59 protein-coding genes (1 of these 59 running past the window's edge) are annotated in these 55,760 nt (G+C 60.3%); 26 read left to right on the forward strand and 33 right to left on the reverse strand.

What is annotated here, in order from left to right; all coding sequences use genetic code 11:
* Positions 1-15 precede the first annotated feature (15 nt).
* The 4 genes from tnpC to G559_RS0120895 form a co-directional block, all read right to left on the reverse strand.
* Complete coding sequence (tnpC, locus tag G559_RS0120880) at positions 16-1,527, reverse strand: IS66 family transposase (RefSeq protein WP_028629614.1); 1,512 nt, start codon at positions 1,525-1,527, stop codon at positions 16-18.
* A 63-nt stretch (positions 1,528-1,590) separates the two neighbouring features.
* Positions 1,591-1,926, reverse strand: a complete 336-nt coding sequence (tnpB, locus tag G559_RS0120885; RefSeq protein ID WP_028629613.1) for an IS66 family insertion sequence element accessory protein TnpB — start codon at positions 1,924-1,926, stop codon at positions 1,591-1,593.
* Positions 1,923-2,258: an IS66-like element accessory protein TnpA gene (gene tnpA / locus G559_RS0120890; RefSeq protein WP_028629612.1), complete on the reverse strand. Its 336-nt coding sequence runs from the start codon at positions 2,256-2,258 to the stop codon at positions 1,923-1,925. The genes tnpB and tnpA overlap by 4 nt, the downstream gene beginning before the upstream one ends.
* Before the next feature lie 373 nt (positions 2,259-2,631).
* On the reverse strand, positions 2,632-4,599 hold the full coding sequence (locus tag G559_RS0120895; protein WP_028630115.1) for an AAA family ATPase: 1,968 nt from the start codon (positions 4,597-4,599) through the stop codon (positions 2,632-2,634).
* A gap of 325 nt (positions 4,600-4,924) precedes the next feature.
* Between G559_RS0120895 and G559_RS29155 the strand changes: the two genes are divergently transcribed.
* Positions 4,925-5,236, forward strand: coding sequence for a hypothetical protein (locus G559_RS29155; protein WP_036997650.1), 312 nt, complete (start codon positions 4,925-4,927; stop codon positions 5,234-5,236).
* A gap of 168 nt (positions 5,237-5,404) precedes the next feature.
* Here G559_RS29155 and G559_RS0120910 read toward each other — a convergent pair whose 3' ends face one another.
* From G559_RS0120910 to G559_RS0120920, 3 genes are all read right to left on the reverse strand, one after another.
* Positions 5,405-6,262: an inositol monophosphatase family protein gene (locus G559_RS0120910; protein ID WP_081668125.1), complete on the reverse strand. Its 858-nt coding sequence runs from the start codon at positions 6,260-6,262 to the stop codon at positions 5,405-5,407.
* An 81-nt stretch (positions 6,263-6,343) separates the two neighbouring features.
* Positions 6,344-6,550, reverse strand: coding sequence for an antitoxin Xre/MbcA/ParS toxin-binding domain-containing protein (locus G559_RS0120915; protein WP_028630117.1), 207 nt, complete (start codon positions 6,548-6,550; stop codon positions 6,344-6,346).
* Positions 6,551-6,753: 203 nt separating this feature from the next.
* Positions 6,754-7,665: a site-specific integrase gene (locus G559_RS0120920; protein WP_028630118.1), complete on the reverse strand. Its 912-nt coding sequence runs from the start codon at positions 7,663-7,665 to the stop codon at positions 6,754-6,756.
* 177 nt (positions 7,666-7,842) lie between these two features.
* Here G559_RS0120920 and G559_RS30030 point away from each other — a divergent pair, with 177 nt between their 5' ends.
* Positions 7,843-8,838 carry a DNA-binding protein gene (locus G559_RS30030; RefSeq protein WP_036997652.1) on the forward strand — a complete coding sequence of 332 codons (996 nt, stop codon included), beginning with the start codon at positions 7,843-7,845 and terminating at the stop codon, positions 8,836-8,838.
* On the opposite strand, the gene G559_RS30485 is transcribed toward G559_RS30030, so the two are convergent.
* Positions 8,835-9,629 (reverse strand): hypothetical protein, encoded by a 795-nt coding sequence (locus G559_RS30485; protein ID WP_155945746.1) that lies wholly within the window; start codon positions 9,627-9,629, stop codon positions 8,835-8,837. The two genes, G559_RS30030 and G559_RS30485, sit on opposite strands and share 4 nt — an antisense overlap.
* Before the next feature lie 610 nt (positions 9,630-10,239).
* Between G559_RS30485 and G559_RS30490 the strand changes: the two genes are divergently transcribed.
* The 4 genes from G559_RS30490 to G559_RS30045 are packed head-to-tail and all read left to right on the forward strand — an operon-like array spanning position 10,240 to position 15,887.
* Positions 10,240-10,746 (forward strand): hypothetical protein, encoded by a 507-nt coding sequence (locus tag G559_RS30490; protein ID WP_155945747.1) that lies wholly within the window; start codon positions 10,240-10,242, stop codon positions 10,744-10,746.
* A complete protein-coding gene (locus G559_RS30035) occupies positions 10,736-12,652 on the forward strand; it encodes a DDE-type integrase/transposase/recombinase (RefSeq protein WP_081668127.1) in 1,917 nt (638 codons plus the stop codon). Before G559_RS30490 ends, G559_RS30035 begins: the two co-directional genes overlap by 11 nt.
* On the forward strand, positions 12,649-13,584 hold the full coding sequence (locus G559_RS30040; protein ID WP_081668128.1) for a TniB family NTP-binding protein: 936 nt from the start codon (positions 12,649-12,651) through the stop codon (positions 13,582-13,584). Before G559_RS30035 ends, G559_RS30040 begins: the two co-directional genes overlap by 4 nt.
* Entirely contained in the window at positions 13,581-15,887 is a 2,307-nt protein-coding gene (locus tag G559_RS30045) for a TniQ family protein (protein ID WP_162144827.1), read from the forward strand. The genes G559_RS30040 and G559_RS30045 overlap by 4 nt, the downstream gene beginning before the upstream one ends.
* A gap of 846 nt (positions 15,888-16,733) precedes the next feature.
* On the opposite strand, the gene G559_RS0120940 is transcribed toward G559_RS30045, so the two are convergent.
* From G559_RS0120940 to G559_RS0120950, 3 genes are all read right to left on the reverse strand, one after another.
* Complete coding sequence (locus G559_RS0120940) at positions 16,734-17,231, reverse strand: ProQ/FinO family protein (protein WP_028630120.1); 498 nt, start codon at positions 17,229-17,231, stop codon at positions 16,734-16,736.
* 470 nt (positions 17,232-17,701) lie between these two features.
* Positions 17,702-18,484, reverse strand: a complete 783-nt coding sequence (locus tag G559_RS0120945) for an SDR family oxidoreductase (protein ID WP_028630121.1) — start codon at positions 18,482-18,484, stop codon at positions 17,702-17,704.
* Positions 18,481-18,807, reverse strand: coding sequence for a nuclear transport factor 2 family protein (locus G559_RS0120950; RefSeq protein WP_028630122.1), 327 nt, complete (start codon positions 18,805-18,807; stop codon positions 18,481-18,483). Before G559_RS0120950 ends, G559_RS0120945 begins: the two co-directional genes overlap by 4 nt.
* Positions 18,808-18,908: 101 nt before the next feature.
* Between G559_RS0120950 and G559_RS0120955 the strand changes: the two genes are divergently transcribed.
* Positions 18,909-19,841, forward strand: a complete 933-nt coding sequence (locus G559_RS0120955) for a LysR family transcriptional regulator (protein ID WP_028630123.1) — start codon at positions 18,909-18,911, stop codon at positions 19,839-19,841.
* 548 nt (positions 19,842-20,389) lie between these two features.
* Positions 20,390-20,743, forward strand: coding sequence for a YkgJ family cysteine cluster protein (locus tag G559_RS30055; RefSeq protein ID WP_081668130.1), 354 nt, complete (start codon positions 20,390-20,392; stop codon positions 20,741-20,743).
* A gap of 300 nt (positions 20,744-21,043) precedes the next feature.
* Here the strand turns inward: G559_RS30055 and G559_RS0120960 are convergent, their stop codons facing one another.
* The 3 genes from G559_RS0120960 to G559_RS0120970 are packed head-to-tail and all read right to left on the reverse strand — an operon-like array spanning position 21,044 to position 22,429.
* Positions 21,044-21,547 carry an Hsp20/alpha crystallin family protein gene (locus G559_RS0120960; RefSeq protein WP_028630124.1) on the reverse strand — a complete coding sequence of 168 codons (504 nt, stop codon included), beginning with the start codon at positions 21,545-21,547 and terminating at the stop codon, positions 21,044-21,046.
* A gap of 27 nt (positions 21,548-21,574) precedes the next feature.
* Complete coding sequence (locus G559_RS0120965; RefSeq protein ID WP_028630125.1) at positions 21,575-21,946, reverse strand: Hsp20/alpha crystallin family protein; 372 nt, start codon at positions 21,944-21,946, stop codon at positions 21,575-21,577.
* 27 nt (positions 21,947-21,973) lie between these two features.
* On the reverse strand, positions 21,974-22,429 hold the full coding sequence (locus G559_RS0120970) for an Hsp20/alpha crystallin family protein (protein WP_028630126.1): 456 nt from the start codon (positions 22,427-22,429) through the stop codon (positions 21,974-21,976).
* Between the two features lie 750 nt (positions 22,430-23,179).
* On the opposite strand from G559_RS0120970, the gene G559_RS0120975 reads away from it, so the two are divergent.
* Complete coding sequence (locus tag G559_RS0120975; RefSeq protein WP_245586528.1) at positions 23,180-23,689, forward strand: BRO-N domain-containing protein; 510 nt, start codon at positions 23,180-23,182, stop codon at positions 23,687-23,689.
* Positions 23,690-23,894: 205 nt separating this feature from the next.
* Here the strand turns inward: G559_RS0120975 and G559_RS0120980 are convergent, their stop codons facing one another.
* Entirely contained in the window at positions 23,895-24,782 is an 888-nt protein-coding gene (locus G559_RS0120980) for an AraC family transcriptional regulator (RefSeq protein WP_028630128.1), read from the reverse strand.
* 234 nt (positions 24,783-25,016) lie between these two features.
* Here G559_RS0120980 and G559_RS0120985 point away from each other — a divergent pair, with 234 nt between their 5' ends.
* The 7 genes from G559_RS0120985 to G559_RS0121015 all read left to right on the forward strand — a co-directional run bounded on the left by G559_RS0120985 (position 25,017) and on the right by G559_RS0121015 (position 31,009).
* Positions 25,017-25,772, forward strand: a complete 756-nt coding sequence (locus G559_RS0120985) for an SDR family NAD(P)-dependent oxidoreductase (RefSeq protein ID WP_028630129.1) — start codon at positions 25,017-25,019, stop codon at positions 25,770-25,772.
* 268 nt (positions 25,773-26,040) lie between these two features.
* The gene (locus G559_RS0120990) at positions 26,041-26,463 is read left to right on the forward strand and encodes a nuclear transport factor 2 family protein (protein WP_028630130.1); all 423 of its coding nucleotides are present in this window, start codon (positions 26,041-26,043) and stop codon (positions 26,461-26,463) included.
* Positions 26,460-27,215 carry an SDR family NAD(P)-dependent oxidoreductase gene (locus tag G559_RS0120995; RefSeq protein ID WP_028630131.1) on the forward strand — a complete coding sequence of 252 codons (756 nt, stop codon included), beginning with the start codon at positions 26,460-26,462 and terminating at the stop codon, positions 27,213-27,215. The genes G559_RS0120990 and G559_RS0120995 overlap by 4 nt, the downstream gene beginning before the upstream one ends.
* Before the next feature lie 3 nt (positions 27,216-27,218).
* Positions 27,219-28,466: an NAD(P)/FAD-dependent oxidoreductase gene (locus G559_RS0121000; RefSeq protein ID WP_028630132.1), complete on the forward strand. Its 1,248-nt coding sequence runs from the start codon at positions 27,219-27,221 to the stop codon at positions 28,464-28,466.
* Complete coding sequence (locus G559_RS0121005; RefSeq protein WP_028630171.1) at positions 28,463-29,275, forward strand: DUF1365 domain-containing protein; 813 nt, start codon at positions 28,463-28,465, stop codon at positions 29,273-29,275. The genes G559_RS0121000 and G559_RS0121005 overlap by 4 nt, the downstream gene beginning before the upstream one ends.
* Positions 29,250-30,512, forward strand: a complete 1,263-nt coding sequence (locus G559_RS0121010; protein ID WP_028630133.1) for an SAM-dependent methyltransferase — start codon at positions 29,250-29,252, stop codon at positions 30,510-30,512. The genes G559_RS0121005 and G559_RS0121010 overlap by 26 nt, the downstream gene beginning before the upstream one ends.
* Positions 30,513-30,520: 8 nt before the next feature.
* Entirely contained in the window at positions 30,521-31,009 is a 489-nt protein-coding gene (locus G559_RS0121015) for a DUF2878 domain-containing protein (protein WP_028630134.1), read from the forward strand.
* Here G559_RS0121015 and G559_RS30060 read toward each other — a convergent pair.
* The 5 genes from G559_RS30060 to G559_RS0121035 form a co-directional block, all read right to left on the reverse strand.
* Positions 30,959-31,129, reverse strand: a complete 171-nt coding sequence (locus tag G559_RS30060) for a DUF2256 domain-containing protein (RefSeq protein ID WP_081668131.1) — start codon at positions 31,127-31,129, stop codon at positions 30,959-30,961. The genes G559_RS0121015 and G559_RS30060 overlap by 51 nt on opposite strands.
* Positions 31,126-32,667 carry a cryptochrome/photolyase family protein gene (locus G559_RS0121020; RefSeq protein ID WP_028630135.1) on the reverse strand — a complete coding sequence of 514 codons (1,542 nt, stop codon included), beginning with the start codon at positions 32,665-32,667 and terminating at the stop codon, positions 31,126-31,128. Before G559_RS0121020 ends, G559_RS30060 begins: the two co-directional genes overlap by 4 nt.
* A gap of 123 nt (positions 32,668-32,790) precedes the next feature.
* The gene (locus G559_RS0121025; RefSeq protein ID WP_028630136.1) at positions 32,791-33,492 is read right to left on the reverse strand and encodes an SDR family NAD(P)-dependent oxidoreductase; all 702 of its coding nucleotides are present in this window, start codon (positions 33,490-33,492) and stop codon (positions 32,791-32,793) included.
* A gap of 54 nt (positions 33,493-33,546) precedes the next feature.
* Positions 33,547-34,077, reverse strand: a complete 531-nt coding sequence (locus tag G559_RS0121030) for a chalcone isomerase family protein (RefSeq protein ID WP_028630137.1) — start codon at positions 34,075-34,077, stop codon at positions 33,547-33,549.
* A gap of 339 nt (positions 34,078-34,416) precedes the next feature.
* A complete protein-coding gene (locus G559_RS0121035; protein ID WP_028630138.1) occupies positions 34,417-35,262 on the reverse strand; it encodes an SDR family oxidoreductase in 846 nt (281 codons plus the stop codon).
* 100 nt (positions 35,263-35,362) lie between these two features.
* Here G559_RS0121035 and G559_RS29170 point away from each other — a divergent pair, with 100 nt between their 5' ends.
* Positions 35,363-36,325, forward strand: coding sequence for a LysR family transcriptional regulator (locus tag G559_RS29170; RefSeq protein WP_081668132.1), 963 nt, complete (start codon positions 35,363-35,365; stop codon positions 36,323-36,325).
* A 45-nt stretch (positions 36,326-36,370) separates the two neighbouring features.
* On the opposite strand, the gene G559_RS0121045 is transcribed toward G559_RS29170, so the two are convergent.
* From G559_RS0121045 to G559_RS0121060, 4 genes are all read right to left on the reverse strand, one after another.
* A complete protein-coding gene (locus G559_RS0121045; protein ID WP_028630139.1) occupies positions 36,371-37,003 on the reverse strand; it encodes an SCO family protein in 633 nt (210 codons plus the stop codon).
* 12 nt (positions 37,004-37,015) lie between these two features.
* Entirely contained in the window at positions 37,016-38,881 is a 1,866-nt protein-coding gene (locus tag G559_RS0121050; protein WP_028630140.1) for a multicopper oxidase family protein, read from the reverse strand.
* 459 nt (positions 38,882-39,340) lie between these two features.
* Positions 39,341-40,105, reverse strand: a complete 765-nt coding sequence (locus G559_RS0121055; RefSeq protein WP_028630141.1) for a TIGR01458 family HAD-type hydrolase — start codon at positions 40,103-40,105, stop codon at positions 39,341-39,343.
* Positions 40,102-40,761: a dioxygenase family protein gene (locus tag G559_RS0121060; protein ID WP_028630142.1), complete on the reverse strand. Its 660-nt coding sequence runs from the start codon at positions 40,759-40,761 to the stop codon at positions 40,102-40,104. Before G559_RS0121060 ends, G559_RS0121055 begins: the two co-directional genes overlap by 4 nt.
* Positions 40,762-41,067: 306 nt before the next feature.
* Here G559_RS0121060 and G559_RS0121065 point away from each other — a divergent pair, with 306 nt between their 5' ends.
* Positions 41,068-41,301, forward strand: coding sequence for a hypothetical protein (locus tag G559_RS0121065; protein WP_028630143.1), 234 nt, complete (start codon positions 41,068-41,070; stop codon positions 41,299-41,301).
* A 66-nt stretch (positions 41,302-41,367) separates the two neighbouring features.
* Here the strand turns inward: G559_RS0121065 and G559_RS0121070 are convergent, their stop codons facing one another.
* Complete coding sequence (locus tag G559_RS0121070) at positions 41,368-42,099, reverse strand: hypothetical protein (RefSeq protein WP_028630144.1); 732 nt, start codon at positions 42,097-42,099, stop codon at positions 41,368-41,370.
* Positions 42,100-42,506: 407 nt separating this feature from the next.
* On the opposite strand from G559_RS0121070, the gene G559_RS0121075 reads away from it, so the two are divergent.
* The 3 genes from G559_RS0121075 (at position 42,507) to G559_RS0121090 (ending at position 45,092) form a co-directional block, all read left to right on the forward strand.
* Positions 42,507-43,016, forward strand: coding sequence for a YkgB family protein (locus G559_RS0121075; RefSeq protein WP_028630145.1), 510 nt, complete (start codon positions 42,507-42,509; stop codon positions 43,014-43,016).
* Between the two features lie 167 nt (positions 43,017-43,183).
* Positions 43,184-44,068, forward strand: a complete 885-nt coding sequence (locus G559_RS0121080) for a LysR family transcriptional regulator (protein WP_028630146.1) — start codon at positions 43,184-43,186, stop codon at positions 44,066-44,068.
* 187 nt (positions 44,069-44,255) lie between these two features.
* Positions 44,256-45,092: a bifunctional allantoicase/(S)-ureidoglycine aminohydrolase gene (locus G559_RS0121090; protein ID WP_028630147.1), complete on the forward strand. Its 837-nt coding sequence runs from the start codon at positions 44,256-44,258 to the stop codon at positions 45,090-45,092.
* 193 nt (positions 45,093-45,285) lie between these two features.
* Here G559_RS0121090 and G559_RS0121095 read toward each other — a convergent pair whose 3' ends face one another.
* From G559_RS0121095 to G559_RS0121120, 5 genes are all read right to left on the reverse strand, one after another.
* A complete protein-coding gene (locus G559_RS0121095; protein ID WP_028630148.1) occupies positions 45,286-46,137 on the reverse strand; it encodes a CAP domain-containing protein in 852 nt (283 codons plus the stop codon).
* 154 nt (positions 46,138-46,291) lie between these two features.
* The gene (locus G559_RS0121105) at positions 46,292-47,005 is read right to left on the reverse strand and encodes an anti-sigma factor (protein ID WP_028630149.1); all 714 of its coding nucleotides are present in this window, start codon (positions 47,003-47,005) and stop codon (positions 46,292-46,294) included.
* Complete coding sequence (locus G559_RS0121110) at positions 47,002-47,553, reverse strand: sigma-70 family RNA polymerase sigma factor (protein ID WP_028630150.1); 552 nt, start codon at positions 47,551-47,553, stop codon at positions 47,002-47,004. Before G559_RS0121110 ends, G559_RS0121105 begins: the two co-directional genes overlap by 4 nt.
* A 77-nt stretch (positions 47,554-47,630) precedes the next feature.
* Positions 47,631-48,173: a DUF3455 domain-containing protein gene (locus tag G559_RS0121115; protein WP_028630151.1), complete on the reverse strand. Its 543-nt coding sequence runs from the start codon at positions 48,171-48,173 to the stop codon at positions 47,631-47,633.
* Positions 48,174-48,290: 117 nt separating this feature from the next.
* Positions 48,291-50,039, reverse strand: a complete 1,749-nt coding sequence (locus tag G559_RS0121120) for a sensor domain-containing diguanylate cyclase (RefSeq protein WP_028630152.1) — start codon at positions 50,037-50,039, stop codon at positions 48,291-48,293.
* A gap of 196 nt (positions 50,040-50,235) precedes the next feature.
* Between G559_RS0121120 and G559_RS0121125 the strand changes: the two genes are divergently transcribed.
* Positions 50,236-50,940, forward strand: coding sequence for a YebC/PmpR family DNA-binding transcriptional regulator (locus G559_RS0121125; protein ID WP_028630153.1), 705 nt, complete (start codon positions 50,236-50,238; stop codon positions 50,938-50,940).
* Positions 50,918-51,169 (forward strand): hypothetical protein, encoded by a 252-nt coding sequence (locus G559_RS0121130; RefSeq protein WP_028630154.1) that lies wholly within the window; start codon positions 50,918-50,920, stop codon positions 51,167-51,169. The genes G559_RS0121125 and G559_RS0121130 overlap by 23 nt, the downstream gene beginning before the upstream one ends.
* A 108-nt stretch (positions 51,170-51,277) precedes the next feature.
* On the opposite strand, the gene G559_RS0121135 is transcribed toward G559_RS0121130, so the two are convergent.
* Entirely contained in the window at positions 51,278-52,177 is a 900-nt protein-coding gene (locus G559_RS0121135; RefSeq protein WP_028630155.1) for a DMT family transporter, read from the reverse strand.
* A 130-nt stretch (positions 52,178-52,307) separates the two neighbouring features.
* Here G559_RS0121135 and G559_RS0121140 point away from each other — a divergent pair, with 130 nt between their 5' ends.
* Positions 52,308-52,745 (forward strand): Lrp/AsnC family transcriptional regulator, encoded by a 438-nt coding sequence (locus G559_RS0121140; RefSeq protein WP_028630156.1) that lies wholly within the window; start codon positions 52,308-52,310, stop codon positions 52,743-52,745.
* Between the two features lie 84 nt (positions 52,746-52,829).
* Here G559_RS0121140 and G559_RS0121145 read toward each other — a convergent pair whose 3' ends face one another.
* Entirely contained in the window at positions 52,830-53,678 is an 849-nt protein-coding gene (locus G559_RS0121145) for a type 1 glutamine amidotransferase domain-containing protein (protein ID WP_028630157.1), read from the reverse strand.
* Between the two features lie 14 nt (positions 53,679-53,692).
* A complete protein-coding gene (locus tag G559_RS0121150) occupies positions 53,693-53,998 on the reverse strand; it encodes a putative quinol monooxygenase (RefSeq protein ID WP_028630158.1) in 306 nt (101 codons plus the stop codon).
* Positions 53,999-54,093: 95 nt separating this feature from the next.
* Here G559_RS0121150 and G559_RS0121155 point away from each other — a divergent pair, with 95 nt between their 5' ends.
* Both G559_RS0121155 and G559_RS0121160 read left to right on the forward strand, forming a co-directional pair.
* Positions 54,094-55,011: a LysR family transcriptional regulator gene (locus G559_RS0121155; protein WP_028630159.1), complete on the forward strand. Its 918-nt coding sequence runs from the start codon at positions 54,094-54,096 to the stop codon at positions 55,009-55,011.
* Positions 55,012-55,086: 75 nt separating this feature from the next.
* Positions 55,087-55,760 carry the beginning of an ABCB family ABC transporter ATP-binding protein/permease gene (locus G559_RS0121160; protein WP_028630160.1) on the forward strand. The gene runs 1,180 nt beyond the window's last position, so only the first 674 of its 1,854 coding nucleotides appear in the window; the start codon lies at positions 55,087-55,089; its stop codon lies off the right edge, out of view.

The raw sequence follows: 55,760 nt of genomic DNA on the forward strand, positions 1-55,760 counted from the left end.
GTAAGCGAACGGGCATCACACCTTGCCGGCGGGTACCCAGTTATGCGGCAGCAGCTCGGTCAGGGCGCTGGCCTTCTGCGTCGGCAGGCGCATGAGCACGTCCTTCAGGTAGGCGTACGGATCGTGTCCGTTCAGGCGGGCTGACTGGATCAGCGTCATCAAGGCTGCGCCACGCTGGCCACTGCGTAGCGAGCCGGCAAACAGCCAGTTGGAGCGCCCCAAGGCCCAGGGGCGGATCTGGTTCTCGATCCAGTTGTTGTCAATGGGCAGGTTGCCGTCATCCAGGTAGCGCACCAACGCCGCCCAGCGCTTGAGGCTGTAGTCGAGTGCCTTGGCGATCGCGCTGCCTTCCGGCACCTTCTGCCGCTGCCCAAGCATCCAGCTATGCAGGCCATCGATGATCGGCCTAGCTTTGTCCTGGCGCAGTTGCCGACGCTGTTCGGCGAGCAGCTCTCGCCCCTCGCGCTCCACCTCGTACAGTTGGCCGATGTACTGGAGGGCCTGCTCAGCCAGTTGGCTCTGGTTGGCGGCATGCAGGTCGAAGAACTTGCGCCGGGCATGGGCCATGCAGCCGATCTCGGTCACGCCTTGCTCGAAGCTGGCCTTGTAGCCGGCGAAGTCGTCGCAGACCAGTTTGCCTTGCCAGTCTCCCAGGAAGCTGCGCGCGTGCTCGCCGGCCCGGCTCGGCCTGAAGTCGTAGACCACGGCCTTGAGGTCGGCAAAGGGGCTGGGTGCATAGGCCCAGACGTAAGCCCGCTGGGTCTTCTTCGTACCCGGGGCGAGCATCTGCACTGGGGTTTCGTCGGCGAGGATGACGTCCTGCTGAAGCAGGCAGTCGCGCAGCGCATCGACCAGGGGTTGCAGCTGGACGCCGCAAGCGCCGACCCATTGCGCCAGCGTGGAGCGCGCGATGGCCAGGCCGGCGCGGGCGAATATCTTTTCCTGGCGGTATAGCGGCAGGTGATCGGCGAACTTGGCCACCATGACCTGAGCCAGTAGCCCGGCAGTCGGGATGCCCTTGTCGATCACCTGCGCAGGCACTGGGGCCTGAATCAGCGTTTCACACTTGGCGCAGACCCACTTGCCACGGATATGCCGCTCAACGGTGAAGATGCCCGGGGTGTAGTCGAGCTTCTCGCTGACGTCTTCGCCGATGCGCTTGAGTTGACAGCCGCAGGCACACTGGGTGCTGTCCGGCTCGTGAAGTATCAGCGTGCGCGGCAGTTCGGCCGGCAGCGGCGCTCGCTTGGGCTGCTGCCGTAGCTCGCGCTTGGCGGGCTCTGGTCGGGCCGCCTCAAGCTCTGCCTCGATGGCGGCGATGTCGGCATCGATCATCTCGTCCAGCAAGTTGAGCTGGTCGACATTGAGCTGCTCGCTGCGGCGGGCGAAGCGGTGGCGCCGCAGCACGGCGAGTTCGTGGTTCAACCGCTGGTTGAGCGTCTCCAGATGATCGACGCGCTGGCTCAACTGCGCGGCCAGTTGGCGCAGTTGCTCAGGTGTCAGATGATCGAAAGCGGCAGGATTCATGCCGCCGAGTGTGAGGATTTCTGGCCCCCTCGGCGATAGGCCATTGGCCTAATTGCACCCCGGCTACAGGAGCCTGATCTCGGCATCAGGCCCAAGACGCTGCCAAGGCAGGCCGACCACCAGGGCCTGCAACTGCTCGGGACTGAGTTCCAACTGCTGTCCCTGCCAATTGCCCGACCAGACGAAGCGCCCCTTATTCAGCCTCCGAGCAGCCAGCCAGATGCCGAAGCCATCGTGCACCAGCACCTTCATCCGATTGGCGCGCTTGTTGGTGAACAGGTAGGCACAGTGCGGCTGCGCCGCACCGAATACCTGAACCACCCGGGCCAACGCTGTTTCGGTGCCGGCGCGCATGTCCAGCGGCTCGGTGGCGAGCCAGATGCGCTCAATGCGGATCACTTCAGCAGCTCGCGCAGGAAGCGGGCGCAGCCTTCAGGGTCGTTGCCCGGCCACTGCACCGACAGTTTGCCGGCCCGATGGGGAATGGCGATCTGGATGGCCATGTCGGCCGCACTCGGGGTAGCCGGCAGGCTCGGGGCGAGAGGAATCGGAATAAAACTGGAGGGTGCAGCGGGCAGATGTGCCTGCTGACGGCGAATCCACTTGTGCACGAGATTGGCGTTGAGGCCATGGCTCAAGGCCACGCCGGCAACCGAGGCACCGGGCTGGGTGCACTCATCGACGACCTGGGCCTTGAAGGATTTGGGATAGGAGCGGCGTTGGCCTGGCACGGGAGATCCTCCGCAAGGGGCTGAAATGGTGTCCACCAAAAACAGGTGGACACCATGCCGCTAGCTGGAAGAACCGGGGAGGTGTGTTGGCCAGACGCTTACAGCCAAACGACGAGCTTCGGCTTCGAAATGTGCAATCGAGAATGGCTTGGAGTGACGACCTTTGGCTTTCATCGACGATCACCAGAGTGAGGATCGCAAGGAGCATTCAGTCATGGCGATTAGAGTACCCAACCGGAGTCATGGCGAACAAATCCTCACACGAGGTCCTAGAGCTCAGTTTTTCCTCACCGGCCCCAGAAGATCCTAATTTTTGGCCTACACGCCAAGTTTTTCCTCAGCGCCCGACAATCCAGCCATCAGGCCCCAGAAGCTAGAAGTGATACTTGTCGAGTCGGCGCTTAAAGGCTTCCGCCGACCCCTCCATGATATCCAGCACCGCCGTAGCCGTATCAGTTCGATCCAACCCACCTGCCGCAAGCTTCGTGCCTCGTCCTTGGGCCACCTCCAAGGCATACACCAGGTCGGTATCGGCATTCACGGGAAGGTTGGCATTGTGCGTGGCCAGGATCAGCTGACGCTGATTCTTTACCTTGCGCAGCAAGGGAACCAACTCGCGATAGATAAAGTTGGAATCCAGTTCATCTTCCGGCTGGTCGATAACGATCGGCCCCTCGCCTTTGGCCAGCAGCAAGTTCAGCACCGCGGTGTTGCGCTGCCCTTCCGACAATGCCTGACTCTGAACGCCACCTACCAGCGTCCCGTCGGCTCGATACAACTCGATATCGACGCGCTCCTCGACCCGGGTCAGCCGGGCGACTCGCCATGCGTCCTGCTGGTCCTTGAAGTAGCCCTTCAGCTCGTCCTTGTACTCCAGCAGGGTTCGTGGCAATTCGCGCCGCTCAGCAACAACTTCGCGGATGTGCAGCCAAGGCGAGTCCGCCTCCGGCTGGACCAGCAGCTGGTACTGCAAGAAGCTCTCAAATAGCTCCTTGCCAATATGCTCCCACGCCCTGCCCAAGCGGCTGCGACCATCGGGGGCCATCTGGTCCCAAGCCTGAAGGAAGCCCGCGGCATCTGCCAGCTGACGGAGATAGACCTCGAGGTCGTGCGCCTCGCCTTGCAGTAGGGCGTGCCCCTCTTGGGGCTTCAGTGAGATGACATCCACCTGACCTGGCAGGCTCTCCCACCCCACCTGGATCTCCGCGTCATCGGTGTAGGTCGCTTTGACCCGCTCGAACTTCGCCCGCGTCGAGGCGGAGAAGGCATCCCCTTGATCACGGCCGAATGCAAACCGAAGTAACTCCAGTGCCGTGGACTTGCCCGTCCCCCGCCCGCCGATCAAGGTGTTGAGATTCGGTGAAAAGTGGACTTCCTGATCGGCGAGGAACTTGAGTCCCCGGCATTTCAGGAAGACGATCCGCGGGTGGGTCTGCTCGTCAGACGGACGTGCGACCTGTAAACGAAGCCGCGATTGGCCATCCAGGAACGCCTGCCTCAACGAAATTATCGAAGGCTTCGACGACTTGACCCAGGTGTGGCGATAGCCCAGCGCATTCGGCAGGGGGCGACCTTCGGTGTCTGTTTGCAGGGACTTTGCATCCGACGACTGCACATAGGCGGGTTGTCGTCCGACGCGTGACCACTCGTTGTTGCGCCCCTCCAGGATGGCGCGGTATTTCTCCGACATCGGAAAGCCCGTCAGCTCCAGGGCCAACAGACCCGGAAGCTTATAGTCGTCGATGTTCCGCGGGGCGGACAGCAAGCCATCCTGCTGGTCGGCGTGCGCCGCGATGACGATGCCCTCATGCTCATTTTGCACCGTGTCCAGCAGGGTGTTCAGGCTGATCGACTCATTACCACGACGCAGTGCAGTGGGCATCCCACCACGAAAACGCTGGTTCTCCGCCAGGCCCAGCTTGATCAGGATCATGTTGACGCGCCGCAGGTGACTCACTTTGGTAGCAGGCTTGAACAGGCAGAGGGCGTGGTAGCCGATGTCCACCTCAAAGCCCGGCAGGATGAAAAGCGGCGGACGTCCAAGCTCTCGGGCGACGGTCTTGTTCTGCTCGACGAGGTGGGTGAGGAACCAGTCGCGCGGTTCTGTTTTCTCGGAAAAATTGTGGTCCGTGATGCCGATGACTTCGAGTTCCAACTCATGGCACCGACGCAGAAAGCGCTTGGCCTTGCTCTGGATATCCTCCTCATTCGGCACGCCATCGCGAAGTGGCCGCCGGGGGCTCAGCAGACGTAAATCGTCATCGGCCCAGTGCCGGTTATCTTCGGGCGTCTGAACCTGAAAATCCATTTTGAACCAACGCATGCCGTGGTATTCGCTCACCCTCGCCTCCATTAACGTCGCACGCCCTAACAGTGCCGACCAGCCGCCCCATGGTGGCATGCCGCTCACATGGCACGATGCCTCATGGCGCCAGGGCACAACCTGATATCACTGCAATATTGGAATGACTCTACCCTGCCCGAATGTCGCCCGGGTAGTGCATGCGGCGCTGCGGGGCAATTTCCTCGTTGCGGTAGCCGCGAGGTGGGAAAGCGGATCGCGATCAACCCTGGTGAGGGTTGCAGGGCCACGAAACCGAGTCGCAGTAGGGGTATCCTGTGCCAAAGATGTAGAGGCGCGCCTGCCCTCTTTCGGGAGGTTCTCGATGAAAATCACCGCGACGCAACCCGTTGAATCGGTCACGGATGTCCTATGTGACGTTTGTGGCAAAAGCACACGCATTGAAGGGTATGGACTGCAATATGGAACGCTTCGCGCCAATTGGGGCTATGGTGCGGCCCATGATGGCGAGCGTTATGAGGTCCATCTGTGCGAATCCTGTTTTTTCGGAACGCTTTTAGGCCTCAGACGTGAGCGCATGGTGAACTTCATGTTCAGCGATGAAGACCCAGACCTCAGCAATTTTGGGCGCGTCGCTCGCGATGATGATTTCAATGACGGCGGCGACTCGGCCTGACAAAAGCGGTTGCCCCGCGGCACATTTCGTCCGCGAACCTCCAGCTGTCAGCACGATAGTTCGGCCTGCTCCTCGCCGCTTCGTGGACGTCAGAGTGTGGACCTGAATTCCCTCACATTGGCACGATAGGAATGGCAGCTAGTGCCCAGTTGGAAGCTCGCCTTAAAACTATGCTCCGTCTACCAGAACGACCTGCCACGGGCGCGCCAACAGCTCCCGACAGGTACTCTCCGCACCGCCGAAGCAAAACCTGACAGGTTGATTAAAAGCCGCTGGCGTCGCGTAACCTAGTGCTTGTCCCTGTTCGTTCCAGAGGCCACCAGCACCCGCCCGCAGTAGCGCGTGGCCTGCCACCACATCGTGGGTCGACACCGCGTACAAGGACACTGCAGCGACCCCGTCCCCCGCAGCCACCCGGGCGAACCGATAGGCAATGCTGGGCATGGGGTAGAAGGTGGCGGGCGCACAGAGCTCGGCGTTCTGGGTCGGTCGGGTACGCGCCGCGAGGCTGACGAAGACTTGCGCACCTTCCGCCAGTCCGCCTGCCGCGACGTTCGGCGCAACCAGCGCGCCATTACGCAGCAAGTGCGGCATCCCCTCGGCCCAGGCAATGCAATCGGCGCCGTGCGCCGTCAGCGGGGCATAAACGACGCCCAGTACCGGCACACACTCTCGTAGCAAGCCGACCGAAATCGCCGAGCCCAGGTGGCCTTGCAGGAAGTCGCGGGTACCATCGTTGGGATCCACAACCCAGCAGTAGCGATGGCCCGTCAGCCGCACACCGGTTTCCTCACCGACAAAGTCGCAGAGGAGCAGCTTCGTCAGTCCCTGGCGCAGCATGACCTCGACCTCGCCATCAATTTCGGCCTTGTCCCCGGCGCCTCTCGGCCCACCAGGTCGCACCACCTCAGCAGCGATCAGGTGGCCAGCTTCCAGCACCAAGGCGATCACCGCATCAAGCAGCGCGCGATCTACGCCCTGGCGAGCTAACGCCCCCGGTGACAACGGGACAGGTTGTTCACGCATGCCGGAACCCTCGAAGTGGGCGAGCGAAGGGGCTGGCTGGCAGTCACGCCAGGCCGTTAACGGCGGCCCCAAAACTCAGGGTCAGTGATAGACCCCATACTCGATGCGCCCGAGAAAAGTCTCGAGTACTTCCAGGTCCTCTGCGCTGGAGAGCATGTCGATCGGACGACGCCGCTCGAGCCCCAAGGCCCGAGCCTCCATCCAGCGCTCGGCGGCCTCCCGACTGCCGAAAACTTGGGTGGCGCGCGCCAGTACTTTGGCATACTGCACAGCAAAATTCTCAGTCATGGTGGTCGCTCCTCTCCGGGTCATGCAGACGCCCGGTCCCAGTTAGCCAAGCCTAAGCTCCCTGCCCTCTTACGCCGAGATACGCTGGTGAGGCTTCAATCAGATCACCTGCCCTCGTGTCGGCAGGCTCGCTCACCGCGCGATCCCCACCTGCCCCCTGCGCCCGACAGGCAAATCGGACCCAACAACCGACAGCAGGCTATTCACTCCGAGCGGCGCAGCTCGCCAAACGGCATCTCCGGCTCAACATAGCGCAAAGCGGCCTTGGCATCGCGCCAGCCGACGTAACTCATCAGCGCCTTGGCGCTCCACTGGTTGCGACTGGCCCAGGTCGCAAAGCCGCGGCGCAATGAGTGGCTGCTGTAGCGTTCGCCCTCCAAGCCACTGCGTACCATCGCCCGTCGGAGGATGCGCGAGATGCTGTACGCGTGCAGTCCGTCTTCCGCCAGGTTGCCCCAACGGTCCACCGCACGAAACAGCGGGCCCTGGCGCAAACCCGAAACCGCGATCCAGTCGAGATAGGCCGCCACCGGACACAGGCGTTTCAACGCCGGTACCGTGAACGACCGCCCGGCGTTGTCGCGGTCGCTCTTGCTGCTGGGCAAGAACAACTCCATCCCTTCCCCTGGCCGCGCCTCGACAAACTCCACACGCAGCCGGCACAGGTCATCGCTGCGAAACGCCCGCCAGAACCCCAGCAGGATCAAGGCGCGATCCCGGCGGCAGCTCAACAGGGCGTGGCGGTCGACCTGTTCCTGCGCCGTCAGCCAGTCGATGCAGCGGGTCAATTCGCTCAACTGCAGCGGCTCCGCCTGCCGCTCAAGCCTCGGGTGCAGGGCCTGGATGCCGCGGAGCACCTCTCTTACGTGCGGCGCCTTGGTCGGATCGGGAAAGCCCTGGCTCAGGTGCCACTTGGCCAGGGCAGCGAGATTCGCCCGCAGGGTCGAGCTGGCCAGGGTCTCCGCGTAATCCGCGAGGTAGCGGGCAATCGCCTCACTGGTCGCGGGCAGGAAGCCGCCCCAGGTTTCCTCAAAATGCGCGAGCGCCTGCTGATAGCGACGCTGGGTGCTTTCGCGCCGCGCGGCCTGCAGGTAGCGCTCCACCTTCTCCGTCACCGTCTCGCCCTCCCGCGTACTGGAAAAACTATCCTTTCTCCCCTCAACCACCGCTGAGGTTTGAGAATGCCCGCTTCTCAAACGCCAGTTCGTCTGGATCAGTCGCCCCAATTTAGGTACCGGTACAGCTGTACTTCCATACTCCATGACACACCACGAAATCGTCGGAGTGACAACATGGCGCGCAGCGGCATTAACAAAGCGCAAGTGCAAAAAGCCCGCGAGGCACTCCTAGCACGCGGAGTGCGTCCCAGCATCGACGCCGTGCGCATTGAACTAGGCAATACGGGGTCGAAAAGCACCATTCAACGCTACCTCAAAGAACTTGATACACCTGTGCCCGAAGGACCGGGCTTGAATGAAGAGATCACCAACTTCATCTCTGGCCTCGCAGACCGGCTACAGCAGCAGGCGGTAGCCTCCGTCGCGATTGAGCGTGAGGCGGTTGCTCGCCAACAGCAGGAATACCGCAGCCATCGTCAATTCAGCACGGACCGGATTGAGCAGCTGCGCTCGGAAAACGACAAGTTAAAAGCGCAACTAGATAGCCTGAACAACGAGTGTGGTGGCTTGCGCAGTCAGCTTCACCGCAATGAACTTGAGCGCACTCGGCTGGTAGAAACCCAAACGGGTCTGCAGCAGCTGCTCGATGAACGCGCCGCGCAATTGCGCTCGCTGGAGGACAAGCATCAACATGCCCGAGACGCGCTTGCCCATTTCCGGGATTCCAGCCAAATGCAGCGCGAGCAAGATTCCCACCGCCATGACGGTCAGATACAACACCTACAAAGTGAACTCAGGACACTCCAACACACTCTTTCCAGTCGGCTAGAAGAGGTCGCTACCCTAAATCGGGACAACGAACGCCTATTGGCCGCCGCCGGTGAAAACATCAAGCAACAACGGCGTCTGGAGCAGGAAATGCAAAAGCAGCGCACAACCCTACAGACCTTGCGGCAAGAGGTGGTCAACCGACAAACCGAACGAGCTGCCTTAGAAGAGCGCCTACAGCAAAAGCAAGCCGAAGCGCTCCTGTTGCAGCAACATGCTGAACAGCAACGCGTGCAACTGCTCCAGTTGCAAAAACACATTCTGGAGCATTCAATTCCTGCTGATGCCCTGAAGCCGGAACTTGAATCAAATCCGACTAGTAGCAATAGCTCAAAGCCCTAAGGCTGGAATGACTTGCAATCATGCTTTAGCCGCCAGCGGGCCGAATTAACTTCGTTCTGCCACGCTTCCACCCCTTCCACATGCCGGTAAATCCGCGCGGCTATCCAGCCGGGTTTCCTGCCCAGCAACAGTTTGGGTAGTCCTGCAAAGTCGTCAGGTTTCTTAATCAGCATTGCTAAAAACACTGAAAGATCCAGACCCCAATCATTGAACCAACCACTATCGATTAGATCAGCAATTAGTTTCCGGTACTTTTCCACACCATATTGGAAGCCCTCAGCCTCTAGCGGCCACTCTCCACAAAAAGAAATACTGTGAATATAACGGCACCACCTTAAATCATCGATCAAATCGTAAAGCTCAGCGGAGACATGCGATAGAGGAGATACAGCACAGAGCACCTGGAGAAATTTCGGCAACAAATTTCCGGCGACACTTCGACCTATTGCATACCAATCCGACTGAGTTCTAACCAGCAGAAATAAAACAGGTAGATACTTTAAAGATATACAATCAGATAGCTGATCAATACTTTTCACTTTCTCAAGATCAAGATTTAGCTCTTTACCTAGCTCAAGACATAGTCCGCCCCAGCTTTCCTCAGGCCGAGGTTGACGGCACAATGCCGGCCAAAGAGTGCTCTCCAGTTCCTCACGAAGGATTGGGAAGTCTGAAGTCACCACCTTCAGCACATCAGAGGATAGGACTTTTCCGTTTAAGCAATCTCTCCATTTTTGGTCGTCTTGTTCATGCACTTGCTGATTTTTGCGTCCCTCGTACCAGCGAGCCATAGCCGGCCCCGTATGGGCAACCTGAGCCTGATCCGCCAAGGTATGGAAGAGGAGCCTACCCAGAGTGCACCGGACTGGGGCGTCGAGACTCCGAAACGAGTAGTAAGGCTCGGTGTACATGGTATGGAACCCCCGTCGCCTGAAATGTATGCCCTGTGTAAGGGTTTAGTACCCTTTACGTACATGGCGAATCCTCCGACGCATGCGCAAACTTTTTTCTCGGAGATAGAGCGGTTCGGATCTGTACGCCAAGGGCTGGCGGACTCGGCTTCGGAGCAGGATCCTAGTAACGAGCCGTGGGATTCGCTGCTCGCGAGATCTCTCCAGCAAACCACGTATGCTGGAAAGTCTCGGTTACCTGAGATGCTTGCTCATCCAACACCGAGACGATAGGGACAAGTTCCAGCGGGCTCAGTAGTTAGACCCGAGACTTGACTGGGGAGGGCGTACTCCGGTGATTTCTATACCAGCGGAACTGAGGAACTCTCTCAATCTGTTGCCAGGCCCAAAATTGCGGGGTGGCAGATATGGCAAGCACGTATCAATGTTCCCTTCGCGCAAGAACAACCGGACCGTCGCTTGTGAAACACTCCTCGAAGCAGGATTCTGCTTGGAACTTGAACGACTGTCTGAAATAACAGCCTACCAGTCGCAACCCTTTACTCTAGTACTCAAACACACTGGGCAACGCTATACCCCTGATTTTGCAGCTGAGCTACGCAAGGGATGCGTGGTGATCTACGAAATCAAAACAGATCTGGCACTGACCGATCCCCCAACACGTGACCGATTGCTCAACCTCCAAGCTCTGTTCGCCTTATGCGGCTATCCATTGGAAATAATTTGCGAAAGTCGTTTCTGGCACCCCATAAGAACTCAAAACCTTTACTTTCTTTATCAACAAAGCTTTGGCGCCGATAAACTATCGGCCTCCTTGGTTCCTTCACTACTCAGAGAATCACCACGCCGCACAATGACGGTCCAAGAACTCCTTGATAGGCAAGTTACAGCGGCCGGTATTGCTTATGCGGTGTTCTTCGGACTTGCCTTAGCTGATCTTCATCGTCCTTTTGGGAGTCGGACACAGATCCTATTTAGAGGCAATCATGGACTGTGAAAATAGAGAAAATCTAGAACTAAACATTGGTGAGCACTATCAATACCGCACGCAATTGTACGAAGTCATCGCAATCACGGGCCAGCGAATACAACTAAGGAGCGTGCATCAACGTAAAAACATCTGTTTCCAAAGTTATGAAACACTCTCCTACGCGCATCGACTAGGTCTATTTAACAAGATACAAGAGGCGCCCTTACTTGCAGAAGCAAACAAGATCATAGCAGGTCTATCAGCAAAGGCCCGCGAACGCCTGAACAAACGACTCGCATACGTACGTGGAGTTTTAGATAAATTTAAAGGATATTTACCAAAAGAAGAGACCGAAAAACTCGTAATTGAAATCGGAGCTCAAATCGGCGATGCAACGCCCCCTCATTACACCAGCATATATCTTTGGACGAGAACCTATCTTCGCGCCAACGAAAATCCAATCTCGCTGCTATCCACGAGAATAGTTAGAAAAAAGTATAGAATACAACGCCAGCCAGAAGAAATACAGGAACTGGTCAACTACCACATTGAGCTTCTCTACCACTCAGATACTCCCGCCCCTATCAGCCATGTAATTGAAGCAATAACATATAGCGCTGAGGATCTAAATAGCAAGCGCGCAAACTCTTCTCAATTAGTCATACCCAGCAAATCAACACTACGTAGAACTATCGAAGAGTTAGACACATTCGAAACAGAGCTACACCAACTGGGCCGAAACAGTGCCATTAAAAATCAGCGCTGGAGCAAAAAATGTCGAAAGCTGCATCGACTGCTTCAACGCGCCGAATGCGATACGCATTACTTAGATGTCATTGTCGTTAATATTGACGGAGAAGTGCTGGGCCGACCTTATTTAACAGTGGTTTTGGATGTCTATTCGCGACGAGTAATAGGATGGGATATTTCTCTCAACCCACCTAGCATTGAGAAGACGATACGTGCAATCAAAATGTCGCTTTCTAGCGAACATGAACGTAACGGACTGGCAACACATTACATCGTAGACAATGGTTCAGAGTTCGTCGCCAAAAAGCTAAGTGATTGTCTGGCTCTGCTTGGCGCCGAAATCACATTTTGCGAACCAGGAGAACCCAATCAAAAGCCTTTCGTTGAAAGATGGTTCAAGACTCTCACTGTCGGCCTGATTCATCACATCAAGGGAACCACTTTCTCAAACATCGTTGAGCGAGGCGACTACGACTCAGAAGGTGAAGCAATTTTTACCCTTGAGCAGATTCGAGAAAAATTCAAAGATTGGCTTGATACTGTTTACCACTGCGACTTCCACCGAGGCTTAAACACTTCGCCAGACATATACTGGGATGAACATGTAACCCCGGCTTTCCCCCCAAAAAGATATTCCCAGGAAGACCTTAGAAGAATCTTCCTCAGCATGGTATTTGCGACTCCGATAAATGGACGCATTGGCTTTGACAACTTGCAATGGACTGGCTCCGGCGTTGCCTATCTCAGCACTTTAAAACATAAAGAAGAAACTCTAATGCTTTACTACGACCCGAGCGAACTCGGTACCGCCTGGGTATGTCATCCATCAAGCCCCGACGACATATACAGCATATCAGCGGTCGATCCCTATCAGATCGGGTTAACTATGCATATGCACAACTTAGTTATGAGTGATTTGAAAGAACAGGAGAAGAAATTTGACTATAGTGTGGCTCGAAATAACCGCGTACGAATTAACATCGAATCAGCCAACGCAAAAGGGAAACGTGGCAGACGAAAACACGCTCAGTTGACGGAGGATGGCTCTCTCAATGCAGTTGAGCATATGAAAGCTAGGAAATCGTCCAAAGCCCCCAGGCCACGAGCCAAGCTCGATCCAGAGAAGCACCTCACAAAAAGCGTAGCGCCAAAAGTAGCCCAAGTCGTGGAAGTGAACTCATGACAAATGACGAGAAGGTAACAAAGTTCCAGACCAAGATAGTCTTTTTTCCGAGCTACCTACAAGCTTATACGATTCTCGAAAAAGCAGTGGAATGCACACGCTTACGGGGCGTCCCATCGTCTGCCATCCTATTTGGCCCATCAGGAAGTGGTAAATCAACACTATTAGAGATTTTTTGCAACGCTTTTTCTCAAGGAAAATTAGAAATAGGACATGATGGGCTTTATAGAACTATTCCAGCACTTCTTTGCGAGGTCCCAGCAAAAGCCACTATAAAACAATTTGCAAAGGAGATACTGCATGGACTGCAATGCTCAGATTACCGGGGAGATAGTACAGACTTGGAGTTTAGAATACTGGAGCTGCTTAAAACCCATAAAACCGAGTTCATTGCTATTGACGAATTTCACCAATTAGCCCAGCCAGACACCATCATCACAGCAGGCCACGTGACCTCTTGGTTACTTAGCTTACTTAACCGATCCAAAATACCAATAATAGTGACTGGCCTGGAAGGTTGCAAAGAAGTCATATATAGAACAAAACCACTTGCTAGGCGCTACCCCTTTATAGCCGAACTTAGACATCTCACTTTTGACGAAAGAAAAAGTTCAGAATATATGATGACACTGCAATACTTAGATCAAGAGCTATACGAAATAGGGGAATTAAAGAAAGGAATCCACTTAACCGACCCCAGCATCTCGACTCGACTTTTTATCGCAACGCAAGGAAATTTGGAGTTTATTAGGCTAATTCTATCTAACGCATTCCAAGCCTGTTTAAAACGTGGGGACCGCGAGTTAACAACGTCTGACTTTCTTGAGGTATGCTCTTTTTTAGAGCTGGATGATAGTCTTGTACAAGACCAGAATCCATTTGAGATTGGACTTAAGCAAAGCTATTCAATAATTAGTGGTGCATTGGAGTGAGTGTCCTTGCTTTCATTCCATTCCCACTACCAGAGGAAAGCCCCTCAAGCCTATTGAAACGTGCTGCGCACAGAAACGGGTATCGTTCCATAAATCAGTTTCTCGCATATCATTTCAACTATCCACAAACGCGAATCAATTTATTTCGCCGAGATTCTGATATCGCTAGGTACTTATGCGAGCAAGCTGGTGAGCACGCTGAAACTGTCAAAAATGGATTCTATCAATCATCTCATAAAGTTCTTACCAGACCAAACCTGGTCATCAATGGCATTGAAATCAAAAAGACCCTCCTCCGATACAACGAAGCAGCCATATGTAGTGAATGCATCAAAGAGGGCTGGGACAAATACATAAAAGACATTCGGTTGGCATTAAATTGTCCGTATCATTATCGTAGATATTTACTCTTCTGCCCCAGTTGCAAAAGAAAATTTACATGGAAAAATCAAACAACAATTGAATGCAAATGCAAAGCTAAACTCAACTCCCCCTCATGCACTGAAGGTGAAGTATGGGCAGAGGTTCAGTTACTACGACTTATGAGATCTCAATCGCAAGCGTCGATGGATTTACTCAGCGATTCGCTTTCTCACCTGGGGTTCAATTCCTCTAATGGCAATCCAAATACGAATAGAATAATATTCACCACCGCCATAGCAATTGTTTTTAATGATACGAATAAGATCATTAACGGCCTCATAAGCCTATCAACTCAGGAAACAACAGACATAAACCTAATTTTATCAAAACTTAGCCCACTGACACCAAAACATTTGATATCGACCGTGTCAAATAAATTACCCACTTACACGCGAGCTAAACATCCGGTCGCCCCCCTTCCTTTCTCTCTGAGCCGTACGCAGCTTCAAAACTACCTCATCATACCCAACAGTGAATGGAATAAAATCCGAAAACACCCGTTGTTTCCTAAGAAGGAATCACGGCTCTATTCCTTCTCACCACAAGATATCAATACAATCAAGACCATTCAAAAACTAATACGCGAAGAACCAAATAACCCGCCTTGCAGAAAAGTTCCAAAATCCCTCATAAATATGACGATTGCCTCGAACATCCTCAACGTTAGCACCGCCGTTCTTAGAGAATTGATTCACTCCAATCTTTTAGGTAAATATTACAAATACCCTAAAGGCCCAAAATTGCTTTCAGCGCAGCATGTGAGATCATTTAAAAAAGACTACATCTGCGTCCAAGCACTATCAAATAAAACAAAAAAATCCATCCAGTCAATTAAAAAAGCAATAGCCAAACTCTCCATAAAAGTAGTTCCTCTACGACCGAATTCAAAGTACACCGCGGTAATCTCAAACAGCGATGCAGACAGAATTACCCAAGAACTCAGTTCCCCCTCACCACTCACCGAATCAAAAACTCGCCATAAACGCTCAGCAAATCTCCCCTTTCTAAATCCCAACGAAAGATCTGAATACTACTGCCCAAAAGAAATCCGCAAACTAACCGGACTAGAGCTGTCAACTATAAGAGCAATGATTAGATCACGAATCTTAATATCAACTTTTAAATCAAAATTCGGAACATATCTTGTCCACAAGAATGAAGTTGAAAATTTCCACAAAGAATATATTACAATATCCGAACTCTCTAGAATCTTACAAACTCCACGAAATATGACTACCTCCATACTAATGTCACATGGAGTTTCCGCTCAACGCGCCGAAAAAACCACCCTCTTTTTAAGGAAAGATATTCCGCTTGAGTTAGTTAGCAGCACAAAAGTCAAACCCGCCAACTCCACCCACAGCCACATGGAACGCAATTCATTTAGTATCGCAGAAGTGTGCAGACTAACCGGAGCCACGAGGAGAAGCATCAACGACTTATTACAGAAAACAATACTTCCGCTCAGACCAACCCCCGATCAGGGCCAGATTGAAATCTCTTCGAGCGAACTTCAGGCAATTCAAAAACACATTAGGCAATCCATACTACTTTCAAGCATACTGGATCACTACCAAATCTCATCACAATCATTTAGTCGATTATTTTTCTTAGGAAACTATTTGGAGCGGCTCACCATTCATAAAGAAATCTACATTAGTCTCCGGGACCAACGCAGAGCAACAAATATTCTAGAAAGATTCTGCACATGTAAGCAGGCAGATATTCTGTTGAATGCACCTACGGGTTTCGCGAGAAACCTCTTAAAATGCGGAAAAATTCAACCCGCCAGGGTTCCCGCGGGAGTTCACTCCTCGCCGACACTGCTGAGTAGAGAACAGATATTAAAAATCGTTGAAGAAAAGAACGGGCCTACGTAACTGCTCGCTGTAACCGAACACAACCACCAATCAGCTGGCTTATTAGTCTACCTTTGTTAAAAACCTACCGCCTGATACCGAGCCAACTTAGGTTACCCATACAACCTGCGCTTCTGAAACTCCACACCCAGATCCCTCGATCTTGCCTTCGGCTTCTCCTGGTTCAATCCGAAATGACGAGATTTGTTTGGACTTCACTTTTATTGGAACTGAAATTCGCTTATATCTGAGAATTTTTGGCCTAACCTACTGATTCTTCTACAGCTGATTTCACCGAATTTTGAGAGCCTTCGGGTCACGTAATTTTTCAACAAACACTGAAACTTTTTCACTGAATGTTGAAACAAATGCACCGAGTTGGTGCATAGCCGCTACCTGGGGAGGCAGCGGCGCTGGCCATCCTCGGATGGCCTTAGCAACAGGGCAAGACCATTAGCTCCAAAGGAACTGGGGTAGAAAGGAGTAAGAGAAAAGGGCCGGTGAGCAACGCTCACCGGCCCTTTTTCATTTCTGTGTCCCGTCCTGAATAAGGTATACACCTTCGCCCTTGTTTTCAGGAGGGCAGTCCAACTCCTGCTCGGCCATACGAAGCTTGAGAGTACCGTTCGATACCTAGGAATTGAGGTCGACGACGCCTTGGAAATGGCGGAACAAACAGAGGTTTGACCATGCATAGCGACGGTCGAAGTGAGGCCGTCGCTAACCCAGCCATTGGCTGCTATTCGAATCACCTCACCATCACTTCCCGCGCCATCGAGGGCGCGGGCTAGCAGTCACTCGTGCGCCTTGCTAGTGACTTGAATGATTGGGCGACTCGATGCCGGGCGAGTGATTTCAATCCACGATCTATTCCGCAGCGGTATCGGCGGCGGGGGCCTGTGTATGCTGTTTCGGCTTTGACTGAAGACGTCGCGCTTGCCCGCGCTGCCGCGAAGCCTGCCGCTTCGCATGCAGCGCCTGAGCCGCCGTCACCGTGCCAACTGCCTGACCGCTCAAGTCCAGGCGCGGCGCATTCTCCGTCATGCTTGCCCAGTATCGACTTCCCTGGCACCAGGTAGCGATGCCCAGCTTGAGTTGTTCGCTGGTGATCCCCAGCAGCTCCAGGTGTTGCTCGGCATCCTTGAAGATGCCCTCCTTGAGCGGAACCTTGGGGGCCGGATTGACCGGGAAGGCCAATGGGAAGTGCTTCTGCAATCGCCAGATCGCTTCCACCGCAGGGTCCTGCTCACGAGGCATCGTTGGCGGGGCGGACTTCCGCTTGCGCGGCTTCGAGTTATCGGTCTTTGCCTGCTCTTTTTCAGCCCGCAGGCGGTCACGCAGCTCAGCTAGTTGTTCAAAACCCATCGTTCAGTTCACAGCGTCATGGTTGATTCGTGCGGCAAGGTTATCTCATACAGTCTTTTGGAACAGCCTAATCAGTCGTCGGCACGATCAAGGCAAGTGATCGCGGCATCCCAGTCGCTCGCCGACGAGCAATGGAGCGGCAGGGTATGCGGCAGTTCCGGTCTGGATGGAGGACAAGGGGCTGCTTCGGGCCGACTCCGGTCTGTCGCGGCCGGCAGCAGTCGACCCAAAACGGCCGGTGAGAACGCAGAAACCGGCCAATAGCCGCCGGAAGCAATAGACAGCATGGGGCGCTAGAGGCTCTCTGGACTTAAGAACAGAGGCGGTGCTGCAGGCTTGAGGGTATGGACGGTCCGACATCCCCGAAACATGCAATGGCATCGGCCCATAGCGCCGAGAACATCCCGAGAGAGCCAGGGAAGCGGCAAGCCCTGAGGGCTCGCCGTCGTTCAGTTGATTGCGGCTGTCGATTACAGCGTTGAGATGGTACCGCCGTCGATACGGTGCTCGGATCCTGAGATCGAGGCGGCACGGGGGGACGCGAGGAAGACGATCAGATCGGCAACCTCTTGAGGCTTGGCCGGCCTACCCAGTGGGATTCCGCCTATCGACTCCATGACAGTTCGTTTGCCTCCTTCGTAGTCCGTTCCTGCCTGGGCAGCCAACCGCTCTGCCAGTCTTACGGACGCCTCGGTCTCAATCCACCCTGGCGCGACGCTCAGCACACGAACCCCCTTGGGCGTTACTTCTCTTGCAAGGGATTTGCTGTAGGTGGTGAGCGCTGCCTTGGCGGCGGCGTAGGCGGTGGTGGACTCAGGCAGAGGCATCATGCGCTGGATCGAGCTCACATGGATGATGACGCCTGAGCCCTGGGCAAGCATGGATGGCAATAGCGCGCGATCCAGGCGTACGGCAGGCATCAGATTCAAGTTCAGCTCTGCTAGCCACTGCTCGTCACTGATGGCGGCAAAGCCACCACCAGGAGTGCCTGAACCACCGACCACGTTAATCACGATATCGACACCACCCCAGCTCTGGAGCACAGTCTGCGCGACGTGAGCCACGCCTTGTGCCGTTGTCAGATCGGCACCGATATAGGTGACGCCATCCACAGGTCGTACTGACACGTCGCGCGCCGATGTTGCCACCCGGGCGCCAGCCTCCACGAGGGTCTGCACGACTGCAGCGCCAAGGCCCATCGTGCCGCCGGTGACGACTGTGCGCAGGCCATTGAGTTGAAGGTCGAAGCTCATGCCGTGATCTCCAGCGATGCGATCAGGCCGCGTTCAAGACGAAAGCGGTACGACAGAACGATCGGGCTGCCAGGAAAGTTGCCGGTGACGTTGGCGCGGACGAGTTGGAATCCGTCCTCTCGCTCAATGGCAAAGGGCACGCTCGTCGCGCTGTACTTGGCCGATGCCTCGGCCATAAAGGCCTTGATGGCGTTGATGCCCGTGTAGGTATGACCGTCGTCCTTCATGACGGCTTGCGCCGTGAAGCAATGTGCCAATGCCTCAGGGTTGTGTTCGGCAGCGAAGTACGCAGCAATTGGCTCGGGCAGGGTCAAGGTATGCATGTTGTTGGCTCCATGGGGTCAGGACAGCCTTAGGATGCGTACCGGACAGAATTAATTGAATATTCTAGAATCTGGATGGACTGTGTAGAAATGAATACATAATGCGTGGATCCGAATTTGCTGAGCTAAAAGCCTTTGTGGCCGTCGTGGAGCGTCAGAGCTTCGCGCGGGCCGCAGAGCATCTGGGCCTATCACCCTCTGCACTCAGCCAGACCATTCGACAGCTCGAAGGTCGCATTGGCGCACGCCTGCTCAATCGCACGACCCGAAGCGTCGCGCCATCGACGAGTGGCGAGCTGCTCTACAGGCGTATCGCCCCCTTGTTTCGAGAGATGGCTGTTGCCGTCGCCGAAGCCAGTGAGGCAACAGGACAGATAAGCGGCACGCTGCGTATCAATACGCTGGGGATCGCCGCGAGAACCCTCATTGCGCCCCGGCTGGCAGGCTTCCATCAGGCACACCCTGATGTGGTGCTCGACATCGTGGTCGACGACGCACTGGCCGATATCGTTCTTGGCCGTTTTGACGCGGGCATCCGTGTGGGTGGCCGGCTTGAGAAAGACATGGTGGCCGTCCGCCTCACCCCAGACCTGAACATGGTCGCTGTGGCATCTCCGGACTACCTCGCACGTCGAGGCATCCCCCAGTCACCTGCTGAGTTGCAGGATCATGCATGCATCAACTGGCGGCTGCAGATGGACGGTAGGCCCTATCGCTGGGAGTTCCAGGAACGGGGGCAGCCGCTGGAAGTGGCGGTCGACGGCCCCGTCGTCACCAATCACCCTGACATCGGCATCACTGCCGCTCTACACGGGCTCGGCATTGCCTATCATTTCGAGAAAGAAGGCGTGGGTGAGCTTTTGGCCCAGGGACGGCTGATCCAAGTCCTTGCTGACTGGTCGATCTCGCGTCCAGGGCTGTTCCTCTATTACCCGAATAGGCAACACCGGCCAGCCGCCCTGGGTGCGTTCATAGACTGTCTATTGGATCGCAACCCGTTCGATCAGCCCTGTTCCGAAACCCATCGACGATAAGCGCGAGGCAAGGAGTAGCGGGAAATATGACATTGAGCATCTCGAAGCAACAGGGGACGCGACGGTAGCTATTGAGCGCTTGTCGAGACCATTGACCCCTAGGGAGTGGGGACGTTCAGGAGTAAACGAAAGGGCCGATGAGCATTGTTCACCGGCCCTTTTTATTGCAGGCTTCAAAAGAGCGCCATTTCTTCCACGCTGCATCGCTAGCTCTCACCCCGAAAAAAGAACCGCAGATCAGACGTAGCTAATCCGCGGTTAGAGGGCTTGGCAGACTTCAGCGCACCGACGCAAAAGCACTGAAGAGGTTGCCACGCCAATGCACATTTCTAACCAGTCGACCGATTTGGAGGCACCGTCATGTCAGTGAAAGTCGAACATCCGACCAGTCAGAGTGAAGAGCTCTGGACAGTCCGCTTTGGTGTCCGCCGGGCGCAATTTCGCCATGAGCGTTGCGCCAGGGATTTCGCGGCCAAACTCAAGCAACGGATCGAGGCATCGCATAGCTATCCGCGGATAGCGGCTAGTGACCTTGGTCGGCCAGCCAGATGAGCTGCACCAGTCGAAAGATCGACCAGTTGCGCCGGCAGATCCCGGCTTTCGCCTGCGAGCCCGGCTGCCACGATTGCTGCGGGCCGGTAACCGCGTCGTCCGAGGAAATGTCACGACTACCGGTGAAAAGCGACGCCGAGCATGACGCGGCTCTTGCGCAGTGGAACTGCGTACATCTTGGCCCGCAGGGCTGCGAAGCCTACGAGCAGCGCCCGTTAATCTGCCGCTTGTTCGGGACTACCCCGAGCTTGGCCTGCCCGCGCGGCCGTGGGCCGGAAACATCGACGGAGGCGCATGTTGTACGCCAGGTGCATGAGCTGATTGCCAGCACCCGCCAAGTGCTTGTTTAGCCGGCCAGCGTAAAGTGCATTGGAGAACGAAGCGAGAAGTTGGGGCGAGTGAGCGGGGGAAGGGCTTTGTTTGGTGGATGAAAAGAGCGTCATCCACCAGACGCACTAATAAATCCACGTGGCTAGAACCCATTCGATATCGACTCCAGTCAACGACTACCAGTCGCTACGCCAGCCAGCATCCCGGGGCCGCCTACTTCCCCGGCTGAAGAACGGCCCGCCCGCGAGTTTGTCGCGGGCGGGTAGTCCAGGTGACGAGGGTTGTCCCTTGCCTGTGACGGATAAGATGAGGTCGCAGTATCAACCCGAGCGAACCTCGACGCGCCTGCCACGCGCGCGCTCTTCCTTGGGCAGTTCGATACGCAGCACACCGTTACTGCATCTGGCTCTGGCCTTCTCGGCAATGACCGGAGCGGGAAGCTGGAAGGTGCGCCGGAAACTGCCGAAGGTGCACTGCCGGACGCGATAACGCCCATTGCCCTGCTCCTGCTCGATGCGCTTTTCACCGCGAATGATCAGGGCATCTCCCCGCACTTCAAGATTCAGATCCTCCTTCACCATTCCGGGTACCTCGAGGCGAACGACGACCTGGTCGCCATCCTCGTAAAGATCGCCGGCCAGCAATCCCCAGTTCGATGCGAGTGTGGGTGGTGAAGTGCCATCTTCCAGTGCGCTCCTGCTCCGATTGATGGGCGTGAAACGCGTCAGCGCCTCGCTGGCACGCTCACGAAGCTGGCGCCAGCCCTCACCCAGTGAATGCCAGGTTTCCTCCAGGCCATGCTTGAGTTCAGCTAGTTTGTCCATGGGGTCGACCTCCACACACTCAAGGCCCTATTCGCTTTTCACGACGATCTTGCGCGGCTGGGCATGCGCATGCTTGGGAACGCGCAAGTTCAGCACGCCGTCTCGTAGCTCAGCGTCGATCTGGGTGGTATCCAGCTCGGAACTCAAGGTAAAGGCTCGCCGGAATCGCGACAGCTGGACCTCAGCGTAGACGGCCTCCAGCTGTTCGGACATCTCCGGCATGATCTCCCCTTCCAGCACAAGCGTGTCACCTTCCACATTGACCACGAGACGCTCCTTGGGTACGCCCGGAAGGTCCGCAAACAATTGGATTCCGTTGTCGTCTTCGAAGACATCGACACGCGGCAGCAGTGTTTGGGTTTCAGTCTCGCCGCGCACGACCGCTTGCTTGTCGTTCATGGTGATTCCTCCTTCAAACCGATGCTGTTACTGAATGGCTATGCGCCTGGGTTGCGCAGCCTCCCGCCGAGGCAGAGAGATGCGCAGAACGCCGTCGCAATAGTGAGCCTCGACCTTGTCGGTATCGACCTCATCGTTGAGGCTCACCGTGCGCTTGAAGCGTCCGGAATAACGCTCGTTGGCGTACACGGAGCAATTGCTCTCATCCGTGCTGCGCGCGGGTCGGCGCTCGCCGGATATCGATAGCAACCCTCGGTGAATCTGCAGGTCGAGGTCGTTCGGATCGACACCAGGAACGAAGGCGTAGACCTCCATGCTGGACGGTGTGCTTCCCACGTTGATCGCAGGAAAAGCACCGCTGGCCAGGGCACGAATGCTGCCCGGACGCCCGAGACCCGGTCCCAGGACTTGTTGCAGTTCGCGCTGCAGCCTCTCGAACTCGGCAATAGGATCGCTCGACAGATTAAGAAGGGACTCGTACATGACAAACCTCCTCCCGGCTGACGGACATGATCTCGAACAGAAGGCTCGAAGCTCCCGGCTCCAGCCCCTGTCGACGTGAAATATGTAAACGATTTCGAGGTTTTCAAGTCCTGGCTTAAACGAATATGGAATTAGATATTCCCCCCCTTTGCACGTTGAATCTTTGCCCTGGCCCCACTGGATGTAGCCCGGGGAACGGCTCAAATCCGGGATTCTCGAGCTCGGTCAAGTTCGACGATGAAGCCAAACACGCCTCGCCTTTACTCGTGCGGGCCGGCCCTAAAAGCCGGGCAGGGGCGGCAAGTCTTTGGCAGCTCACCAGCGTGAGGCTGGAGCCTTTGGACAACGGGCTTGAGCTTCTCGGCGATGACCTTGGCAACCGCTTTTCTTGGCTTCGTCCGCAAGCGCCTCACTCACAGCGCGAATGATTGCGGGTGGCATCCCCCCTACCCGGCTTCCCCTTGCGCAATCAGCCAAATCCCACAGACCAACAGCGTTGCCGCTTCCGCGGGCCATCCATAGGCTCTGTCTCCGGCGCCTAAGAAACGCACTAACCAGAGCGGTCCTCCGCACCCGACAGCCATGCGGCTTTTTTGTGCTCGCGGCATAATCGCGCCCGCACAAAACCTCTGCTCTGTCGGGAGTGGACTAATACAAGACCCGAAAGGGAAATATGTCCGGCCCGTCTCTGGTGGGTTTCTTAGCTCCCGACTCCCATCACGCCGTAAGAAGCGACCAGAGGTAATGGATATGCCCGAGTTCCCCCAGTTTCACCCCGCCCCTCCCGCCAACGCCGAAGTCCTGATGCCCGCCCGGTTCATCCGCCACAAGCGCCAATTGCGCGCAGTGCTGCTGGATGAGGAGCCGTGGTTTGCCGTCAGCGATCTGGCGCGGCTGATCAACCACGCACCGCTGACCGAGCGCGTGCAGCGCAATCTGGACGAAGACCAATTTCAGCGCGCCTGGATGCGCAACAGCCATGGCGAGTTCGAGCAGGAGCTGCTGGTCAGCGAGTCCGGCGTCTATGCGGTGCTGATCCTCTACTACCACCCGGAAAACCGCTGCATCCGCCAATGGCTCACCCATGAGGTGATTCCGCGCCTGCGGGAAGAGGAACGCTTCGACGGCCACGGCCCCCACCGCGAGCTGATCCAGTGGCAGGACCGCAAAATCGAGGTGCTGCACTGGCAAGGCAAAGCGTGGCTGTACTTTGGCGACTGCCCGAACCTGTTGCAGCGCCCGCCCTACGTGATTGGCTAGCAGGATGAAGTCTCTGTAGGAGCGAGCTTGCTCGCGAACAGTCCGCGCCGATCTTTCGCGAGCAAGCTCGCTCCTACAACTGCGGCGGTGAAGCAGGCGCAGACATCATGCGCCGATTGCGACCGTCCAGCGGCCCACGGCAAATCCACGTACCCGGTGCGTGGCCCCTTGCTCGTCAAGGGCAGCTTGTTGCGTTAGCAGAGCATCAGGTCGAGGCCTGCAGGTGCACCCTGGTTTCGCGAATGTCCTTGGCGGGCGAGGTGCCGAACATTCGACCGTATTCCCGTGTGAACTGCGGGACGCTCTCGTATCCGACGTCGGACGCGGCTTTGCTGATCGCAGTGCCTTCGAGCATGGAGCGCCTGGCTTCGATCAGCCGCAGCTGCTTTTGAAACTGCAGCGGGGTCAGCGAGGTAATGGCGCGGAAGTGGGCATGGAACGCGGAAATGCTCATTCCTGCAGCTTCTGCAAGTTGCTCCATTCGTAACGGCTTGGCGAAGTCGGCACGGATCCTGGCAACTGCGCGGCCGACGCGCTGGGCATGGCTGTTGGTGACCCCGAGTGAGCGAATCGCGCTGCCGTGCTTGCCCGACAGCAACCAGTAATGCAGTTCGCGCAGGAGTTGCTTCCCCAGCACCGGAACGGAGGCAGGGCGTTCCAATAGGCGAATCAGGCGACGCGCCGCGTCCGCGACCTCCGCGTCGGTCGGCTCCACCCGGACGGGCGCTCCAATGGAGAAGGGCGCCGCCCCCATCTCGACCACGAGTGATTCGATCAGCGCAGGGTCCAGCTCAACGACGAAGGAGTAGTACGGCTCGCCGAGGGAGGCTCGGGTGATCTGGCTGACCGTCGGCACATCGGTCGTGATCAGCAGCGACTCACCTGCACTGAAATCGAAGGTGCTGCTGCCCATCGCGACACGCTTGCCCCCTTGAAGTACCAGGGCAACCAGCGGTTTCGAGATCGCATATTGCAGCGGTGTGGGCATCGTCTCCCGGAGGATGACCAGTCCGGGAAATGGCGTCTGCGCGACTCCATTCCTGTGGTTCGCGTCGGCATAGCGGCGTGCGGCTTCGAGCAGATTGTTCGTCATGAATGGAATCTTGCCGGTAAGTCGATACAGATCAATACGAGCCGGAAGAATTGGCAACAACCAAATAGGAATAGGCAAAGGAAGTGGTTAAGTCTTCTTGAGATACCTGCGTGATCTTCATGTGCAAGTGCTGCCTCGTATTAATAGGCAAGACATGTCGATAATCACGCAACCTGGAAAGGTCATCGCTCCCCATAGTTGCAGCACCTGCAACGTCCACCCCAGGAGACCCCGATGACCACCATCTCGATTATCACCGGCGCCAACCGTGGCCTTGGCCGCAACACCGCTGTCAGCATCGCCCGCCATGGCGGCGACGTCATCCTTACCTACCGCAACGGCGCCGAGGAAGCCAAAGCCGTAGTCGCCGAGATCGAGGCGCTCGGACGCAAAGCGGTAGCGCTGCAACTGGACGTCACTGACGTCTCGTCCTTCACGGCCTTCGCCAACACCGTCGCCGAGGCACTGTCCACCACCTGGAACCGCAGCACCTTTGACCATCTCATCAACAACGCCGGCCAGGGCGAGATGGCGTCCATCGCCGACACAACCGAAGCGCAGTTCGACGCGCTGTTCAACACACACGTGAAAGGCGTCTTCTTCCTGACCCAGGCGTTGCTCCCACTGATCGAGGATGGTGGGCGAATCGTGAATTTCTCGTCAGGTCTGACCCGTGTATCGGTCGCAGGCTTCTCTGCCTATTCGGCGGCCAAAGGCGCAGTCGAGGTCCTCACGGTTTATATGGCCAAGGAGTTCGGCAGCCGTGGCATTGCGGTAAACACTGTGGCTCCCGGAGCCATCGAGACCGATTTCCTGGGTGGCGCGGTGCGCGACCTCCCTGACCTGAACAAGCAGTTCGCCGATATGACGGCGTTGGGCCGGGTAGGTGTGTCGGATGATGTCGGCCCGATGGTGGCGAGCTTGCTGAGCCCGGACAATCGCTGGGTTACCGCTCAGCGAATCGAAGTGTCAGGCGGCCAGACCATCTGAAGTGACCTGGGTCCATCGTGCTACGGCGCCGCCCAGGACAATCGGTGCCCCCGTAGGTTGGTCCGAGCAAAGCGAAGCCCAACGTTCCTGACGGAGCGTTGGGCTTCGTTCCTCCACCAATCCTGCTTAGTGCGCTCGGGCGAGGGGTTTCCGCGTCATCACCACGCCGGCCTCTTATAAAGCACTTTGACTTGTACAAATTTCGCGTTACGCTCCTAAAATATTGTACAAACATCACATGATGTACAAATATTAAGGAGACACCGGGATGTCTGTTTTCTTGCAACGCTTTGCGCAGTCGTTCTCCACGCTGGATGCGAACCGCTTGGGCGCGCTGGAGGAGTTGTACACCCCGGATGTGCAGTTCCGCGATCCGCTACACAGCCTGAATGGCCTCCCCGCGCTTCGACAGTACTTCGGGCAGATGTATGCCGGCGTCCAGGATCTGCATTACGAATTCCAGGGCTTCAATGAAGCAGGCCCCGATCAAGGCTACCTTCGCTGGACCCTGTGCTTTCGTCACCCGCGCTTGGCCGGAGGTGCCGTCATCCAGGTGGAGGGCTGCAGCTATCTGCGCTGGCGCGAGCGGGTTTACCTGCACCACGACTACTTCGACGCCGGGGCTCTCCTTTACGAACACCTGCCCTTGATGGGGCGGCTGATTGCCTGGCTCAAGCGGAGGCTCGCATGAGCCGCATCTGGCTGACTGGCGGCAGCAGCGGCATAGGGGCGGCGCTGGCGGAAATCCTGCTCGAAGAGGGTCATCAACTGGCCTTGAGTGCCCGCCAGATTGCGCCTTTGCAGGCACTGGCCGCGCGCTTTCCCAGCCAGGTTCTGCTTGTAGCAGGCGATATCAACGAATGGCAGCAGGTCGCAGAGATCGGCCGGCAAATCGAACGCACGTGGGGTGCCCTGGATCTGGTGATCCTCAATGCCGGCACCTGCGAATATCTGGAGCCGGGGCACTTCGACACTGAGCTGGTGGAGCGAGTGGTTCGCACCAACCTGCTCGGCGCCAGCCACTGTGTACAGGCGGCGTTGCCTCTGCTTCGCCGCGGCAAGCGCCCGCACCTGGTTGTCATTGGCAGCGCGGTGACCTGGCTGGCTCTACCGCGTGCGGGGGCCTACGGCGCGTCCAAGGCGGCGCTGCGTTATCTCATCGAGTCCCTGCGCATCGACCTTGCCGCCGAAGGCATCGACGTAACCCTGGTCAGCCCCGGTTTCGTCGACACCCCGCTCACTCGCCGCAACGACTTTCCCATGCCCATGTGCTGGTCAGCACCGCGCGCAGCCAGACGTATCGCCACTCGCCTGCGGAATCGGCCTCTTGAGATCAACTTCCCGCAGCCCTTCATCCTTGCCATTCGCCTGTTCGGCAGCCTTCCGGTGCGCTGGCGCCTGGCGCTGGGACGACGTCTGGCACGCCCTCAACAAATGGACTGAATCGTGCGCATCGCAATTATCGGCAGCGGTATATCCGGCCTCACCTGCGCGCACCTGCTGGCGCGTCGCCATGAAGTGACGGTGTTCGAAGCCTCCCATTGGGTCGGCGGCCACACCCATACCGTCGACGTCGAGTGGCAGGGGCGAAGCTATGCGGTCGACACCGGTTTCATCGTGTTCAACGACTGGACCTACCCGAACTTCATCCGCCTGCTGGAGCAACTGGGCGTGGCCTCGCGGCCTACCGAAATGAGCTTCTCGGTGCATGATCCGGCCAGTGGCCTTGAATACAACGGCCGCGACCTGGACAGTCTCTTCGTACAGCGCCGCAATCTGTTGTCGCCGGCCTTCTGGGCGATGCTGCGCGACATTCTGCGCTTCAACCGCGAGGCACCGGCCAGCCTGCACGAACAGCGCATCGACCCCGCCACCCGGCTGGGTGATTACTTGCAGATGCGCGGCTACGGGCAGCGCTTCATCGAGCACTACATCGTTCCGATGGGCTCGGCCATCTGGTCGATGTCGCGGGCACAGATGCTTGATTTCCCGCTGCAGTTCTTCGTGCGCTTCTTCCACAACCACGGCTTGCTTTCGATCAGCGATCGCCCGCAGTGGCGGGTGATCGAGGGCGGCTCGCGCAGCTACATCGAGCCGCTATGCGCCGGTTTCCGAACAGGCCTGCGGCTTGGTTGTGCAGTGCAGCGAGTCAGCCGGAGCGTCGACGGCGTGCGCGTGCTCAGTGCTACGGGATGGGAGCGCTTCGACAAGGTGGTATTGGCCTGCCACAGCGATCAGGCCCTGTCCCTGCTCGAGGCCCCAAGCCTGAATGAGCGAAAGGTACTTGGCGCTTTGAACTACGCCTGCAATGAGGTGCTCCTGCACACCGACGACAGCCTGCTGCCAAGGCGGCAAAAGGCGTGGGCGAGTTGGAACTATCGGCTGGGCGGCCCACCGGGTTCTCCAGCCACGCTGACCTACAACATGAACATCCTGCAAGGCCTGGACGCGCCGGTGACCTTCTGCGTCAGCCTGAACCAGGGCGCAGCGGTCGACCCGGCCAAGGTGCTGGCACGTTTCGAGTACGCACACCCTCAGTACAGCCACGCGGCGATTGCCGCTCAATCCAGCCAGGAAAGCCTGCAAGGCCAGCAGCACAGTTACTTCTGTGGGGCTTACTGGGGCAACGGCTTTCACGAAGATGGCGTGGTGAGCGCACTCAAGGTCGCCGCCCATTTCGGTGAAACGCTGTGAACAGCAGCCTCTGTCGCGGTTGGGTCAGCCATCGGCGCTTCGCGCCCCGCCCGCACACCTTCCGCTATCCCATCGGAATGCTCTACCTGGACCTTGCGGAGCAAGAACAGGTGCTGAACATGTCGCACCTTCTGCGGCCCTGGCGCCTGGCGCCGTTATGCTGGCGTGAGCGCGACTACCTGCCAGCCTGGACTCGCGCCGGCATCCCCCTGGCCGAGGCCGTGCGGGAGCTGCTGCGCGACGCGCTGGGCGCCGCCCCTCAAGGCGCCATCCACGTGCTGACCCAGCCGCGCAGCTGGGGCCTGTCGTTCAACCCGGTGAGCGTCTACTTCTGCCATGACGACACAGGGCGGCTGGCGGCGATTCTCTGTGAGGTGCGCAACACCCCCTGGCGGGAACGTCACCACTACGTGCTGCCGGTCCACCCCGGAGAGGCGACCGAATTTCGGGTGGCCAAGGCCTTCCACGTCTCGCCCTTCCTGTCACAGGACATGGATTACCGCATGCGTTTCCTGGCCGAGGGCTCGCACCTTCGCGTGCACATGGAGAACTGGCGCGATGGGGAAAAGCTGTTCGAGGCCAGCCTCAGCTTGCAGCGCCAGGCACTCGACGCTGCAGGACTGCGCCGTCACGTCCTGGCCTTCCCGTGGATGTCCCTGCGCACCTTGACCGCCATCTACTGGCAGGCCCTGCGGCTGCTGCTCAAAGGCACCCCCTTACACGATCACCAGGCCAGCGAGCGCCACCTGAGCGTCGGCCACCCCGCCAACGAGGACTCCACGCATGCCCGATCCCACTCTGAGCGCTAGCAAAGCCGGCAACCTCAGCCCGCTCGCAGGCGGCCTTTTCAAGCAGGCCGTCCTCGCCCAATTGCGTCGACTGCGCCATGGCCACCTGCGGATTCTGTTTCGCGGCGAGCAACTGGGTTTCGGCGATCCGGCCAGCCTGCTGCAGGCCGAAGTCGAAGTCCTGGACGACGCGGTCTGGGGGCTGGTCGCCAGCAATGGCTCGATAGGCGCTGGCGAGGCTTACATCCTGGGTTACTGGCGCAGCCCCGATCTGGCTGCAGTGACCCGCTTGTTCGTCGCCAACCTTGCCGTGCTCGACGCCATGGAGGGCGGCCTGGCGCGGCTGGGCCGCCCGATGCTGCGGTTGCTGCACTGGCTCAATCGCAACAACCGAAGCGGTTCGCGCCGCAACATCATGGCGCACTATGACCTGGGCAACGCGCTGTTCGAACGCTTGCTCGACCCCACCATGATGTACTCCGCCGCCATGTTCGAAAGCGCCGAGCAGGGCCTGGAAGCGGCTCAGTTGAACAAGCTCGAACGCATTTGCCGCAAGCTCGACCTGCGCCCAGGCGACCACTTGCTGGAGATCGGTACCGGCTGGGGCAGCCTCGCGCTTTACGCTGCCAGCCACTACGGCTGCCAGGTGACCACCACCACCCTGTCAGAAGCGCAGTACGCGCACACCCTAAGACGTGTCGAGGCACAGGGCCTGCAGCAGCACATCCGCGTGTTGCGTGAGGACTACCGCGATCTCGAAGGGCGCTACGACAAGCTGGTATCCATCGAGATGATCGAAGCGGTCGGCCACCGCTACCTTCCCGAATACTTCCGTCGTTGCGCTGGGCTGCTCAAGGACGACGGCCTGATGCTGCTGCAAGCCATCACCATCCGCGACCAGCGCTACGAACAGGCGCGCCGCTCGGTGGATTTCATCCAGCGCTACATCTTCCCTGGCGGTGCCCTGCCCTCGCTGACCAAGATGCTGCAGACGGCCAGCGCCGAGACTCAGCTCAACCTTCTGCACATGGAAGACTTCGGCCTGCACTATGCCCGCACCTTGCGGCTATGGCACGACAACCTCCGGCAATCACGCCAGGCCTTACTGGAGCTCGGCTACGACGAGACCTTTCAGCGCCTCTGGGAGTTCTACCTGTGCTACTGCGAAGGCGGCTTCGAAGAGCGCGCCATTGGCGTTGCCCAGTTGCTCTGGGCAGGCCCGGCCTCTCGCAGCGCGCCCCTGCTGGAACGGCTGTAGGCCGAGTCATGGGCCGGGCCTGGCTGCTGGGCAACGCGCTCTGGCTGCAATTGGGCTGGTGGGGGTGCGTGCTCGGCGCACAGCATTCCTGGTTGTTGTTCGCAGTCGCCGCCGGACTGCTCGCGCATTTGGCACTGTGCCCCCTTCCCCGGGCGGAGGCTGGCGCATTGCTGCGCGTGACCCTGGGTGGCTGTGCGATGGACACGGTGCTTGGCGCATTGGGTGTATTCGACTTCGGCCAGTTCCCTCTTCCGATCTGGCTTGTCCTGCTCTGGCTGGTATTTGCCTGCGGCCTGCGCCACAGCCTGGCCTGGGCGGCGCGGCCAGCCTGGCGAGGCATGCTACTCGGGGGAATCGGCGGCCCACTGGCCTACTGCGCAGGCGCGCCATTGGCTGACGTTTCACTGCCGCTTGGCATCGCCGGTACGGCGCTGGTTCTGGCTCCGCTATGGGCTGCCTGGATGCCGCTGGCGTTCCGCCTGTCGGGCGCGCGCTGAGCGACGGCACCGTTCCGAGCAGTAGCGAACCTCGTTCCAGCAGCGCAGCCAACGCCGGCGCCAGAAGAACGGGCGGTCGCAGACCGGGCACACCTTGCTCGGCAGTTCAGCTTTCTTCACAGGGCCTCTCCGGCATCCAGCCGCACCAGCAGTTCCTCGCCGCGCAACCAGAGTGCCTCGCGGCGCGCTTCATCCATGTTCAGCAAATTGCGATAAACCATGGCCAGGCGCGGGTTTTCCCCCAGGCGATCGCGGTGGCGCATGAGGAAGTGCCAGTAGAGCGCATTGAAAGGGCAAGCTTGCGGCCCCGTTGCCTCGTCAACCCGGTAGCGGCATCCCTTGCAGTAATCCGACATTCGCTGGATGTAGCGGCCGCTCGCGCAATAGGGCTTGGAGCCAAGGTACCCGCCGTCGGCGTGCATCACCATGCCCAAGGTATTCGGGAGTTCGACCCAGTCGAAGGCATCCAGGTAGACCGCCAGGTACCACTCGCAGATGGCCTTGGGGGCGATGCCGGCGAGCAGCGCGAAGTTGCCGGTCACCATGAGTCGCTGGATGTGATGGGCATAACCCAACTCGAGGGTTTGGCCTATCACCTGGGCCATGCAGCGCATGTCGGTGGCGCCCGTCCAGTAGAACTCCGGCAGCGGGCGGAGATTACCGAATGCGTTGAGTTCGGCGTATTCGGGCATGCGCAGCCAGTAGATGCCGCGCACGTACTCGCGCCAGCCGATGAGTTGGCGAATGAATCCCTCGGCGGCATTCAGGGGCACCTGCTTTCGGCGGTAGGCCGCTTCAACATCCGCGCACAGTTGGCGCACATCGAGCAGGCCGATGTTCAGCGCAGCGCTGATTCTCGCGTGGAACAGAAACGGCTCGCCGGTGGCCATGGCGTCCTGGTAATCGCCAAAGGCGGCCAGAGAGAAGTCGAGAAAGTGCTGCCACAGTACTTGTGCGTCGGCGTGGGTCACCGGGTAGTCGAAGGCGTCCAGGTTGCCGTAATGGTCGCGGAATCTCGCCCGGACCAGCGCCAGCACTTCTCGGGTCATCGGATCCGCTTCGAAGCTCGTGGGGAACGGGCCACGCAGGCCACGCGGCAACGTTCTGCGGTTCTCCGCATCGAGATTCCAGGTGCCGCCCAGCGGACTGCCGTCTGGTTCCAGCAGGAGGCCGGTACGTTTGCGCATCCCGCGGTAGAAGTGCTCCATCCGCAACTGCTCGCGGCCGCTGGCCCAGCGTGCGAATGCCTGTCGAGAGCACAGGAAGCGTCGGTCGGCGTGCCACACCAGCGGCAGGCCGGAGTCCTTGAGCGCCTGCTCCAGACGCCATTCACCGCACTCGGTGATATGCGCCTCCCTGGCTCCCAATGTCTCCATCCAACGGCACAGCTCCCCCGGCAGGCTGCCGCTATTGCCGTCATCGTCCAGGCGCACATAGATCACATGCCAGCCGCGTTCGCGCAGCGCTTCGGCGAAGTGCCGCATGGCGCTGAATATCAGAGCGATCTTCTGAGGGTGGTGAGCCACGTAACGCGCTTCGGCGTCCACCTCAGCCATCAGCAATGCGTCTTGCCGGGGGTCCAGGGCGTCGAACAGGCTCAGGTCGAACGACAGCTGGTCGCCGAGCACCAGACCGAGGCGACGGGCAGGCACCGTCATAGGCGGACCGCCTGCTGCAACGCAAGAACGCAACCGCAAGCCAGCAACAGCGTCTCGGGCTCGCAAGGCCTCGACCAGGCATTCGGAATGACCAGCGCTTTCAGGCTCATGCTTTTTCCACGCTCACCAGGGTAGGCGCTCGCCGTCGTAGGCAAAAAAGCCTCCGCTCTCAGCAGGCCCAAGGCGGTCGATAAGGCTCAGCAGATCTGCTGCTGCCTGTTGCGCCGGACGTGCTAGCGCCGCGCCTCGAAACGGCTCGGACAGTCTGGAAATCACCGTACCGGGGTGCAGGCTGAACAGGCGCGCCTGAGGTCGGTTGCGGGCCAACTCGATGGCCGCGGTCTTCACCAGCATGTTCAACGCCGCCTTGGAAGCCCGGTAGGCGTACCAGCCACCCAGGCGGTTGTCGCCGATACTCCCCACCTTCGCGGAGAGCAGCGCCATCGTGCCCCTTGCATGCAGCAACGGTAGGAAATGGCGCAGTACCAGTGCCGGCCCGAGTGCATTGACCTGGAACACGGCCTGCAAGGCGTCTGCCTCGAGCGCGGCCAGGCACTTTTCCGGGTTCACGCCGGCACGGTGCAACAGGCCCGCGGTGAGCAGGATCAACTGATATGGCCCTTCGGCTGAAAGCTCGGCAGCGGCCCGAGCGATGCTCGGCGGATCTTCCAGATCAAGCCGGGGCGAGCTTCCACGCCCCAGCTTGCGCACAGTGGCGCAGCGTGGGTCTTCGCGCAGTAGCTCGCAGAAGGCGGTCCCCAATGCGCCACTCGCGCCAATGACCAAGGCACGGTAACCATCATCCATCGACTGAAGACTGAGCATTTCTCAAGCACAAACTGATCAGGAGCCGCAGCACGGGCCTGCTGGGCAAGCGATTCATTCGGCAGCGACCTCAAGGCCAAGTAGTCGGCGTCGCAGCTCGGGGTTGCGAGTGCGCGGGTCCAGCCAGATTGCAAAGAAGGCACGGGCGAAATCCGGGTCCTCCACCTCTCGACTCAACTGCCCATCCACATAGAAGCGACACCCCCGGCCTGGCAAGTACAGGCCAGTGATGCTCTGGCCGGGAGCCACATCGACAAAGGCTTCGCGCATTTCATACGCCCAGCGTGACAAGCGCTTCTGGTCGAGACTTTCACCACCGAGCCGGCGTATCTCGTCCAGGCTGGTCTCGACCAACGCGTCACGCTTGATCTCACGGCGGTAGGTCAGCTCCAGGGCGAAAGGCTGATCCAAGGTTGGGCTCGAGTCCCGGCTCCAGAGCCTCGCTTCGTAGACTGCAATGCCAAACCACTTGAACTGGCCAGTGCCAACAGACCGCGCCCCTGGCAAGTCGTCACGCCAGTCCGCCAGCGCCGCTGTCGTGCCCAGCCATAGCGTCAGGGCCAAACCGCTCACCGTCGGAAACATGCGCTTAGGCAGCCTGATTAGTGCCACCTCGATCCTCCAACTGCCGTAACGTGAACGTCATTATAAATTGTACAAATGACAATCTTGTACAATTTATAGCGCCATCAGGCTGAGCAGTCCAGCTGCGCCAGGCTGGAATCGGCTTCATGCACAGCGCGGCCATCGGGCTTCTCAGCTGAGTCTGGTTGTCTGGCGTTGCCCTTGCCTGGCGGATGAAAAGTGCGTCATCCCCCTTGCGCGGCGGATCAATCGCGCATCGCTGACCGAGCGCGTGCAGAGCAATCTGAGCAGCGCCCCGTTGAAGACCGGTTCAGGCGCTGCATCGTTGGGCTGGGTTCCTCAGCCCGATCTGCGGACTGACATGGGCATGAGCCGCTCGCGCATCAGCGCCATGTAGGCCTCTTCCGAGGTTTCGCGACGGGCCCTGACCAGGGGCTGGATATCCTCGGTCGCCACATAGCGCAGGCGGTCGCTGCGATCATTGGCGGCCTGCAGGATCACCCGTGCCACATCTTCGGAGCTGGCCAGGCGGTTGGCGCGCAAGCCGTCGAACACCCGCTCGGCCGCCGCGACGAACCCTGCATAGTCCTCTGGCGTATCGACCTGGCTGGCCTCGGCTGCCAGCCGGGCGGAGAACTTGGTGTCCAGCACCCCACCCGGCTCCACCAGTTTGACGAGGATGTTCTGCGACAACAGTTCGTAGGACAGGGACTCGGAGAAGCCTTCCAGCGCGAACTTGCTGGCGTTGTAGGCAGAAATCATCGGCAGGCCGAACACACCGGCACCGGAGCTGATGTTGATGAGTGTGCCGCGCTTGCGGGTGCGGAAGTGCGGCAGGATGGCGCGGGTCACGTCCATCACGCCGAACAGGTTCACATCGAACTGTTCGCGGATTTTCTCCGGCGTCAGTGACTCGAAAACGCCATACAGGCTGAAGCCCGCGTTGTTCACCAGCACATCGATGCCACCAAAACGCTCGATTCCGGCGGCAATGGCCTCATGGATGCTCGCCGCTTCCTGGACGTCCAGGCGTGTCACCAGCACATTGCCGACGTCGGTCAGTTCCTCGCCGGCACGAACGTCACGCATGGTGGCAACGACGTTCCAGCCCTCTCGGGCGAATAGCTTCGCGCTGTGCAGGCCGAAACCGCTGGACGCTCCCGTGATCAGGACCGTTTGGCTCATGAGTGAATCCTCGACAGGTAGTGGAGAAACCACCTTAAAGGCGCTTATTGTTCTGGATAAGCCAGACAATCCCGCACGAGCTGATGAGCCAATCAGAACAATGAACCGCTCCGGACTTCTCGAACTCAACGCAGTTGTCGCCGTCGCGCAGCACCGTAGCTTCCGCCGCGCCGCCACCGAGCTGCAGGTTTCACCCTCGGCGGTCAGCCATGCCGTTGCCGCCCTGGAACAACGCATGGGCGTCCGGCTGTTCCACCGCACAACCCGCAGCGTCTCGCTTTCCGAAGCCGGCGAACAGTTCCTTGCCCGCATCGATCCCGCCCTGCGGGAAATCGCAGCGGCCATGGAGTCGGCCAATCGCTTCCGCGAGACGCCACGTGGCACCCTGCGCATCAATACGTCCGAAGGCGCGGCACAGATGACCCTGCGCCCCATCATGCTGACCTTTCTTCAACGCTATCCCGACATGCAGCTGGAGCTGGTCACCGACGATGCCCTGGTGGACATCGTGGCCGATGGCTTTGACGCCGGCATCCGCCTGTTCGAGAGCGTGCCACAGGACATGATCGCCCTGCCCTTCACGCCGCCGCTGCGCCTCGCGGCGGTCGCCTCGCCGTCCTACCTGGCGGGCAGGTCCATCCCCACCGTCCCCACGGACCTGCTGCAGCACCTGTGCATACGCCGCCGCTTTCCCGGAGGCACGCTGTTCAAATGGGAATTCGAGAAAGATGGCCAACATGAGGTGGTGGACATGCCCGGCCAACTGACCCTGAACAGCCAGGCACTCACCCTGCAGGCCGCACTGGAGGGTGCCGGCATCGCGGTGCTCGGTGAGTTCGCGGTCGCGCCCCACTTGGCCAGCGGCAAGCTGGTGCGCCTGCTCGATGACTGGATGCCGAGCTACCCCGGACTCGCCCTCTTCTACCCGGCCAATCGTCATCCTTCCGCCGGCATGAAGGCGTTCATCGAGGTGGTGCGGGAATTCGCCCGCGAAACGCCCACCGACGCCCCACCCGCCAGCTCTCCGGCCCGGATACGAGAATGGCTTGACCCGGCCGGATGAGGCACCCGTTCAGCTTGCCTGGATAAAGGACTCGGATGCCGAACGCTACACCGCCCGATGTCGATAGGAAAACTCCGGGTCAACGTGATCGATGGTACCCAGGATCTGCTCGGGCGAGCCCATTGCCGGCGCCATGGTCCAGCGCTCAAAGCGGTCGTTGCCGATGCGCAGCATGCCGGAGTGGGAGTTCTTGTCGCGGTCCACTTCCGGTTCCGGATCGTAGAAACCCAGACTGAAACGCACCTGCTCGACATCTGCGGGAGCTCCGGTCAGGAACATCCAGCCGGGTCCCACGCCGTGTCGATCGGCGTACTCACGAAGGGTCTGCGGGGTATCCAGTTCGGGCGCCAGGGTGATGGAGTACAGGTGCACCTGCCGCCCCAGGCGAGCGCCCAGGAGTCGTTGCACCTGTTTCAGGTTGGCGGTCGCGGTGGGGCAGATGCCGGCGCAGGAGGTGTACATCATGTTGATCGCCACGACCTTCCCGCGAATCAGGTCATCGTAGAAGCGCACACGCTTGCCGTATTGATTGGTGAGCATCACGTTGGGCAATTGACTGGCCGTACGGTTGGGGCGATCCGCCCGCGCGCCCTGAGTAGCGCCCAACCCGAGCGCAATCCCCACTCCGGCCACACCCAGGAGTCCGGCACTCACCAGCAGATTTCTTCTCGTGTTCATGGCTCGACACTCCTAGGCACTCGGTTCTTCGTTGTCATCTTCATCACCTTCGAGGTCCCAGCGGATCATCATCGCGTGGTCCTCGTGGATCACGTTGTGACAGTGCATGACGTACTTGCCCTTGAAATCCCGAAAGCGAAAAAACACGACCATCGTCATGGTCTGGTCGAGCACGAAGGAATCCTTGCGACCTCGCTCGTGCAATGGAATCGGTACTTCGACGCCATCGACCAACTTCTTGAGCATGATCCCCTCCTCGAAGTGCGAGTGAATCGGGTGCGACCAGCCACCTCCCGTGCTGGCGAACTCCCAGATTTCCGCGCTCCCCTGGCGAACCCGCGCCCTTGGCCGGTTGACATCTACCAGTTGTCGATTGACCTGCCACAACCCATTGCGCCGATCGAACTCCCAACGCCGAACCGGCAAACTTTCCAGCTCTTCGGGCGACGGCATATCCGGCAATGGGCGCAAGTACCGGGGCACCTGGCTCAGGTCCTGCTCAGGTGGATGGCGATCGACGATGAACTTCATGACGCGGGTGCCGGGGGCTTTGGAGTCCTTGGGTTTGCGCGTGCTCTCCTGGCGCAGCCGGTTGGTCAGGTAGAGTTCGGTGCCAATGGGGTACTTCGAGAAGTCGACGATTATGTCGGCCCGCTCCGCCACGCCAAGCCGGACGTGGGTGAAGTTGAACAGCGCTTCGGGAAGCAGGTTGCCGTCGTTGGCGATGTAGGTGAATCGCTGAACCGCATTGCGCGAATTCACCAGGTACAGGTCGTAGAAACGGCTGGGGCCGCTGTTCAGCAATCTCAGGCGGTACTTGCGGGCCGCGACCCGCAGCACCGGTTCGATCTTGCCGTTGATCACCACCTTGTCACCCAGGACGCCCTCGGCATGGAGCTGGTCGTAGAACAGCTGCCCGTCGGGCAACGGCGTAAATCGACGATCACCGAATGCCAGAGGGTAGTCGTAGGGATGGCTGGGAAGCCGCAGGGCGCTCGGGCGCGGATCGCGTTCATCGCCGGAATCGATATGGTCGAACAGCAGGTAGAAACCAATCAGCCCGCGATAGACGTTGGGCGCGGTGTAGTCCAGCGTGTGGTCGTGATAGAAGAGCGTTCCCAACGCCTCCCGATAGTCGCCGATACCGTTTTGCAACTCATCGTAGCCGGCATAGATATTGGGGTAGAAGTGATCCTTGAACGTCCCTCGGCCCTGCTCCGGGCCGGAGCGGTTCAGCGTTGGCCCCGCCTCATTGATGCTGTAGTAGTCGCCCGGAAATCCGTCGCTCTCCGAGGGGGTGTGCGCGTTGTGCAAGTGCGTTGAGATTTCCGGCGTACCGAAACCGACGTGATCCGGCGGCAGGTCGTTGTAGATGCGACAGATCACCGGCGCACCGTATTCGGCAAAGATGGTCGCCGGGACGGTCGCATCGGGGTTACTGCCGCGATACGCCCAGACTTTCTGCTTGGGCAGGTCTGGGTGGGTCACCCACTCTGCATTCTGCACCACGCGCAGCTCATAAAGCTCCGGCGCGCCCAGCGCGCCGGTCAGTTCTTCGTAGCGCTGATGCGCGTCACGCCCCGCCTCTCCTGCCGAGACGTTGGGCTCGATGGTAGGCGGCGGAACCAAGGCATCGGTATGCGCCACCGGAACGATGACCTGCGGCAGCTCCTCCATCCAGGGCCGGGTCTTCGGGCTGGGCGGAAAGATCGGTTGCGGCGTGGTGACCCATTCAACGGCTTGGCTGGGCTTGCTCGCCGGGAGCCAGGGTACTGCCAGGGCAGCCGCTGATAATTTCAGGAATGTTCGCCGTGTTGTGTCGCTGTTGTTCTGCTTGCTGGATAGTGCTTCCTCAGTGTTCCGCTTGCGGGTTCGCATCTGGTAGTTCCATCACCCCATCCTCAACGCATGCCATTTCAAACCGCCCTAGCCACGGTTAATCGAATGTCCTCTCCCCGGCGCCAAATGTGACCACCGCGCAATCGCTTCTTGTTGAGCGAATGTCGCTTCTTCATAGTTAAAGCAGGTTTTCTAGAACTAGCGGCCCACTCGTCTGGCAATACGCCACCACGCAACACCAAGAAACAAATCAAGTACTTATAGAGACCAAAAAAATCAAACAAGAAAATGGTCAATTTAATGACGAACCGTTATCCCGGGTTATGCCCTGGAGAATCGTCGGAGGACGAAAGGCCAAACACGCCGCCTCGGTGACTTATCCAGGCGGCCCGTAGGATGGCGTAGAGCGAAGCGAAACCCATCGGCGCGGATTGATGGGTTTCGCCGGCTCGCGGAACGCCGCCCGACCCATCCTACGCAGTCATGCATTCCCCGAAATCAGCAAAGCCGCGCCACCGCCTCAGCCAGATCGGCGGCCACCCAAGCCTCGGCAGCTCGGGTCTCGTCTCCCGGTCGATACTTGCCGGTCCGCACCAGGCAGGCATGCAGGCCGGCAGCTTGCGCGCCGAGAATGTCAGCCACCAGGTCGTCGCCAATCATCAGTGTGTTGCCGGCGCTTGCACCCATATCGTCCAGGGCACTGCTGAAGAAGGCCGCGGACGGTTTGCCCAGCACCAGCGCGGTGGTGCCGGCGGCATACTCCAGGGCGCGCACGAAGGGGCCTGCGTCCAGGTGCAGGGCGCCCTGGTCACGGAAGTAACGGTTGTCGCCCATGCAGATCAGCGGCGCGCCCTCGATCAGCAACTGGAAGGCGCGATTCAGACGCTCGTAGTCGAAGCGCATTTCCGCATCGCCCAGCACCACCGAATCCGGCTCCGCGGTGTCGAGCCATTCGGCGAACTCTTCATCCAGCCCCGGATGGATCAGGCAGAACGGCCGTAAGCCCGCTTCTTCTATGTGGCGGCGCACCGCCCTGGGCGCCGTGAAGAGTTGCTCCGGCTGAACGTCGAAGCCCATGGCGGTCAACTTCCTGTGGATGGCCGACCGGCTCTGCCGCGAGGTATTGGTGAGCAAGCGCAGGGGATAGCCCTTGTCCTGCAACCGACGCACGGCCTGTACGGCACCGGGTATGGGCTGGTCGCCGTCACAGAGCACGCCGCTGATATCGAGCAACACGGCCTGCACGGCGGTTCTGGGGTTCACCCGAAGCCCCGCGCCAACACGATGTCGAATACGCCACGACGAAGCGCGCCGTCTTGCTCCAGCTCGATGGTGTTGGTGGTGCGGTCATGGGCCCAGGGGTCCCCGGCGATGAAGGGGTCGCCCTTGAAGTAGAGCTGCAGGGTGACTGGCACATGGAGCGATTCCATGACACGGAAATGAATGTGCGCGGGGCGCATCAACCCGCCGTACTTTTCCAGCCCGGGCAGGTTCGGCGGTACGGGGTAGCGGCCGGGCATGACAGTCTCGATGCGGTACTTGCCCTGCGCATCGGTGTAGAGCATGCCGCGCAACTTGAAGTTGCCCTTGTCGGTGTAGTTGCCGGGCGTCTCGGTGTCGTACAGGCCGGTACTGTTGGCCTGCCAGACTTCCACCAGCGCATTCGGGATGGGCGTTCGGCAATCGGCGCTGAACACTGTGCCAGTCACCACCAGGCGCTCGCCCGGCTCCTCGGGGCCGGCCAAACGCGACTGAAACGGCGCGCCGAAGCGGTAGTAAGGGCCGAGGATATCGCCCTGGGTCACCGGGCAGCCTTGCTGGGCGAAGGCAGACCTCGCCAGCAGCCCGCCGCCCAGAAGGACAACGCCGCCGCCAAGGAAATGACGCCGCGAGATGCCTGCCTTTGGATGCTTGTTCACGCCCACCTCCTCCCGGTATGGCCCGGTCGTAGTGACGACGGCACGCCAGAATGCCAACCGTCAGCACATACGGTGAGGCGCGTGCCTTAAGAGTCTAGGCACTGGCCAGCGCGCCGTCAGGCCGGTTGGTAGACGCCAGGCGGCGACACTTGACGGCGCGAACGACGGACGCCTGCCTGTCCGTCGGTAAACCCAATCGTCCGCTCGTACCATCACTCCCCTTCCTTTCAGGAACCGCGCCCTGCCCCGATCTACCCTCTGGGTACTGCGTAAGGCCCAGAAAGGCCGGCCCACCGGAGTGATGCCATGAAAGCAAACGATGAGCTGAACCTCGAATCATTCAGTCTGGAACCGATGGAGTCGGCCGCAAAGGCGCCGTCCTCTCCCGGTCGGGCCAAGTTCCAGATCGATACGCGCGGCGGTGGTGATCGTCGCAAGGCCTGTGATCGCCGCCAGACGATCCGCTTCGAGCAAGACCGCAGGCAGGGAAATAGACGGGGCAAAAGCAGCGACCCTTGGGACCAGAACGTCGACTTCTGACCCGTGTCAGCGCCCGTCGAAGGGGCGGGCTTTGCTCGATGCGGTCAGCGTGATGAGGGCATCGCGTCAGGAGTAGCGAAGGTCGCTGATATCGATACTGACCAGTAGTTGCGCCTCGATCGCCCGGTTGTTCGCGTCGCGGCGATAGGCCCGTCGCTTGCCGGGCATGCGCAGTCCTCCACTCTCGACATAGTCATGGACGTACTGGGCGGCGGGCAGGCCGCCGCTTACGTCGACGCTGTAGTCGTGTCGGCGCAGCAGGAAATCATCGTCGAAATAGAAGTCTTGCAGCGCGCAGTGGGTGGCTACGTTCTCGGGGAAGTGCACCCGCAAGCGCCGCCAGCGCTGGCCGTCCTCCGCCCAGGGAACGATCTCTTCTGCCCTTACCCCGGGCAGCGTGAACAGAAATGGCATGGTCAGGTACGACCACATCGCGTAGCCATTGAAGTAGGCCCGATGAAGCGGGTCCCAGGGCGTCGTTTCGTCGTGATCACGGAAAGACGTCCGCGGGTCCTGCCGCTCCGCTACCACGTGCCCCTCGGTGGTTTCGATCGCGATCCGGTCGGGCGTGTAAGCCGTACGCTGGTTCGGGGCGCCGAATGGCATCACCGATGCGCGCTGCTCGTGCAGCCAGACAGTCATCTGCCGTGGGTTGCTGTCCTGGGTCAGCCCCTTCATGCCCCACAGTAGGCCGCCAGTCACGATGCTGGCGTTCACCCTGCTGAATGCGCGCCAGCGCTCCGCCCCACCATGGGCCATCAATACCCGCGCCAGCAGTTCGCCGCCCTGCCCGTTCATGGCAATCGTCCTCTAAAAGAGGGCCGACCTACCGGCCCCATTACTGGAAAGCCAAGCCCAGAGCCGGGTACTGCGCCAGCGACGCTGTCGGCTGGTGCTTCGTGCCAAGTGGCCGGAGTAATGGCCAGTGGATTTAGACGATCTGCATCGAACTTCGTACGTTCTGTGCCCAAAGGCCAAGTGCATGCGGCAACACTATCTCCACACCCCACGCAGCCCGCGGGGGATCACGAGGAGATGACTCATCAACGGCTCGGATGAGATCGAAAACTGATGGCCCCTGGCGTGAGGGGCACGGAACAACGACTCGATTGTTCTCACGCAGGTTGCACGTTGAACCCTCGTCCCATGGCCACTCAATCGGATTCGCCGGGACGACCCTTAGCCAAGTTACTGGAAGCCAGATCATGAACACGATTGAAATCACCCACCAAGCCAAGAACACCCTGCCGAACAAGCTGTCGCTCGGGACCTCCATCACGGCGGTCGGCATCTACGGCGCCTACTTCGCTCTCGCCGTCATCTACTTCTGGTTCGGCGGCATGAAGTTCACGCAGTACGAAGCAGAAGGATTGGTACCACTCGTGAGCAACAGCCCGCTGCTGGGCTGGCTCTATGACCTGTTCAGCGTGCGAACCTTCTCTACCCTGCTCGGGTTCCTCGAAGTGTCCATCGGTTTGCTGATTGCGGGACGCTTGCTGTCGCCAAAGCTTTCGCTGGTGGGCGGCGCCCTCTCCGCCGGCTTGTTCTTCACCACGTTGAGCTTCATGTTCTCGACCCCTGGTGTGATCGAGCCCAGCGTGGGATTCCCCGGCATCAGCGTTGCACCGGGCCAGTTCCTCCTCAAGGATCTGGGATTGCTCGCCGCGTCCATCTTCGTGGCCGGCCACTCGCTGGCCAGGATCGAATCCCGCTGAGCTTGCCGGAACCAAGGCCTGGGGCACCAAGGTGCTCCAGGCCTTCTCTGTTTCCCCCGAGAACCGCCCCCATTCACCTGCCCTCCGGAAACTCGGCACGAAGTGAATTGCCGGAGCGAAGTTGAGCTGCTAAAAGCGGAATTGCCATTCAGAAAATAGATTCCGCCATGAGCGAAAGTGACAAATCGAATAGCCGCCTCTTCGACCTCGACCTGCTGAGAGCCATCGTCACGGTGGCTGACTGCGGCAGTTTCACCACCGCCGCAACGCGCCTGCATTCCACCCAATCCACCATCAGCCAGAAGATTCGCCGCCTGGAAGAGATGGCCGGGCATCGCCTGCTGGAGCGTGGCAATCGCGACGTGCTACCCACCGACGCCGGCGAGACGCTGCTGGGCTACGCGCGGCGCCTGCTGGCGTTGAACGACGAGATGGTCGAAGCACTCTCCGGCGCCACGGTGGCGCTGACGGTGCGCATCGGCGTGCCGGACGATTTCGCCAGCGGACGCACCACGGAGCAACTGGCGGCCTTCAACCGGCGATACCCGCAGGTGAAGCTGGAAGTCACCAGCGGGCTCAGCCGCGATCTCTCTGCCAGCTACGACCGTGGCGAGCTGGACCTGGTGCTTCTCAAGCAGCGCCAGAACAGCCGTGAAGCGGTCGCCTGCTGGCCGGAGAAGACGCGTTGGGTGGACAGCGCCAACAACCCCTGCATCGACCTCGACCCGCTGCCCATCGTCACCTTCCCGCCGCGCGGGGTGTACCGCGACGAGATGATCAGTGCCCTGGAATCCGTGGGCCGTCGCTGGCACATCAGCTTTACCAGTTCGAGTCTCAGCGGCATCCAGTCGGCCATTGCGGACGGCATGGGCATCGGCCTGCTGCCGCTGCGTGCAGTGACGGCGGGGCACGCGGTGGTGGCTAAAAACACGGGGTTGCCCTCGGTCGATGTCTTCGAAGTTGCCCTGCTTCATCGCCCAGCGGCGGACCCGATGGTGCAGGAACTCGCCCGCGTGCTGACACGGGTCCTGGCCCAGGACACTGGGGGCTGAGCGGTGGCCGCGCTCGCATTCGAGAAATGAATACGGCGGATTTCAACATTTAATTTGTGCATGAACTCGCTGCTGGATATGTTGGTTCCCAGCGACGGCCAGCACCCCCGGTGGCGCGCCGATCTGCACGAATTGTTCGCCCTGGCGCCACGCGCCAGGCAGCAAGACAACAATGAGGAAATACCCCATGGCCAAATCCACCTATTACGCGCCGCACGGCGGGCACCCGGCACAGACCGAGCTGCTCACCGACCGCGCGATGTTCACCGAAGCCTATGCCGTTATCCCCAAGGGCGTGATGCGTGACATCGTCACCAGCCACCTGCCCTTCTGGGACAACATGCGCATGTGGGTCATCGCCCGCCCGCTGTCCGGTTTCGCCGAAACCTTCTCCCAGTACATCGTCGAGCTCGCCCCCAACGGCGGCAGCGACAAGCCTGAGCAAGACCCGAACGCCGAAGCCGTGCTGTTCATCGTGGAAGGCGAGCTGAGCCTGACCCTGCAGGGCCAGGTGCACACCATGCAGCCGGGCGGCTATGCCTTCATTCCGCCGGGCGCCGACTACAAGGTGCGCAATACCTCCGGCCAGCACACTCGCTTCCACTGGATTCGCAAGCACTACCAGAGAGTCGACGGCGTACCGCTGCCGGAAGCCTTCGTCACCAACGAGCAGGACATCGAGCCGAAGGTGATGCCGGACACTGAAGGCCGCTGGAGCACCACCCGCTTCGTCGACATGAGCGACATGCGTCATGACATGCACGTCAACATCGTCAACTTCGAGCCGGGCGGCGTGATTCCCTTCGCCGAAACCCATGTGATGGAGCACGGTCTGTACGTGCTGGAAGGCAAGGCGGTGTATCGCCTGAACCAGGACTGGGTCGAAGTGGAAGCCGGCGACTTCATGTGGCTGCGCGCCTTCTGCCCGCAGGCCTGCTACTCGGGTGGCCCGGGTCGCTTCCGCTACCTGCTGTACAAGGATGTGAACCGCCACATGCGCCTGACGCTGAACCAGCCGCACTGATCCACCTCGACGGGAGCCTAAGGGCTCCCGTCGTCGTTTCTGCCTGTGCTGGGAATGATGGGTATCGCTTCGCTCCACCACATCCTACGAATGGGCGCCATGCTGACCGTAGGTTGGCGTAGAGCGCAGCGAAACCCAACGATTGAAGGCCCGTCATGCGTGGAGTCGGGGAACGGCATTAAGGCCGCGCCGGTTACGGTGAGCCGAACATTGCCGTCCAATAGATGCCCGCGTCGCTTTTCGGGTCCACCGCGTAGGCGGCGCCCAGTTCGCGGAACGCAGGGTTCATCAGGTTGGCGCAGTGGCCCGGGCTGGCCAGCCAGCCTTCCACCACCTTGCTGGCGGTATCGAGACCTGCAGCGATGTTTTCACCGATCACCTGGGCGGTGTAGCCGGCCAGCTCCGCACGGTCGCCGGGGGTGCGGCCGTCGCGGTCCTTGTGGTCGAAGAAGTTCTGGTTGGCCATGGCGCGGGTGTGCTCCAGCGAGGCGCCGGCCAGGGTGGCATTCCAGGTCAGGGGGGAGGCGGCGGCGAAGGGTTGCGAACCGCATTGGCGCGCCTGGGTGCGGGCGGTGTTGATCTGTTCCAGCAGTTTCTGCCCTTCCACCTGCCAGTCGCCCAGACCGCCGGCCAGCAGCGGCCGAGCCAACACGATGCGCCAGTCCACGCCCTCACGGCTCACGCCGACATCGACGAACTGCGGGTCCAGCACCACCTGGCAGAAGCTTTCCTGCAGCGCCTTCATGGCTGCCTGTGCGTCACGGGGGCCGGAGAGGTTGATGGCCTGCACATTGACCAGCGGATAGGCCGTGCGCGAAAGCGCTTGCTGCAAGTCGCCAATGCTGCCGGCCGGCAGAATCAGCCGCGGGTCCGGCCTGAGCGGTGGCAGTTCCATGGAAGCCTGGCCGGCGCAGGGCTGTACCTGGCCACGATAGGCGTTGATGGACTCGACCAGCTGCGTCTCTTCGTTCGCCACCGCGGTGCCGGCCAGCACCAGCCCCAACGACAGTGCAGCAAGGCGCAGAACGGATGACATGACCTCCATGGAAACCTCCCTCAAGCTGATTGCGCCCAATGATGCGCGATTCCACCCCATCCTGTGCAACCTCTCGTGGCAATTCAGCGAACGACGCTGATGGGGCTGACCAGCAAGGAGACGGGGCGCACCGGTGGCGGAACACGGGGTTCCGCCACTGGCCTCAGAGCACCTTGACCGCGCGCCCGATGAACTGCACAGGTCCGGTGGGCTTGCCGACGGGGGAGCCGGTGGCGCTCTCCAGGGTCAACTCGAACAACTGGTTGGGTTGCAGCGGCGGCAGTTGGTCGATAGGCACGCGCAGCGGCTGGCCCGGCTTGACCAGTCCGAGGGAGACCGGCCCTTGCCAGTCATCGGCCTTGGTCCAGAACTCCAGCGCCTTGCCAGCCGGAACCTCCACCACACCAAGGGGGATCAACTGGACTTCTGTGGGGCTGCTGGCCTGCACGACCCAGCCCGGCGACTTGTCCAGGGGGGCCACCAGCACGACCAGGTAGGCAGGCGTGTCCAACGGCACCGCGCGGGTCAGCAGCAGTGTTGCCAGCACCAGCGAAAACGCCAGCCCGGCACCCGCCAGCCCCCGCCAGAGCGGCAACAGCGTCCACCAGGATGGCGCTCTGGCGGGTTCGTGTCCGGCACGGTGCCCCAGCTCGCCGATGCTGCGTTCGATCCGATGCCAGAGGTGGGCGGACGGGGTGCAGGGCTCGGCCAGGTTCGTCAGTGGCAGGAGCCGTCGCTCCCAGGCATCCACCGCTGAGCGCAGGGCATCGTCATGGGCGAGGCGGCGCTGCACTTCCTGGCGCTGCTCGGCAGACAGCGTGCCCAGCACATATTCGCTGGCCAGTTCTTCGAGGTCGTCTCGGGCGCCTTCGGTCATCCCATGCACTCCCGCAATGCAGCCAGGCTGCGTTTGATCCAGGACTTCACGGTGCCCAACGGCGCACCCAGCCTGCTGGCGATCTCCGCGTGGGAATAGCCCTCGACATAGGCGTGCAGGATGCATTCACGGCGCGGGGGCTCCAGCCGATCCAGGCAACCGTAGATGCGACCCGCGCCGGTGCTCCATTCGAAAGCCCCAACGCTCTCGCGCAAGTCGTCCCAGGCGCCAGCCGTCTCATCGCCCTGATCGCCCAGGTTCAGTTCACGGGCGCTGTCTCGCATGAAATTGAGGGCCAGGTGGCGGGTGATGCTGAAGATCCAGCCCCGCGCCGAGCCCCGCGCCGGATCGAAACGGGCAGCGTGGGTCCAGATGCGCAGAAACGCGTCGTGGACGATGTCCTCGGCCAGGGCATTGTCCCGCGCGATGCGTCGGGCCACCCCCAGCAATCGCGCCCCTTCCTGTTGGTAAAGCGCCTGCAACGCCTGGCGTTCGCCGCGGGCGCAGGCCCTCAGGCAGCTGTCATAATCAAATTCGGGTTCGGCCAAATAGTTGCTCCCTGCCTTGTCATCGCGCCGGGAGCCCCCGACGTTGTGTCGGGGGTCCCTGTGGAACGGATAGACCGTCACTTGGCCGTCCAGAAAATGTAATCGGCCTGGTACTTCACTATCTCGCGCTTGCCCATGGTCGTGGCGGAGCACTCGGAAGCAGGCGCCACGCCACCCTTCAGGGCGACCCGTTGAATGTAGCTGACACCCTTCATCAGGCCATCGCCAGTCGCAGGGTTGGCCTTGACCAATTGATACGGCAGGTTTCCCGCCCCGGACGGCGCAATCGCCAGTTGGGTGCCGGTAATGCTTGAGCCATCTTGCGCCTGCCAGGTGGCCGGCGGGCCGAAGTAGCTGCCCACCGGCTTGCCGTCGCGATCGTTCAGTACTGCCTTGGGACCGACGAAGGTCCACTCCACCTGGCCCTTGGCATCCACCTTTTCACGGCACTCATAAGTGATCTCGCCGACGCCCGTGGTTTCCAGGGCCACCTTGTTGCCCTCCGGGACCTTCACGGCGTCTGGCAACATGGCCTGGGCGAGCACCACTGGCGCGGGCGCCAGCAGGCAGGTGAAGGCAAATGCTGTGGTGAAGCGACGAACAAAGGCTTGAGCGTTCATGAACGGCCCTCCAATGGGGTTTCAGGTCAACAGCCCGGTTGGCTGTTACCTGTACTACCCACGCGCAGGGCAATTGGATGCAGTGCGGAGAAGAAATTTCAGCAATCGGCGACGCGCTCAGTGGCACTCGATCCGGTTGCGCCCAGCGCGCTTGGCTCGATACAGCGCCATGTCGCTGCGCGACAGGCTGGCTTCCGCGCGGGTGTCGGTGGGATGGAGCGCAGCGATACCAACGCTGACCGCCAGCGCCAGGCGCTCTTCGCCATGTTCAACGGGAGAAGCTGACAGTTCGCCTTGCACCCGCGCGGCGAACAACCGCGCCTCGTCGATGGAGACATTGCTCAGCACCACGGCGAACTCCTCGCCGCCCATGCGCCCGGCGGCATCGGTACGGCGCAACTGGGTACGGAGGATCAACGAGAAATGCCGCAGCGCCTGATCTCCCACAGAATGCCCCCAGCGGTCGTTGATGGCCTTGAAGTGGTCCAGGTCGAACATCAGGATTGCCGCGCTGTAACCCGCTGTTCGCTGCACGCGCGCCAGCTCGGCATCCAGCTGCGCCATGAAGTGCCGGCGATTGGAAAGCTGGGTAAGGGAGTCCGTGGTGGCGAAGACTTGCAGCTCAGCTTCGATCAGCTTGCGTTCGGTGACATCGGTGATGAAGCCATGCCAGAGCACGCCGCCGTCCGCCAGCGGTCGGGGACGCGCATCCCCCTGGCGCCAGGAAAGGCCGCAACCAGGCAACTGCACGCGGTACTCCAGGTGCCAGGGCGTGAGATCGCGAGCGGAGCGCTCCAGGGAATCGAGGTAGAAGATCAGGTCGTCGGGGTGGATGATGCCGTGCAGCACGTTGGCGTTCCGGGTCAGTTGCTCCGGCGCCAGCCCATAGATCTCGCGGACGCCGTTGCTGACGTAGGGAAAGAAGGCGCTGCCGTCCAACTGGCGCCGGTACTGGAAGACCATGCCGGGAATTTCGTTGGTCAGGTCGGTCATCAGCGCCGCCGCTTGCTGCATCTTCTCCGAGAGGTTGCGCATGGCGGTGACGTCGGTGGTGGTACCCACCATACGCAAGGGCTTGCCCGCCTCGTCCCACTCCACCACCTTGCCGCGGCTGCACACCCACTTGTAGAGGCCGTCCCGGCAACGCAAGCGGTGCTCCACCTCGTAAGCCTCGGTACGGCCGTCGAAGTGGGCCTGGATGCTGGCCTGCACATAGGCCAGGTCCTCGGGATGGACGCGCGTGTAGCTTTCCTCGATGCGGTTGCCCACCTCGTGATCGGCATAACCCAGCAGCGCTTTCCAGTCGGTGGAGTAGTGGATTTCACCGGTCAAGGCATTGCGGTCCCAGATGCCGGTGCCACTGCCGGCAATGGCCAGGGCCATGCGCTTCTCGCTTTCCCGAACACGCTCCAGCTCCAGCCGGTCCACCAGCATTCCGCTGGCCAGTTCGGCGAACTCGCGCAGCACCTGCTGCTCTTCAGCGTCCAGATCGCGGGGTTGATCGTGCAGGAGCCAGAGCCGGCCCACCAGGGCGCCATCGGGCGCCAAGAGTGGACAGGCGGCGAGAAAGCCCAGGTCCGGCAAGGCTTGCGCCAGCGCTTCCGGACACCCGTGCGGTTGCTGAAGGAGGTCGGGGATCACCACGGGATCATCCCCACGAAAGCCCGGGGGGAGCGTAACCAGGCCATCGGACAACGCCTGGACGCATGCCGGCCCGGCGCAGCTGCGGATCTGCTGGATGCCACCGGCGCCCGTGGTCATCACGGTGGCCATCACGCCGAACCGGCTCTTGAGCAAGCGGATCAGGTTGTCGAATCGCTCATCGCTCGCGCTATGGGGCGCACTGGAACTACTGGGCAACTGCATTCGGTCTCCGCTCGCAGGGGCCATGGGCGCCATCTGGCGTTGATCAGCCTGGGTACCAGCAATCTATCCATAATGGCCATTAGACGCCAGATTCCCCCGAAGGTCCCTCACGGAACTGACGAGCCGGCTGGCAGCCGCCCCCTCTCCCCAAGTAAAATCCTGCGCCATTTCCCCAAGAACCTGCGAGAGAGCCACCATGGGCGCCCAGTGGAAAGCCAAACCTAAAGAAGCCGCCGCCAACGCCCGAGGGAAGATCTTCGGCAAACTGGTGAAAGAGATCATGATCGCCGCGCGTAACGGTGCCGATCCTGACATGAACCCCAAGCTGCGTCTCGCCGTGCACCAGGCCAAGAAGGCCTCCATGCCGAAAGACACCCTGGAGCGCGCCATCAAGAAAGGCGCGGGCCTTTCCGGCGAAGTGGTCAACTACGAGCGCACCCTCTATGAAGGCTTCGCGCCGCACCGGGTACCGGTGATCGTCGAATGCCTGACCGATAACGTGAACCGCACCGTCGCCGAAGTGCGCGTGCTGTTCCGCAAGGGCCAACTGGGCACTTCCGGCTCGGTCTCCTGGGACTTCGACCACCTGGGCATGATCGAGGCGGAACCTGCCAGCGCCGATGCCGACGTGGAACTGGCCGCCATCGAAGCAGGCGCCCAGGACTTCGAAGCCGACGACGAAGGCGCCACCCTGTTCTACACCGACCCGACCGACCTGGACGCCGTGTGCAAGGCGCTGCCGGACTTCGGCTTCACCGTGCAGTCGGCCAACCTGGGCTACAAGGCGAAAAACCCGGTCAGCCTGTCCGGCGCCGAGCTGGAGGAAGTGGAAGCCTTCCTCGATGCCCTGGACAACCACGACGACGTACAGAACGTCTATGTCGGCCTGCAAGCCAGCTGATCCGGCAAGCCGCCGGCAGTTCCACGAGGAGCATGCCGGGCAGGCCCGTGACGAAGCGCTGCGCCTATTGGCGCAACGTGACGCCATGGGCCCGCGCTGGCTGGCCTGGGTCGCCACCGAGCTGTATCACCTCAAGCCTTCGGCGTTCGCCAACATGGTGCGCCGTGAGCTGGAACGCCTGAACACGGCCGACCAGCAGTTCGGCCAGGCGTCGAAAGAGGTGCATTGAGCGCACCGCGCCCGTAGGTTGCGGCTGAACGCAGCGAAGCCCAACGATGTGGGAGTCGGGTCTATGCGTTGGGCCGCGCTTCGCTCTACACCAACTTACAGGCGCCGCCTACGATTGGGCCTGCGCCGCGCGCCGCAGATTGAAACCCCACCCCTGCTGCATCCCCATCGCCGCGACAAGGATGGCCGCCACGCCCACCCACTGCAGCAGTTCGAGCTGGCGGCCGAAGGCGAACCAGTCCACGAAAATCGCCGCAATCGGGTAGATGAACGACAGTGCGCCGGTCAGAGCGGTCGGCAGTTTCTGGATGGCGCCATAGAGCAGCACGTACATCACGCCAGTGTGGATCACGCCGAGAGTCAGCAGGATGGACCAGGTACCGGTGCCCTGCGGCAGACTGGACAGGTTCGCCATGGGTGCCAGCAACAGCACCCCGGTGGTGACCTGGATCAGCGCGATCAAATGCGGTGGCACCCCGCTCAGCCGCTTGATGATCAGCGCGGCAATCGCATACAGCAGCGCCGCGCCCAGGGCCAGGGCAATGCCCGCCAGGTAATCGCTCCCACTCTCACCCTGCCCGCCATGGGCGCTGACGATGGCCAGCATCCCCACGAACGACACGGCCAGCCATGCCAGCTTCTGCAGGGTGATCTTTTCACCGAGGAACAGCGCTGCCAGTCCGACCAGCATGAAGGGCTGGACGTTGTAGATCGCCGTACCGATAGAGATGGACGCCCGCGAGTAGGAAGCGAACAGCAGCACCCAGTTGCCGACGATGGCCACGCCGCTGAGTACCGCCAGGAGGAAGGTCGCTCGGGTCAGGATGCCGGGGCGCAGGAAGCCCATCGCCGCGCAGATGACGAGCAAGGTCAGTGCGCCGAACAGGCAGCGCCAGAACACCACATCCAGCACTGGCTGCCCCGAGAGCATCACCAACCAGCCAATGGTGCCGGAGATGAGCATGGCGGCGACCATTTCCAACGAACCGCGATGTATTGATTTGTCCATGATGGGCTCCTCTGTGTGGCGCACAGTATGACGAGCCATAACCGGCAGTTTCCATGCGATAGCAAAGGCGTATTTCGCCATCTACCTTTACTATCAAGGCACTTTTATCCGTTTACCTAACGAGACTGCCATGACCGACGACATCGACCAGTTGCTGATCTCCGCCTTGATGGAAGACTCGCGCCGTTCCCTCAAGGCCCTCGCGCAGATCAGCGGCCTTTCCTCCCCCAGCGTGGCGGAGCGGCTGCGCAAGCTGGAAGAACGCGGTGTGCTCACGGGCTACACGGTGGAGGTAGACCCGAAGGCCTTTGGCTACCAGCTCCAGGCCATCGTCCGCATCCGCCCATTGCCCGGCCAGTTACAGGTGGTGGAACGCAAGATCCAGGACATTCCGGAATTCACCGAGTGCGACAAGGTGACCGGCGACGACTGCTTCATCGCACGGCTGTGCGTGCGCTCCATGGAACAGCTCGACACGCTGCTGGACCGCATCAACGTCTACGCCGAAACCAGCACCGCCATCGTCAAGAAAACCCCGGTGAAGCGACGACTGCCGCCGATGGCTTGAAAGTCTTGCCGCACGGCGCTCCGTTGAGGAGCGCCGCCCGGCAAGTTGGTGCCCGGCGCCAACCTGCCAGAGCGGCGTAGCGCGTTACTCGCCCTTCCCCGCCCCCAGCTTTTCCACCAACGCCTTGGCCAGCGCATGGTCGGAGAACGGGTTCTGGCCGGTGATCAACTCGCGATCCACCACCACGTTGGGACTCCAGGCCGTGGCGTAGGCCATGTCGCCGCCTGCGCCCGACATCGCCTTGGCCGGGTAGAAGAGGATGCGGTCGCCGTTGAGGGAGCGTTCGAATACCTGCTCTTCCGGGTCGGCGAAGATGGTCATGCGGTAGCCCTGATAGACCCAGTTGCTCGCCGCCGGCTTCTCGCCACGGGCCAGGGCCGCCTGGTAACTGGCGGGGTCGTCCTGGGCCGAGAGCAACGCAATGGGTCCGTGGCAAATGGCGGCAGTGGGCTTGCCGGCCTGGTGGAAGTGACGCAATAGCGCTCCCACTTCGGGGTTGTTGGCCAGGTCGATCAGCGGCGCGTGGCCACCGGGAATCAGCAACCCGGCATAGCGGTCCAGGTCTCCGGCCAGTACTTCTTGCAGCGACAGGCTGTCGTTCATGCCCGGCAGGCCTTCGACCACCCTCTGGATGCGCTTCATTTCCGCTGCGTCTCCGCCGAAGTACTGCGGATCGATGGAGCGTTCATCCACGCTCGGCGCGTTGCCCCTGGGGGTCACCAGTACCAGCGCGTAGCCCGCCTTGAGCAAGTGGTCCGCGGGTACGCCGAACTCGTTGAGGTAGAAGCCGGTGGGGTACTGCTTGCCGTCCTTGAGTGGCAACTGATTCTCGCTGGAAAGCAGCACCAGTACCTCGCCCTTGGGCGCCGCGTTGGCCGTGCCGGCCAGCATCGCGCCGGCAAGGGCCAGCGCCAGGGTGGAAACCTTGGTCATGTTGAATCTCCTGATCAATTGAACGGTGCCACGTCCAGCGGACGGGCGAGGCGTACCTGGGTGGGCGTGGCCAGCCAGTCGGCGGTGGCGGCGCGATACGCCTGGTAATGGCCGCTCTGGCGATGGGCTTCGACGGCAGCCTCATCGGCGTAGAGCTCGAAGAGGTCGAAAGCCAGCACCTCGCCCTCGCGGATGAACAGGTCGTAACGCAGGTTGCCGGGCTCAGCCCGGGAGCGCTCGACCATCACCCGCAGGGCCCGCTCCACCGCGTCGCGGTGCTCGGGCCTGGGGCTGATGGTGGCGAAGATGCTGAGGGTCATGGGGTCTCCTGGATATCAGCGCGTCAGTGGCCGCCATCCTAGGCAAGGCACTAAGATTCGATAATTCGAAAGCCTTTATTTCTGGCATCCAAAAAATGAATATCACTAAGAAGGACCTGAACCTGCTGCAGGTCTTCCACGTGCTCTACCAGGAACGCAATGCGTCGCTGGCGGCCGAGCGCATGGCCCTCAGCCAACCGGCCTTGAGTCACAAGCTGAACAAGCTGCGCCACCAGTTCGGCGACCCGCTCTTCGTCCGCGCCCCTCGCGGTCTCACCCCAACGCCCCGTGCCCACGAGCTGGCGCCCCAGGTGCAGCGCCTGGTGGGCGAGCTGGAAGCCTTCTACGAGCTCTGCGACGGACAGGACTTTCTCGGCCGCGCCGAGCGCCTCCATCTCTACAGCACCGACTACGTGGAACAGATGCTGCTGCCGAAACTTCTGCCGATCCTGCGCAGCCAAGCGCCGAACCTGGTGCTGGTCACCCACAACACTCGTGGCCAACTCCCCCGCGACGAGCTGGAGAAAGGCACCTGCGACCTGGCGATTGCCGGCTTCTACACCGACCTGCCAGGCACCTTTCACCAGCAGCGCCTGCTGAGCGAGGACTTCGTGGTCCTGGCCTCCCAAGGCAACGCGCGCCTGGCCAACGGCCTGGACCTGGACGCGTTCCTCGCCTGCGAGCACCTGCTCACTACCCTTACCGGTGACCTCGATGGGCTGATGGATCGGGCCCTGCAGGCCAGGGGACTGAGCCGCCGGGTCGCCGCCGGGCTGTCCAGCTTCATTGCACCGACCCGACTGATTCGCGGCACCGACCTGCTGCTCACCTGCCTGCGCTCACTGGCCGAAGAAGCCGTGGATCGCGACCCCGACCTGCGCATGCACCCGCTGCCGTTGACGCTGCCGCGGGTCGAGGTGATGCAGATCTGGCATGAACGGACCGACGCCGACCGCCTGCGCCGCTGGTTCCGCAAACAGGTCCAGCAGGTGGCCGATTCCATCGCGCGCTGACCCTCGAGTCGCTTCGCGCCTGACCCGGCTCTGGAGTATCGTCGCCAGATCTTGATCACAGAAGGCAGGTGGGCGATGGCAGCCCTGGATGACAACCCGGCTCCGCAGGACGCGACCGGTAACAAGAACGACGGCTCCGCTCCCATTGCACGCAAGGCCGGCACCCGTGGCGATGCCGCCGTGATCGCCACCTTGCTGCCCTATCTCAAGCCCTACACCGGCCGCATCGCCCTGGCGCTGGGGCTGATCTTCGCCGCCAAGCTGATCAACCTCTATGTGCCGATCGCCCTCAAGCAGATCGTCGATGGGCTCAATGTCGAGCCCAGCCTGTTGGTGCTGCCGGTGGCCCTGCTGCTGGCCTATGGCGCCTCGCGTATCGGCGTCACCCTGTTCACCGAGCTGCGCCAGGTGGTGTTCGCCCGGGTCATGGCGCGGGCCTCGCGGCAGATCACCCTCAAGGTGTTCCAGCACCTGCACGGGCTGAGCCTGAGGTTCCACCTGGGCCGGCGCACCGGCGGCGTCGCCCGTGACGTCGAGCGTGGCGGGAGTGCCATCTCCGACCTGCTGGACTGGACGCTGTACACCATTGTCCCGACCCTGCTCGAAGTGCTGCTGGTCACTGCAGTGTTGGTCTGGGCGTACGACTGGGGCTTCGCCTTCATCACCCTCGCCACCCTGGTCGCCTACGGCATCTGGACGTTCGCCATCACCGAATGGCGCACCCGCTACTACCGCGCAGCGGTGGAGGC

This window comes from Metapseudomonas resinovorans DSM 21078 (assembly GCF_000423545.1).
Lineage (GTDB): Bacteria > Pseudomonadota > Gammaproteobacteria > Pseudomonadales > Pseudomonadaceae > Metapseudomonas > Metapseudomonas resinovorans.

Coding starts and splice junctions, on each gene's coding strand:
- tnpC (WP_028629614.1), bottom strand. CDS start 1,527: ATGAATCCTGCCGCTTTCGATCATCTGACACCTGAGCAACTGCGCCAA.
- G559_RS29155 (WP_036997650.1), top strand. CDS start 4,925: ATGAAAATCACCGCGACGCAACCCGTTGAATCGGTCACGGATGTCCTA.
- G559_RS0120910 (WP_081668125.1), bottom strand. CDS start 6,262: ATGCGTGAACAACCTGTCCCGTTGTCACCGGGGGCGTTAGCTCGCCAG.
- G559_RS0120915 (WP_028630117.1), bottom strand. CDS start 6,550: ATGACTGAGAATTTTGCTGTGCAGTATGCCAAAGTACTGGCGCGCGCC.
- G559_RS30030 (WP_036997652.1), top strand. CDS start 7,843: ATGGCGCGCAGCGGCATTAACAAAGCGCAAGTGCAAAAAGCCCGCGAG.
- G559_RS30485 (WP_155945746.1), bottom strand. CDS start 9,629: ATGGCTCGCTGGTACGAGGGACGCAAAAATCAGCAAGTGCATGAACAA.
- G559_RS30035 (WP_081668127.1), top strand. CDS start 10,736: ATGGACTGTGAAAATAGAGAAAATCTAGAACTAAACATTGGTGAGCAC.
- G559_RS30040 (WP_081668128.1), top strand. CDS start 12,649: ATGACAAATGACGAGAAGGTAACAAAGTTCCAGACCAAGATAGTCTTT.
- G559_RS0120940 (WP_028630120.1), bottom strand. CDS start 17,231: ATGGGTTTTGAACAACTAGCTGAGCTGCGTGACCGCCTGCGGGCTGAA.
- G559_RS0120945 (WP_028630121.1), bottom strand. CDS start 18,484: ATGAGCTTCGACCTTCAACTCAATGGCCTGCGCACAGTCGTCACCGGC.
- G559_RS0120950 (WP_028630122.1), bottom strand. CDS start 18,807: ATGCATACCTTGACCCTGCCCGAGCCAATTGCTGCGTACTTCGCTGCC.
- G559_RS0120955 (WP_028630123.1), top strand. CDS start 18,909: ATGCGTGGATCCGAATTTGCTGAGCTAAAAGCCTTTGTGGCCGTCGTG.
- G559_RS30055 (WP_081668130.1), top strand. CDS start 20,390: ATGAGCTGCACCAGTCGAAAGATCGACCAGTTGCGCCGGCAGATCCCG.
- G559_RS0120960 (WP_028630124.1), bottom strand. CDS start 21,547: ATGGACAAACTAGCTGAACTCAAGCATGGCCTGGAGGAAACCTGGCAT.
- G559_RS0120965 (WP_028630125.1), bottom strand. CDS start 21,946: ATGAACGACAAGCAAGCGGTCGTGCGCGGCGAGACTGAAACCCAAACA.
- G559_RS0120970 (WP_028630126.1), bottom strand. CDS start 22,429: ATGTACGAGTCCCTTCTTAATCTGTCGAGCGATCCTATTGCCGAGTTC.
- G559_RS0120975 (WP_245586528.1), top strand. CDS start 23,180: ATGCCCGAGTTCCCCCAGTTTCACCCCGCCCCTCCCGCCAACGCCGAA.
- G559_RS0120980 (WP_028630128.1), bottom strand. CDS start 24,782: ATGACGAACAATCTGCTCGAAGCCGCACGCCGCTATGCCGACGCGAAC.
- G559_RS0120985 (WP_028630129.1), top strand. CDS start 25,017: ATGACCACCATCTCGATTATCACCGGCGCCAACCGTGGCCTTGGCCGC.
- G559_RS0120990 (WP_028630130.1), top strand. CDS start 26,041: ATGTCTGTTTTCTTGCAACGCTTTGCGCAGTCGTTCTCCACGCTGGAT.
- G559_RS0120995 (WP_028630131.1), top strand. CDS start 26,460: ATGAGCCGCATCTGGCTGACTGGCGGCAGCAGCGGCATAGGGGCGGCG.
- G559_RS0121010 (WP_028630133.1), top strand. CDS start 29,250: ATGCCCGATCCCACTCTGAGCGCTAGCAAAGCCGGCAACCTCAGCCCG.
- G559_RS0121015 (WP_028630134.1), top strand. CDS start 30,521: ATGGGCCGGGCCTGGCTGCTGGGCAACGCGCTCTGGCTGCAATTGGGC.
- G559_RS0121020 (WP_028630135.1), bottom strand. CDS start 32,667: ATGACGGTGCCTGCCCGTCGCCTCGGTCTGGTGCTCGGCGACCAGCTG.
- G559_RS0121025 (WP_028630136.1), bottom strand. CDS start 33,492: ATGCTCAGTCTTCAGTCGATGGATGATGGTTACCGTGCCTTGGTCATT.
- G559_RS0121030 (WP_028630137.1), bottom strand. CDS start 34,077: ATGTTTCCGACGGTGAGCGGTTTGGCCCTGACGCTATGGCTGGGCACG.
- G559_RS0121035 (WP_028630138.1), bottom strand. CDS start 35,262: ATGAGCCAAACGGTCCTGATCACGGGAGCGTCCAGCGGTTTCGGCCTG.
- G559_RS29170 (WP_081668132.1), top strand. CDS start 35,363: ATGAACCGCTCCGGACTTCTCGAACTCAACGCAGTTGTCGCCGTCGCG.
- G559_RS0121045 (WP_028630139.1), bottom strand. CDS start 37,003: ATGAACACGAGAAGAAATCTGCTGGTGAGTGCCGGACTCCTGGGTGTG.
- G559_RS0121050 (WP_028630140.1), bottom strand. CDS start 38,881: ATGCGAACCCGCAAGCGGAACACTGAGGAAGCACTATCCAGCAAGCAG.
- G559_RS0121065 (WP_028630143.1), top strand. CDS start 41,068: ATGAAAGCAAACGATGAGCTGAACCTCGAATCATTCAGTCTGGAACCG.
- G559_RS0121070 (WP_028630144.1), bottom strand. CDS start 42,099: ATGAACGGGCAGGGCGGCGAACTGCTGGCGCGGGTATTGATGGCCCAT.
- G559_RS0121075 (WP_028630145.1), top strand. CDS start 42,507: ATGAACACGATTGAAATCACCCACCAAGCCAAGAACACCCTGCCGAAC.
- G559_RS0121080 (WP_028630146.1), top strand. CDS start 43,184: ATGAGCGAAAGTGACAAATCGAATAGCCGCCTCTTCGACCTCGACCTG.
- G559_RS0121090 (WP_028630147.1), top strand. CDS start 44,256: ATGGCCAAATCCACCTATTACGCGCCGCACGGCGGGCACCCGGCACAG.
- G559_RS0121095 (WP_028630148.1), bottom strand. CDS start 46,137: ATGGAGGTCATGTCATCCGTTCTGCGCCTTGCTGCACTGTCGTTGGGG.
- G559_RS0121105 (WP_028630149.1), bottom strand. CDS start 47,005: ATGACCGAAGGCGCCCGAGACGACCTCGAAGAACTGGCCAGCGAATAT.
- G559_RS0121115 (WP_028630151.1), bottom strand. CDS start 48,173: ATGAACGCTCAAGCCTTTGTTCGTCGCTTCACCACAGCATTTGCCTTC.
- G559_RS0121120 (WP_028630152.1), bottom strand. CDS start 50,039: ATGCAGTTGCCCAGTAGTTCCAGTGCGCCCCATAGCGCGAGCGATGAG.
- G559_RS0121125 (WP_028630153.1), top strand. CDS start 50,236: ATGGGCGCCCAGTGGAAAGCCAAACCTAAAGAAGCCGCCGCCAACGCC.
- G559_RS0121130 (WP_028630154.1), top strand. CDS start 50,918: ATGTCGGCCTGCAAGCCAGCTGATCCGGCAAGCCGCCGGCAGTTCCAC.
- G559_RS0121135 (WP_028630155.1), bottom strand. CDS start 52,177: ATGGACAAATCAATACATCGCGGTTCGTTGGAAATGGTCGCCGCCATG.
- G559_RS0121140 (WP_028630156.1), top strand. CDS start 52,308: ATGACCGACGACATCGACCAGTTGCTGATCTCCGCCTTGATGGAAGAC.
- G559_RS0121145 (WP_028630157.1), bottom strand. CDS start 53,678: ATGACCAAGGTTTCCACCCTGGCGCTGGCCCTTGCCGGCGCGATGCTG.
- G559_RS0121150 (WP_028630158.1), bottom strand. CDS start 53,998: ATGACCCTCAGCATCTTCGCCACCATCAGCCCCAGGCCCGAGCACCGC.
- G559_RS0121155 (WP_028630159.1), top strand. CDS start 54,094: ATGAATATCACTAAGAAGGACCTGAACCTGCTGCAGGTCTTCCACGTG.